The sequence below is a fragment of the Acinetobacter sp. 'aerobic (ED)' genome (genome assembly GCF_904886855.1).
Taxonomy (GTDB): Bacteria; Pseudomonadota; Gammaproteobacteria; order Pseudomonadales; family Moraxellaceae; genus Acinetobacter; species Acinetobacter courvalinii.
The window spans coordinates 1-57,671 of the sequence record NZ_CAJHGI010000007.1 but is presented as its reverse complement, the minus strand read 5'-3'; the positions used below and the strand labels follow the sequence as shown (position 1 = coordinate 57,671).

General features: G+C 43.5%; 49 protein-coding genes, 4 tRNA genes and 1 pseudogene (1 of these 54 running past the window's edge). 16 read left to right on the top strand and 38 right to left on the bottom strand.

Features of this window, described 5'->3' with window-relative positions:
* The 6 genes from rimP to tpiA form a co-directional block, all read right to left on the bottom strand.
* On the bottom strand, positions 1-14 hold the beginning of the coding sequence (rimP, locus tag JO943_RS14220) for a ribosome maturation factor RimP (protein ID WP_005226450.1). The gene continues 511 nt to the left of window position 1, outside the view; the window shows 14 of its 525 coding nt (coding positions 1-14); it begins with the start codon at positions 12-14; its stop codon lies off the left edge, out of view.
* Positions 15-213: 199 nt separating this feature from the next.
* Positions 214-290, bottom strand: a tRNA-Met gene (locus JO943_RS14215).
* Positions 291-378: 88 nt separating this feature from the next.
* Positions 379-455 (bottom strand) — tRNA-Met (locus tag JO943_RS14210).
* A 45-nt stretch (positions 456-500) separates the two neighbouring features.
* Positions 501-585 (bottom strand) — tRNA-Leu (locus JO943_RS14205).
* 56 nt (positions 586-641) lie between these two features.
* Positions 642-971, bottom strand: a complete 330-nt coding sequence (gene secG / locus JO943_RS14200; protein WP_032870579.1) for a preprotein translocase subunit SecG — start codon at positions 969-971, stop codon at positions 642-644.
* Between the two features lie 12 nt (positions 972-983).
* On the bottom strand, positions 984-1,775 hold the full coding sequence (tpiA, locus tag JO943_RS14195) for a triose-phosphate isomerase (RefSeq protein WP_202741146.1): 792 nt from the start codon (positions 1,773-1,775) through the stop codon (positions 984-986).
* Between the two features lie 371 nt (positions 1,776-2,146).
* On the opposite strand from tpiA, the gene pilB reads away from it, so the two are divergent.
* From pilB to coaE, 4 genes are read left to right on the top strand one after another with little or no spacing between them, the layout of a single operon-like run.
* Complete coding sequence (pilB, locus tag JO943_RS14190; protein ID WP_032870576.1) at positions 2,147-3,859, top strand: type IV-A pilus assembly ATPase PilB; 1,713 nt, start codon at positions 2,147-2,149, stop codon at positions 3,857-3,859.
* 24 nt (positions 3,860-3,883) lie between these two features.
* Positions 3,884-5,110 carry a type II secretion system F family protein gene (locus JO943_RS14185; protein WP_202741145.1) on the top strand — a complete coding sequence of 409 codons (1,227 nt, stop codon included), beginning with the start codon at positions 3,884-3,886 and terminating at the stop codon, positions 5,108-5,110.
* Between the two features lie 5 nt (positions 5,111-5,115).
* Positions 5,116-5,976, top strand: coding sequence for a prepilin peptidase (locus JO943_RS18630; protein WP_202741144.1), 861 nt, complete (start codon positions 5,116-5,118; stop codon positions 5,974-5,976).
* Position 5,977: 1 nt separating this feature from the next.
* The gene (coaE, locus tag JO943_RS14175) at positions 5,978-6,583 is read left to right on the top strand and encodes a dephospho-CoA kinase (protein ID WP_202741143.1); all 606 of its coding nucleotides are present in this window, start codon (positions 5,978-5,980) and stop codon (positions 6,581-6,583) included.
* A 20-nt stretch (positions 6,584-6,603) separates the two neighbouring features.
* On the opposite strand, the gene JO943_RS14170 is transcribed toward coaE, so the two are convergent.
* From JO943_RS14170 to JO943_RS14160, 3 genes are all read right to left on the bottom strand, one after another.
* Positions 6,604-7,491: a DMT family transporter gene (locus JO943_RS14170; protein WP_202741142.1), complete on the bottom strand. Its 888-nt coding sequence runs from the start codon at positions 7,489-7,491 to the stop codon at positions 6,604-6,606.
* Positions 7,492-7,522: 31 nt separating this feature from the next.
* Positions 7,523-8,269 (bottom strand): 23S rRNA (guanosine(2251)-2'-O)-methyltransferase RlmB, encoded by a 747-nt coding sequence (gene rlmB / locus JO943_RS14165; RefSeq protein WP_004774084.1) that lies wholly within the window; start codon positions 8,267-8,269, stop codon positions 7,523-7,525.
* 195 nt (positions 8,270-8,464) lie between these two features.
* On the bottom strand, positions 8,465-8,791 hold the full coding sequence (locus tag JO943_RS14160) for a pyrimidine/purine nucleoside phosphorylase (protein WP_004774082.1): 327 nt from the start codon (positions 8,789-8,791) through the stop codon (positions 8,465-8,467).
* A gap of 573 nt (positions 8,792-9,364) precedes the next feature.
* On the opposite strand from JO943_RS14160, the gene recN reads away from it, so the two are divergent.
* The 3 genes from recN to ruvX all read left to right on the top strand — a co-directional run bounded on the left by recN (position 9,365) and on the right by ruvX (position 12,131).
* Entirely contained in the window at positions 9,365-11,026 is a 1,662-nt protein-coding gene (recN, locus tag JO943_RS14155; RefSeq protein ID WP_199974223.1) for a DNA repair protein RecN, read from the top strand.
* 114 nt (positions 11,027-11,140) lie between these two features.
* The gene (locus tag JO943_RS14150; protein WP_004774079.1) at positions 11,141-11,695 is read left to right on the top strand and encodes a YqgE/AlgH family protein; all 555 of its coding nucleotides are present in this window, start codon (positions 11,141-11,143) and stop codon (positions 11,693-11,695) included.
* On the top strand, positions 11,688-12,131 hold the full coding sequence (gene ruvX, locus JO943_RS14145) for a Holliday junction resolvase RuvX (RefSeq protein WP_202741141.1): 444 nt from the start codon (positions 11,688-11,690) through the stop codon (positions 12,129-12,131). The genes JO943_RS14150 and ruvX overlap by 8 nt, the downstream gene beginning before the upstream one ends.
* A gap of 92 nt (positions 12,132-12,223) precedes the next feature.
* Here the strand turns inward: ruvX and JO943_RS14140 are convergent, their stop codons facing one another.
* The 3 genes from JO943_RS14140 to JO943_RS14130 form a co-directional block, all read right to left on the bottom strand.
* The gene (locus JO943_RS14140; RefSeq protein WP_202741140.1) at positions 12,224-13,225 is read right to left on the bottom strand and encodes an HlyD family secretion protein; all 1,002 of its coding nucleotides are present in this window, start codon (positions 13,223-13,225) and stop codon (positions 12,224-12,226) included.
* A gap of 63 nt (positions 13,226-13,288) precedes the next feature.
* Positions 13,289-13,495, bottom strand: a complete 207-nt coding sequence (locus tag JO943_RS14135) for a DUF1656 domain-containing protein (protein ID WP_005226435.1) — start codon at positions 13,493-13,495, stop codon at positions 13,289-13,291.
* Entirely contained in the window at positions 13,488-15,581 is a 2,094-nt protein-coding gene (locus tag JO943_RS14130; RefSeq protein WP_032870562.1) for an FUSC family protein, read from the bottom strand. The genes JO943_RS14135 and JO943_RS14130 overlap by 8 nt, the downstream gene beginning before the upstream one ends.
* Before the next feature lie 434 nt (positions 15,582-16,015).
* Here JO943_RS14130 and JO943_RS14125 point away from each other — a divergent pair, with 434 nt between their 5' ends.
* Positions 16,016-16,795 carry an IclR family transcriptional regulator gene (locus tag JO943_RS14125; protein ID WP_202741139.1) on the top strand — a complete coding sequence of 260 codons (780 nt, stop codon included), beginning with the start codon at positions 16,016-16,018 and terminating at the stop codon, positions 16,793-16,795.
* Positions 16,796-17,006: 211 nt separating this feature from the next.
* On the opposite strand, the gene pgsA is transcribed toward JO943_RS14125, so the two are convergent.
* The 6 genes from pgsA to JO943_RS14095 form a co-directional block, all read right to left on the bottom strand.
* On the bottom strand, positions 17,007-17,594 hold the full coding sequence (gene pgsA, locus JO943_RS14120; protein WP_104021904.1) for a CDP-diacylglycerol--glycerol-3-phosphate 3-phosphatidyltransferase: 588 nt from the start codon (positions 17,592-17,594) through the stop codon (positions 17,007-17,009).
* Between the two features lie 103 nt (positions 17,595-17,697).
* Positions 17,698-18,495, bottom strand: coding sequence for a thioesterase family protein (locus JO943_RS14115; RefSeq protein WP_202741207.1), 798 nt, complete (start codon positions 18,493-18,495; stop codon positions 17,698-17,700).
* A gap of 104 nt (positions 18,496-18,599) precedes the next feature.
* Positions 18,600-20,399, bottom strand: a complete 1,800-nt coding sequence (gene uvrC, locus JO943_RS14110) for an excinuclease ABC subunit UvrC (protein WP_032870557.1) — start codon at positions 20,397-20,399, stop codon at positions 18,600-18,602.
* A 70-nt stretch (positions 20,400-20,469) separates the two neighbouring features.
* A complete protein-coding gene (locus JO943_RS14105) occupies positions 20,470-21,636 on the bottom strand; it encodes a hypothetical protein (RefSeq protein WP_199974232.1) in 1,167 nt (388 codons plus the stop codon).
* Positions 21,637-21,689: 53 nt separating this feature from the next.
* Positions 21,690-22,604, bottom strand: coding sequence for a lipid A hydroxylase LpxO (gene lpxO, locus JO943_RS14100; protein ID WP_009514122.1), 915 nt, complete (start codon positions 22,602-22,604; stop codon positions 21,690-21,692).
* Between the two features lie 171 nt (positions 22,605-22,775).
* The gene (locus JO943_RS14095; protein ID WP_202741138.1) at positions 22,776-23,783 is read right to left on the bottom strand and encodes a hypothetical protein; all 1,008 of its coding nucleotides are present in this window, start codon (positions 23,781-23,783) and stop codon (positions 22,776-22,778) included.
* A gap of 487 nt (positions 23,784-24,270) precedes the next feature.
* Between JO943_RS14095 and fadB the strand changes: the two genes are divergently transcribed.
* Complete coding sequence (gene fadB / locus JO943_RS14090; RefSeq protein WP_005226422.1) at positions 24,271-26,424, top strand: fatty acid oxidation complex subunit alpha FadB; 2,154 nt, start codon at positions 24,271-24,273, stop codon at positions 26,422-26,424.
* Between the two features lie 12 nt (positions 26,425-26,436).
* Positions 26,437-27,609, top strand: a complete 1,173-nt coding sequence (gene fadA, locus JO943_RS14085; protein ID WP_009514307.1) for an acetyl-CoA C-acyltransferase FadA — start codon at positions 26,437-26,439, stop codon at positions 27,607-27,609.
* Positions 27,610-27,676: 67 nt separating this feature from the next.
* Here fadA and JO943_RS14080 read toward each other — a convergent pair whose 3' ends face one another.
* Positions 27,677-28,195, bottom strand: a complete 519-nt coding sequence (locus JO943_RS14080; RefSeq protein ID WP_202741137.1) for a hypothetical protein — start codon at positions 28,193-28,195, stop codon at positions 27,677-27,679.
* A 252-nt stretch (positions 28,196-28,447) separates the two neighbouring features.
* Here JO943_RS14080 and JO943_RS14075 point away from each other — a divergent pair, with 252 nt between their 5' ends.
* Entirely contained in the window at positions 28,448-29,299 is an 852-nt protein-coding gene (locus tag JO943_RS14075) for a hypothetical protein (RefSeq protein ID WP_202741136.1), read from the top strand.
* A gap of 104 nt (positions 29,300-29,403) precedes the next feature.
* Here the strand turns inward: JO943_RS14075 and JO943_RS14070 are convergent, their stop codons facing one another.
* Both JO943_RS14070 and JO943_RS14065 read right to left on the bottom strand, forming a co-directional pair.
* The gene (locus JO943_RS14070; RefSeq protein ID WP_202741135.1) at positions 29,404-31,209 is read right to left on the bottom strand and encodes an ABC transporter ATP-binding protein; all 1,806 of its coding nucleotides are present in this window, start codon (positions 31,207-31,209) and stop codon (positions 29,404-29,406) included.
* Between the two features lie 54 nt (positions 31,210-31,263).
* Positions 31,264-32,013, bottom strand: coding sequence for a hypothetical protein (locus JO943_RS14065; RefSeq protein ID WP_202741134.1), 750 nt, complete (start codon positions 32,011-32,013; stop codon positions 31,264-31,266).
* Between the two features lie 176 nt (positions 32,014-32,189).
* Here JO943_RS14065 and JO943_RS14060 point away from each other — a divergent pair, with 176 nt between their 5' ends.
* The 4 genes from JO943_RS14060 to JO943_RS14045 all read left to right on the top strand — a co-directional run bounded on the left by JO943_RS14060 (position 32,190) and on the right by JO943_RS14045 (position 37,256).
* The gene (locus tag JO943_RS14060) at positions 32,190-32,885 is read left to right on the top strand and encodes a DsbA family oxidoreductase (RefSeq protein ID WP_202741133.1); all 696 of its coding nucleotides are present in this window, start codon (positions 32,190-32,192) and stop codon (positions 32,883-32,885) included.
* Positions 32,886-33,472: 587 nt separating this feature from the next.
* Positions 33,473-34,906: a hypothetical protein gene (locus JO943_RS14055; RefSeq protein ID WP_202741132.1), complete on the top strand. Its 1,434-nt coding sequence runs from the start codon at positions 33,473-33,475 to the stop codon at positions 34,904-34,906.
* Between the two features lie 208 nt (positions 34,907-35,114).
* Positions 35,115-36,242: a hypothetical protein gene (locus tag JO943_RS14050; protein ID WP_005226408.1), complete on the top strand. Its 1,128-nt coding sequence runs from the start codon at positions 35,115-35,117 to the stop codon at positions 36,240-36,242.
* A gap of 135 nt (positions 36,243-36,377) precedes the next feature.
* A complete protein-coding gene (locus JO943_RS14045) occupies positions 36,378-37,256 on the top strand; it encodes a selenocysteine synthase (protein ID WP_202741131.1) in 879 nt (292 codons plus the stop codon).
* A gap of 92 nt (positions 37,257-37,348) precedes the next feature.
* On the opposite strand, the gene htpG is transcribed toward JO943_RS14045, so the two are convergent.
* From htpG to JO943_RS14020, 5 genes are all read right to left on the bottom strand, one after another.
* Positions 37,349-39,277: a molecular chaperone HtpG gene (htpG, locus tag JO943_RS14040; protein WP_202741130.1), complete on the bottom strand. Its 1,929-nt coding sequence runs from the start codon at positions 39,275-39,277 to the stop codon at positions 37,349-37,351.
* A gap of 115 nt (positions 39,278-39,392) precedes the next feature.
* Positions 39,393-39,743 (bottom strand): lysozyme inhibitor LprI family protein, encoded by a 351-nt coding sequence (locus JO943_RS14035; RefSeq protein ID WP_202741129.1) that lies wholly within the window; start codon positions 39,741-39,743, stop codon positions 39,393-39,395.
* 136 nt (positions 39,744-39,879) lie between these two features.
* Positions 39,880-40,482 (bottom strand): OmpW/AlkL family protein, encoded by a 603-nt coding sequence (locus JO943_RS14030; protein ID WP_202741128.1) that lies wholly within the window; start codon positions 40,480-40,482, stop codon positions 39,880-39,882.
* Between the two features lie 384 nt (positions 40,483-40,866).
* The gene (locus JO943_RS14025; protein ID WP_202741127.1) at positions 40,867-42,288 is read right to left on the bottom strand and encodes a Na+/H+ antiporter family protein; all 1,422 of its coding nucleotides are present in this window, start codon (positions 42,286-42,288) and stop codon (positions 40,867-40,869) included.
* 121 nt (positions 42,289-42,409) lie between these two features.
* Positions 42,410-43,285, bottom strand: a complete 876-nt coding sequence (locus JO943_RS14020) for an alpha/beta fold hydrolase (RefSeq protein ID WP_202741126.1) — start codon at positions 43,283-43,285, stop codon at positions 42,410-42,412.
* Between the two features lie 114 nt (positions 43,286-43,399).
* Here JO943_RS14020 and JO943_RS14015 point away from each other — a divergent pair, with 114 nt between their 5' ends.
* Entirely contained in the window at positions 43,400-43,891 is a 492-nt protein-coding gene (locus JO943_RS14015) for a DUF4442 domain-containing protein (protein ID WP_005280965.1), read from the top strand.
* Between the two features lie 54 nt (positions 43,892-43,945).
* Here JO943_RS14015 and JO943_RS14010 read toward each other — a convergent pair whose 3' ends face one another.
* The 12 genes and pseudogenes from JO943_RS14010 to JO943_RS13955 form a co-directional block, all read right to left on the bottom strand.
* Positions 43,946-44,305: a YMGG-like glycine zipper-containing protein gene (locus JO943_RS14010; protein WP_004774022.1), complete on the bottom strand. Its 360-nt coding sequence runs from the start codon at positions 44,303-44,305 to the stop codon at positions 43,946-43,948.
* 382 nt (positions 44,306-44,687) lie between these two features.
* Positions 44,688-45,053, bottom strand: coding sequence for a hypothetical protein (locus tag JO943_RS14005; protein ID WP_004774021.1), 366 nt, complete (start codon positions 45,051-45,053; stop codon positions 44,688-44,690).
* A 163-nt stretch (positions 45,054-45,216) separates the two neighbouring features.
* On the bottom strand, positions 45,217-49,410 hold the full coding sequence (rpoC, locus tag JO943_RS14000; protein ID WP_004774020.1) for a DNA-directed RNA polymerase subunit beta': 4,194 nt from the start codon (positions 49,408-49,410) through the stop codon (positions 45,217-45,219).
* 141 nt (positions 49,411-49,551) lie between these two features.
* Positions 49,552-53,640 carry a DNA-directed RNA polymerase subunit beta gene (gene rpoB / locus JO943_RS13995; protein WP_005226395.1) on the bottom strand — a complete coding sequence of 1,363 codons (4,089 nt, stop codon included), beginning with the start codon at positions 53,638-53,640 and terminating at the stop codon, positions 49,552-49,554.
* 309 nt (positions 53,641-53,949) lie between these two features.
* Complete coding sequence (rplL, locus tag JO943_RS13990; protein ID WP_004774018.1) at positions 53,950-54,321, bottom strand: 50S ribosomal protein L7/L12; 372 nt, start codon at positions 54,319-54,321, stop codon at positions 53,950-53,952.
* Between the two features lie 42 nt (positions 54,322-54,363).
* Positions 54,364-54,870: a 50S ribosomal protein L10 gene (rplJ, locus tag JO943_RS13985; protein WP_004774017.1), complete on the bottom strand. Its 507-nt coding sequence runs from the start codon at positions 54,868-54,870 to the stop codon at positions 54,364-54,366.
* A 250-nt stretch (positions 54,871-55,120) separates the two neighbouring features.
* A complete protein-coding gene (rplA, locus tag JO943_RS13980; RefSeq protein ID WP_005226393.1) occupies positions 55,121-55,816 on the bottom strand; it encodes a 50S ribosomal protein L1 in 696 nt (231 codons plus the stop codon).
* Positions 55,817-55,819: 3 nt separating this feature from the next.
* Complete coding sequence (rplK, locus tag JO943_RS13975; protein WP_004637639.1) at positions 55,820-56,248, bottom strand: 50S ribosomal protein L11; 429 nt, start codon at positions 56,246-56,248, stop codon at positions 55,820-55,822.
* A gap of 112 nt (positions 56,249-56,360) precedes the next feature.
* On the bottom strand, positions 56,361-56,894 hold the full coding sequence (gene nusG, locus JO943_RS13970) for a transcription termination/antitermination protein NusG (RefSeq protein WP_004774016.1): 534 nt from the start codon (positions 56,892-56,894) through the stop codon (positions 56,361-56,363).
* 7 nt (positions 56,895-56,901) lie between these two features.
* Complete coding sequence (gene secE, locus JO943_RS13965) at positions 56,902-57,342, bottom strand: preprotein translocase subunit SecE (protein ID WP_005226391.1); 441 nt, start codon at positions 57,340-57,342, stop codon at positions 56,902-56,904.
* Between the two features lie 76 nt (positions 57,343-57,418).
* A tRNA-Trp gene (locus tag JO943_RS13960) sits at positions 57,419-57,494 on the bottom strand.
* A gap of 54 nt (positions 57,495-57,548) precedes the next feature.
* A pseudogene (locus JO943_RS13955) lies at positions 57,549-57,671 on the bottom strand (elongation factor Tu); the annotation flags it as partial.

The window sequence follows — 57,671 nt, the reverse complement described above, 5'->3', positions numbered from 1 at the left end:
TTTGATAATTTCATGTACTCTCGTCGCTCTTATACGAGCCAATCAATCTTAACCGTATAGTGAAGCACGACTATTTGACCAATTGATGTCGAACAACTACACGATAGCTAAACAACCAATAAAAAAGGGCGTAAATCGCCCCTATGTTACACAGAAAAGCTTAGCCCACTGTGCAAAAAGGCCCACCTTATTGTGAGCCTCTTTTTAGAAACTTGGTAGCGGGAGCTGGATTTGAACCAACGACCTTCGGGTTATGAGCCCGACGAGCTACCAGACTGCTCCATCCCGCATCAACGTGCAAAAATTATATACAAATATGAAAAAAAGTCAATCTAAGTTTTCTTCATATCCGTCTGATTAAGTTGCACCTTAATCAAATGGTAGCGGGAGCTGGATTTGAACCAACGACCTTCGGGTTATGAGCCCGACGAGCTACCAGACTGCTCCATCCCGCAACAACACAAACACTGCATACACCGAACTTAACTGGTTATTAAGTTTGGTGCGGAAGGGGGGACTTGAACCCCCACGCCCGAAAGCACTACCACCTCAAGGTAGCGTGTCTACCAATTCCACCACCACCGCAGTTTGTGGGACGCATTCTATTCCTTTCAATACAAAAAGGAAAGTCCTAAATCGACTTATTCAGCCGTTTTAGGTGCATTTGATGAAGTTTCAGGCGATGTTGCCGGCGCAGATGTTGTCGTTTGAACAGATTTCAAACTATAGGCATCTGTGGTTTGTTTCTTGGCAAACACAGCGAGTGTCAAACTGGTGACAAAAAACAGCGCTGTAAAAATCGCGGTCATACGAGTTAAAAAGTTGCCTGCGCCTGAAGCACCAAATACGGTTGCAGCACCGCCACCACCAAATGATGCGCCTGCTTCTGCACCTTTACCTTGTTGTACCAGAACCAAAGCAATAATCAAAATTGCTAGAATGATGTGTACAACGAGTATAAAACTATACATCTCTCTTCCTCGTTATTTGCTTTGCGCAAATGCTTTTGCGATTTGGTAAAAAGATTGTGCATTTAAAGACGCACCGCCTACCAAAGCACCATTAATATCTGGACATGCCGCCAATTCAACCGCATTTTCAGCTTTCACACTACCACCGTACAAGATCGCAGTCGTGGCGCCAAATGCCGTAATCTGCTTTAAGCCTTCACGGATTTTTGCATGCATCGCCTGGGCATCTGCGGGTGACGCGGTTTTACCCGTCCCGATAGCCCAGATCGGTTCATACGCTACCACAATATTTTGCCATTGTTCAGCTTTTACCACCGCTGCAATGTCACAAATCTGTTGTAATACCACCTGCTCTGCTGCACCCTGCTCACGCTGTTCCAGAGTTTCACCGACACAATAAATCACGGTTAAACCTGCACTCAAGGCATTTTGCAGCTTGGCTTTTAATATTTCGACATTGTCACCGAATAACTCACGGCGCTCAGAATGTCCAATCAATACATATTCAATCTGGCTGTCTTTTAACAGTTCCGCACTGACTTCACCTGTGTAGGCACCCGTGCCAGCTACACGCGAAAGATCCTGAGCCACGGTATATACGGCTCTGGCTGCATCTTTTAACTGAGCCTGAACCCCAGTCAAGGCAATGCTGGTTGGTGCGACACCAATATGGCATTGCTCAGCAGCAATATTTTCCTGCTGTAATAACTGCTTAAATTCTTCTATTAGTTGGAAAGCATTCGCATGCATTGGATTCATCTTCCAATTGCCAACAACCCAAGGGGTAATGGTCGAATTCGACATCCTTCGCCCGCCTACTGTTAATTTTCAAAAATGCTGCATATTTTACACGGATTTTTATAAAATTCAGTTTTTTTCTATTGTTTAGATCTAAATCAATTTAAAATTTATCTTCATCTCAGCCTGGTTACAGTTTACGCGCTAGTCGCTTGTTATATTTATTTAAAAACAACAGGCTGGTGGCGGGCAAAAGTATCGGATCAGTTTAGAAATGAACGTATTAGATAAAATTAATTTGTAAAAAAACTCGATCAGTTCAAAGTTTAACGATGAACCAAGGCAAAAACGACACTTTAGCTAGTGGCATTTTTGCCTAACAAAAGTATAATTTTTAGGATACATATTATAAACATTTATTGTCATAAGGCGGACAGATGTCAGGATTACATACGTCTCCAAAGTTTTCGGGGTTTATTCGACGGTTAGTTGAAGACAGTCATCTGTCTGCAACAACCATGCAAACAGCGATTGATACAGCTAAAAAAGCACGTCAAGATATCGTTGCACATTTAATTGAACATCATCGTTTATCACCACTCACCATTGCTGAAACCATTGCAGCCGAGTTTGGTGAGCCGCTATTTGATCTGGCCGTATACGATACCGCCCTGTTACCGCGTGATCTGGCCGACAACAAACTGATTCAGAAACATCGAGTCGCGCCCCTGCTGCAGCGGGGTCAGATTTTATACGTTGCGACTAGCAATCCAACCAATATTGAAGCGCTGGATGCCATTCGCTTTAACACCAAGCTCAATATCGAACCGATCATTGTTGAGCACACCAAACTCGAAAAACTGATTGAACAGCAATTTGGCGATTCAGGCAGTTTCGATTTTGGCGATAGTGAAGATTTTGATCTGGATATTGATGTAACTCAGGATCCAGCCAAAGAAGAAGACGATGCCCCACAAGGTGATGAGTCTCCGATTGTTAAATATATCAATAAATTATTAATCGATGCGATTCGTATGGGGGCATCCGATTTACATTTTGAACCCTATGAAAAGATGTATCGGGTGCGTTACCGCGTCGATGGAGTGCTGCGTCAAATTGCCACGCCGCCCTTACAAATGGCAACGCGATTAGCTTCTCGCTTGAAAGTCATGTCGCAAATGGACATTTCAGAAAAGCGGATGCCGCAAGATGGCCGTATTAAATTAAAGCTGTCTAAAACCAAAGCCATCGACTTCCGTGTCAACTCACTGCCGACACTGTTTGGTGAGAAGCTGGTGCTGCGTATTCTTGATCCATCCAGTGCCATGCTCGGGATTGAAGCGCTGGGTTACGAAGACGAGCAAAAAGCCTTATTTATGGAAGCGCTGGATAAGCCTCAAGGCATGCTGCTGATTACCGGCCCAACCGGCTCCGGTAAAACCGTGTCTTTGTATACCGGTTTGAATATCCTCAATACCGAAGATACCAATATTTCTACTGCCGAAGATCCGGTCGAGATCAATCTGGAAGGGATTAATCAGGTCAACGTCAATCCTAAAACCGGTCTGACCTTCTCTGCTGCATTGAAAGCATTCTTACGTCAGGATCCAGACATCATCATGGTCGGTGAGATCCGTGACCTGGAAACCGCAGAAATTGCCATTAAAGCCGCCCAAACTGGTCATATGGTGATGTCGACACTGCATACCAACAGTGCGCCTGAAACCTTGACCCGTTTGCGCAATATGGGTGTGCCGTCCTTCAACATTGCCACTTCGGTCAATCTGGTGATTGCACAACGTCTGGCACGTCGCTTATGCTCGCAATGTAAGGCACCCATTGATATTCCAAAACAAAGCCTGTTAGAGCTTGGCTTTACTGAGCAGGATATGGCCGATCCCGATTTCAAGATTTTTCAACCGGTGGGCTGTGCCGAATGTCGCGAAGGTTATAAAGGCCGTGTCGGCGTCTATGAAGTCATGAAAGTTACGCCAGAAATTTCCAGAATTATTATGGAAGACGGCAATGCCTTACAGATTGCAGCGGCATCCGAACAAGCAGGTTTTAATAATTTACGCCGTTCAGGTTTAAAAAAGGTGATGCAGGGAATTACCTCTTTGCAAGAAATTAACCGCGTGACAAGTGAATAAAATCAATAAAAAGGATTAATAATCATGGCAGCTAAAAAAGCGCAAATGATGCCAACTTTTGCTTATGAAGGGGTTGACCGGAAAGGGGCAAAAATTAAAGGGGAATTACCGGCACGTAATATGGCTTTGGCGAAAGTCACCTTACGTAAACAAGGGGTCACCATTAAGAATATTCGGGAAAAACGCAAGAATATTCTTGAAGGCCTGATGAAGAAAAAAGTGACCACGCTGGATATCACGATTTTTACCCGCCAATTGGCCACCATGATGAAAGCAGGTGTACCCTTGGTACAGGGCTTTGAAATCGTGGCCGAAGGCTTGGAAAATCCCTCTATGCGTGAAGTGGTGTTGGGGATCAAGGGCGAAGTTGAAGGCGGTAATACCTTTGCCGGTGCCTTGAAAAAGTATCCGCAATATTTTGATAACCTGTTCTGCTCGCTGGTGGAGTCGGGTGAACAATCAGGTGCACTCGAAACCATGTTAGACCGCGTTGCGATCTACAAAGAAAAAAGCGAGCTGCTCAAGCAGAAAATTAAAAAGGCCATGAAATACCCGGCTACAGTGATTGTGGTGGCTGTGATTGTGACCATTATTCTGATGGTGAAAGTGGTACCGGTATTTCAGGACCTGTTCAGTTCTTTTGGCGCAGACCTTCCGGCATTTACCAAAATGGTGGTGAACATGTCCAAGTGGATGCAAGAGTACTGGTTTATCCTGATTATCGTGATTGGTGCCATTATTGCTGCCTTTCTGGAAGCGAAAAAGCGCAGCAAGAAATTCCGCGATCTGCTCGATAAAATGGCTTTGAAAGCGCCTATTTTTGGCGATCTGGTTTATAAAGCCATTATTGCGCGCTATAGCCGTACCTTGGCCACGACGTTTGCCGCAGGTGTCCCACTGATTGATGCATTAGAATCAACGGCGGGAGCCACCAATAACGTAATTTATGAAGAAGCGGTCATGAAAATCCGCGAAGATGTTGCCGCAGGTCAGCAACTGCAGTTCGCCATGCGAGTTTCGAACCGCTTCCCTTCAATGGCGATTCAAATGGTCGCGATTGGTGAAGAATCAGGTGCCTTAGACAGCATGCTGGATAAGGTTGCCACCCATTATGAAAACGAAGTCGACAATGCCGTAGATGGTTTAACCTCTATGATGGAACCGCTGATCATGGCTATACTGGGTATCTTAGTCGGTGGTCTGGTTGTTGCCATGTATCTACCAATCTTCCAAATGGGTTCTGTGGTCTAATTCGCATGCAACAAATGATTAATTATTTTATTGAAAACCCGACTGCACTGTATCTTGCAGTTGGGCTTTTTAGTTTATGTATCGGCAGCTTTTTAAATGTTGTTATCTTCCGCACGCCCAAGATGATGGAACAAGAGTGGCAGCAGGAATGTCAGATGCTCCTGCATCCTGAACAACCGATAATTGACCAAAGTAAACTGACACTGAGTCAACCCGCTTCGACTTGTCCCAAGTGTGACACTCCTATTCGCTGGTACCAGAATATTCCTGTGATTAGCTGGTTAGCCCTGCGGGGTAAATGTGGCAGCTGCCAGAATCCGATCAGTATCCGTTATCCGCTGATTGAACTATTGACCATGCTGTGCTCTCTAGTGGTCGTTGCAGTCTATGGCCCAACCCTGCAAATGCTGTTCGGTTTAGTACTGACCTGGGTCTTGATCACACTGACCTTTATTGATTTCGACACCCAATTGCTACCCGATCGCTTTACCCTTCCCCTCGCTGCCTTAGGTTTAGGAATTAATAGTTATGCCATTTATACCTCGGCCAGTCTGGCAATCTGGGGCTATATCATTGGTTTTTTATGTCTCTGGATCGTGTACTACATTTACAAATTACTCAAAGATAAAGAAGGCATGGGCTATGGCGACTTTAAACTGTTAGCCGCCTTAGGTGCATGGATGGGGCCAATGCTGCTGCCTTTAATTGTGCTACTCTCTTCAATGGTCGGTGCGATTATTGGTATTATTCTGCTGAAAATGCGTGGTGAAAATCAGCCATTTGCATTTGGTCCTTATATTGCAATTGCAGGCTGGATCGCCTTTTTATGGGGTGATCAAATCATGAAAGTTTATTTAGGTGGTTAATATGGGTTTTATCTTGGGGATTACAGGCGGTATTGGTAGTGGGAAATCGGCTGCGACCCAATGGTTTGAATCTCAAGGTATTAGCGTAGTCGATGCCGACGTTGTGGCCAGAGAAGTGGTTGAGCCAGGCCAGCCTGCATTACAGGCAATACAGCAAGCCTTTGGCGACTGGGTCTTATTGGAAGACGGCAATTTAGATCGCAGAGCACTACGTGAGCATATTTTCCAGTTTCCGCAAGCCCGTCAAACGCTGGAAAAAATCACCCACCCCGCCATTCGCCAGTCCATTATCCAGCAATTACAACAGGCCGAAAGTCCTTATGTAATTTTGGTTTCACCCTTACTTTTTGAAACTAACCAGCATCAACTTACACACCATACCTTGCTGGTGGATGCTGATGAACAAACCCAGCTACAACGGGCCAGTCAGCGAGATGGACAAAGCGAAGAACAGATCCGTAAAATCATTGCGGCACAAATGCCCCGTGCGCAAAAACAACAGCTTGCCAATGATATTGTCGTCAATGATGGTTTATTGGAGCATCTGCATCAACAACTAAAACCATTGCACTTGAGTTATTTACAACGCGCAGAACACGCCTTCTAACCTTGTTTCTGCCGGGCCAATTATGCAGCCAGACTATCTTTACGCAACCAGCGCCATGGCTGCAATGCACCGATTCCCATCCCGATCAGGCCACACACAATCGCAGCATTCAACGGTTCATTGAGTAAAGGCACGGCAATAAGCGCAGCAATGAAGGGGGCCAAGGTGACAATACTGCCTGTTTTAAATGCCCCTAATCGCTCAATGGCTGCCACATAAGTCAGGGTTGCCACAATAACCACCAGCACACCATGAAAAAGCCCCTGAATCAATAAATGTGCAGGCGTTGCTTCATGGAAATGCTTGGGAATAAATAGAAGATAAATAGGGAGATAAATAATTGCAGACCAGATCACCACACCTGCGGTTGCGTGCCAGGCTGAGAGCTTCCACTGCTTCAGCAAAACCGTGAAAATCCCCCACCAGATTGCACTGACAAATAGAAGTAGATCCCCGATGCCTAATCCCGAGGCTTGATCATGCAACATCAAATAGCTCATCAGCAGCAATGCACTCATCATAATGATCAGACTGGCCCAAGTATGCTTATCAAAAGGTTGTCTAAACAAGACATAGGCAGCGACGGCGGTACACAGCGGAATACAGCCATTCAGGAAAATGGCTGCATGAGCAGCGGGTGCATGTAAAAAGGCGCTATACACCGTAAGGCAATACACCAGTCCGCCAATCAGCGCCAAAATCACGGGTCGCGGATTCCATAAAAAAGCGAGATCTTTTTTATAGATCAAAACTGGCAATAAAATCAGGGAAGCAATGGCAAAACGCATGGCCACCAGATCCCAGACACTGACATGCCAGTGTGCGTTGAGACGGGAAAAAATCGTAAATCCGCCCCAGATACACATGGTGATCAGGACAAAGAAATAGCCTTGCGTACGAGCAGTCATCTGGGCTTACATAGAACAATATGAGCTTAAATTATACACCACGTTGACGGCAGGCTTCATACAGTGCCATACCTGTTGCCACGCTGACATTTAAACTTTGCAGGTCACCCGACATCGGGATATACACGGTATGATCACATTGTGACTGGGTAATCGGTCTTAAACCGGTATCTTCAGCACCCATCACAATCACCACAGGACCTTTAAAATCACATTGATGGATTGGCAATGCTTTTTCATCTAGCATGGTCCCAATTACACGGGTATGCGTGCTGTCTTTCAGATGTGCCAAGGTTCTTGCCAGATTGGTCACTTGAATAAACTTAACTTTCTCGGCCCCACCCGCGGCAACCTTACGTGCTGTCGGTGTCAGACTAGCTGAACGGTCACGTGGCACAATCACTGCCTGAACACCCATCGCTGCCGCGGTACGGATACACGCGCCAAGATTGTGCGGGTCAGTCACCTGATCAAGCGCCAGTAACAACGCATCTGGTGACTGCTGCATGAGTTCATCCAGATCTTTTTCATTCAAAGTCGGATGTGGGCGCACCGCGGCAACCACCCCTTGATGGAAGGGTAAACCTGCCAGTTTTTCCAGACTGTCACGACTGGCTTTTTGAATACTGATCCCGAAAGGTTCGGCCAGTTGCAAGATCTTTTGCAAACGCTGGTCATCTCGACCTTTTAATGTAAATAAAGTCAAAACGCGTTCAGGCTCTAACTCCAACAATGACTCCACCGAATGAACGCCATAATAATATTCAGGTTTTGCCATGAACGACCTCGTTTAGCACGTCCTCTTTTGTATAAAAAAGAGTGTTAGGAATATTGAAAAATAAAAATCCTGCAAAGTGACTTTACAGGCGAGGAGCGATTATAGCTCCGCAAGAGTACCTAATAAAAAAATCCTGCAAAATGACTTTACAGGATTTCTATTGGCTCTAGTGTACTCGATTTAGAAAGGAATAGGTTAGCCTTCTAAATGACAGACATAATCGAGGACATCGTCTGCTTCAATCAGGAAGGTACTATTGCCAGGGACATAGAATGATTGCCCTGCACGGAATAATTCACTTTCTGTACTATCTGCGATTTTTACACGACATTCGCCAGAAATAATTTCCATACGCTCTGGCACGTGTGTTTCAAAAGTTAAAGGCTGTTCAGTGGGTAAAATTACACCTAAAGTCTTTTTTGTACCATCTTCAAATTGTACGGTGTGGCTAATACATGCCCCGCCAAAATACACATTCGATTTCTTAATGACCGTTACATGATCAAACTGCACTGAACTCATGCGTACTCTCCAAATAATGCCGCATTTATATTAGGTTATGCTGGACGTAGTTTAATTGTGCCGTGACAACTAATCAATCCATTTTCTGGGCTAAACATAGCAATTTTCATACCTGAGCCCAGATTAACAAAGCAACGCTTTGTCTGGGCGCAAGTCGAGCAGCTATGCTGTGAGTGGCGAGGAAAGCAAAGCGAAACTTTGCCCGAGCGCAAGACGAGTAGCTCTGCTACGAGTGACGAGGATTAACAAAGCATGAGAAGCATGGCTTCGTAAGGTCCGAGCGCAAGACGAGCAGCCAAGCTGCGAGTGGCGAAAGCTTTGTCCGAGCACAAGTCCTTGCACCCTATATGACTCATATACTGTACATAGTGTCGGACAAACAAATTGGATCTACTCAACGCAAAACCTGAGCTCCCCCGCTATAGATGTTGAAGAAAAAGCCAAGAAGTCAAACACATCACAAAATAACCCTCTATCCGCACAGTAAATCAGGAAATTCCACCATTCAACTCTTGTAGCAACTTTAAAACTTCTCTATCTTTAAGCAAAAGATTCTGTGCATTGGATGCGTTTATGCTCACCCATTTAACTTTAATTAATTTTGCACTCGCCGACCATCTGGCTTTAGATATTGAACAAGGCTTCAATGTATTGACTGGTGAAACTGGCGCGGGCAAATCATTATTGTTAGATGCGCTATCTGCATGTCTGGGTGAACGTACCGATACCAATTATGTCCGCTATGGCGCGGACAAAGCAGATGTGACTGCCGTATTTAGCTATCAGGCAGAGAGTGCCGAAGCACAATGGCTCGCTGAACATGAACTGGATGATGATTCAGGTGAAATCCATTTAAGACGTGTGATTTTTGCCACAGGCCGTAGCAAGGCCTGGATTAATGGCCGTCCGAGTAGTTTAGCCGAACTCAAGGAAATCGGCCGTTTACTGGTACAACTCTATAGCCAGCACAGTCAACAACAGTTATTAGAGCCGCCTTATCCAAAACGCTGGCTGGACCGTTATCACAATTTTGCTGAACCCTCGAATGCCGTTCGTGAAGCCTATAGTACCTGGCAAAAGAATATCCGCCAGCATCAAGCAGCATTGGATGCACAGGCAACACGCATTCAGAAAATACAAAATCTCGAGTCCCAGATTGAAGAACTCGAAGACGTGGTTCAAACTGATTATCGGGACATTGAACAGGAGTTTGATCGACTCAGCCATCATGAACATATCATGCAGGACTGTAGCTATAGCCTGAATGTCTTAGACGAAGCGGAACAGAATATTACCCAGGAAGTGGCATCGATCATCCGCCGCCTGGAGTCTCATGCGGGTCGTAGTGAGCAGCTCGCCAATATCTATAATGCTTTGTTGAATGCACAAAGTGAAATTGATGATGCTACGGCAAGCCTGCGTCAGTTTATTGATCGTCAAAGCTTTGATCCGGAGCGGATGGAACAACTGAATGCGACGTTGGAGGTATTCCATCGTCTGGCCCGCAAGCATCGCACCCAACCCGAATTACTCAAGCAGGAATATGAAAGCTGGCAACAGGAATTAGAACAGCTACATCAGTTGGAAGATCCAGAAACACTGGCGGAACAGGTTGAAGTCTCCTATCAGGACTTTATGCAAAAAGCCCAGCATTTAGATGAGATTCGTCGTGCAGCAGCGATTCCATTAGCGAAACAGCTCACCGAACAGGTCAAACCATTGGCACTGCCTGAAGCACACTTCGAGTTTAAGTTTGAACCCTTAGAACCTGCCAATGCAGAAGGCTTAAGCTTTATTCAGCTCTTATTTACTGCCAATAAAGGCATTCCGCCACAACCACTGGCGCGCGTAGCATCCGGAGGTGAGTTGTCACGTATTGCCCTGGTCATGCAGGTCATGAATGCAGAAAAAACAGATGCTGAAGTGCTGGTATTTGATGAAATTGATGTCGGGATCAGTGGAGGCACAGCTGAAGTGGTGGGACGCTTACTGGCGGATCTCGCCCAGCACGTCCAATTATTATGTATCACTCATCAGGCTCAGGTTGCAGCACAGTCTGACCAACATCTGCTGGTGAAGAAACAACAAACCGACCCGGCCAGCAGTACCATTATCGAACTGGGCGAAGAGCAACGTATTTTAGAGCTGGCGCGCATGTCGGGCGGCGTTGAAATTAGTGAGACCACTTTGCAACATGCCAGACAGTTACGACAGCTAAAATTTCAGTCGGCCTGAGCCAAGGCATAAAATATGAGAAAATAATTGGCGAAATCCGATTAACTCTTGTATGTTGATAAAAAGAACCTATATAGATAGATCAGCACCATACATTGAGGGAGAACCGCCTAGGTGACGAAACAATATCTAACTCACCGTTGTCTCATCGCCCCACCTGACATGGCCGATGACTTCTTTGCCAATACGGTCATTTACGTGGCTCGCCATGACGAAGATGGCGCTCAAGGTATTATCATCAATCGCCCTTCTGAATTACAGATCAAAGAATTACTCAATGATTTAGAAATTGATGCCGATAATGTGCATCCGCATGCGGTATTGCAGGGCGGTCCATTACGCCCGGAAGCAGGTTTTGTGTTACATACCGGTCAACCGACATGGCATTCGTCGATTGCCGTGGGCGAAAACGTCTGCATTACCACCAGTAAGGATATTCTGGATGCGATCGCGCATAATGAAGGGGTGGGTCGCTATCAGATTGCCCTGGGTTATGCCAGCTGGAGCAAAAACCAGCTTGAAGAAGAAATTACCCGCGGTGACTGGCTGATCTGTGAGTCGGATATGGATCTGATTTTCAATCTGCCTTATGGTGACCGTTGGGATGCCGCCTACAAGAAAATTGGGGTAGACCGCACCTGGTTTGCATCCGAGATTGGTCATGCCTGATATGCAAACAGCTCAATCAATTATGGCCTTTGATTTTGGTACGCAGAAAATGGGGATGGCGATTGGACAATCCACGATTGAAAGTAGCAATCCCCTGCCCTTATTTGCCATGAAAGATGGTATTCCAGACTGGGATAAACTGTTAAAGATCGTCAAGGAATGGCAACCGACCTTATTTTTGGTGGGCTTACCGCTGAATATGGATGACTCTGAATCTGAACTGTCGGCACGTGCACGGAAATTCGCTCGTCGTTTACACCATCAAACCAATATTCAAACCTGGATGGTAGATGAACGTCTGACCACGCGTGAAGCCAGAGAAGAACTCGAATCTTATCAGAGCAAAGGTCAGGCCAAACGTTTATCTGCGGATAGCTTTGCCGCTGCATTATTAATTCAAAGCTGGTATCGCGATCCTGCCGGGATTACCCCTTAGCAAAAACCATCTTTTTATCATTAAGCGGCGTTCCATGCCGCTTTTTGTTGTCTCATTCTTGAATGAATTAGAGCACTTGGGAACCGTATGGATTATTTTTCAATAATTCTCACAGTCGCGGTACGCCCTGACACAAAAGCCAATGGATTATGCGGTTGCTCATCCAGTACAATTTTTACCGGTACACGCTGCGCCAGACGTACCCAGCTAAAGGTTGGATTCACATTTGCCAATAAATTTGAACTGCCAGAACGCTCACGGTCTTCAATCCCTGAAGCAATCCCCTGCACATGACCACGAATCTGTTGACGATCACCCATCAGCTGTACCGTTGCAGCATCACCGACATGAATACGGTTGAGTTTGGTTTCTTCAAAATAACCGACTACATAAAGTTGCTGACGGTCTAATAATGCCGCCACGGCTTGCCCAACCTTGACATAGTTACCGACACGTAAATCAAAGTTCGATAAAGTACCATCCGCTGGTGCAACCACTTCAGAACGATGCAAATTCAACTGGGCCAAATGCAGCGTGCTATTGGCCACCTCAATCAAGGCCTGTTGTTGCTGGATCGCAGCATTGGCCTGTTCGATATTGGCAGTCAGTTGCTCTTTCTCTGCAATCGCTTGATCACGTGTCGCAAAGACTTGATCCTGTTCTTGCTTGGAAATGGCACCATCCATCAAGCTGACATAACGCGCAGCATTTTTCTCCGCCAGTTTCATATTGGCTTCAGTTTTGACCAGACTGGCTTTGGCACCTGCCAGATTGGCATGTGCCTGCGCCAAACCGGCTTTGGCTTTGGCTAAATCCGATTTGGCTTGTTCCACATCCAGCGCCTGACGTGCCACATCAATTTTAAACAGCACCTGACCTTTTTTCACGCTCTGGTTGTCCTGCACCAGCACTTCGGTGACCAACCCATTGACATCGGAGGCCACCTGAATCACATCGCCACGAATACGGCCATCCCGTGTCCACGGTGCAGCATTGTAGTAATTCCATAAATGCACCACCGTATATACTGCGATCAGGACCGCCACAAGTAATACAATTGGACGGATGACTTTTCTCACATCAAATGCATTCATGTTCATTACCTTTACCATTTATCTTTAAATCATTAAATTTCATAGATGCGTTATTCAAAACACTTAAGCCCAGAACCATACAAATAACCCGTGCACCAGCAGCAAGAGTCCCAAGTAAAAGCACAAATTAAAAATACTCGGCAGTGCAATCCAGCCCTTACTGATCAGCCGATCAAGCCATGGACCTGCAAGCTTAAACAACACATAGGCAATAATGGCCTGTACCAAAAGAATCGGAATATAAATGCCATAAAGATTAAGTTCACCCATGAGATATACCTAAGCCATACATGTCTGAATAGCGCTGTTCTGTGGAAATATGACCAATGCTTTCGCAGATATTATTCAGCGAAATCAGTAGTCGTTGACGTAATTGAGCATCTTCAATCTGTGGAGCAATATGCTGCAAACGCGCGATTTGCTGCACGATCTCTGCTGGAAAATGATGGATCGACAGTTGCTTCTCTTGGGCCTGAAAATACGCGGTCAGTTGTTGCTGTAACCCATTCACTTCTTGTTGCAGTTCTGCCAGTTGCGGCAATTTCTGGCTAATTTCCTGTAAACGGACCAGATCCACAATTGAGCTACTTTCCACCAAAGCATTTTGAATCGCTGTTTTAATTTCTGGATTTTGTACCATCTTGGTATTCAATACACCGACGCGATCCAGCATGCTGCGTAAATGAATCTTGAAGTCACTACCATAAGACAGATGTAATGCCTGACGCATGGCCTGATAATGCAAGGCCAGAATCCGTGTCGCACTGGTATCCGGAGAAACCGCGCGTACCAGATCAATCACAATCAGCGATACCATCACCCCTAGGACCATAGCAAAGGAACTGTCCAGATAAGACACGGCATCCATGGTGTATTGATTATGCAAGTTCAAACCCATCATGGTATTAATGCCCAGTACCATACCGATTGGCATCAGCATCTGGTTTGCCATCATGGTCACGGCCACCAGAAACACCGGGAACAATACCAGTGCCAACTGCCAGAAGTGAGTGACGTGCGGGAAGATACCAAAGGCATATAGAAACACCAGACCTGCCGAAACGATACTGCCCCAGATAAAGATGCGTAACACTGGCACCGGATTATCCAGAGCGGTCAGGATACAGGCCGTGATGGCACCCATTTGCGCCATCATGAAGCCGGCTTTCCAGCCTGATAAAATCCAGGCACCGGTAACAATAAACGTGATCAGCACGGCACTAATGCCACCGCGAATGGCAATACCATGATCGCGGTGCAAACTCGGATACTTGGTAGTGATCGAGGTAATTTCAGCAGGTATATCTTTTTTGCCCTGCTGGATCTGTTGCCAGATCAGTTTTACCGCCAGCATATTGGCAATAAAATGACGCACATCCATTTTCAAGGCTGCCAGTACAATTTGCTGTTCAGGCGTTGCAATCGACATCAACTCAGCAAAGTCCTGTTCAAAGCTATCAGGCAATGTTTGTAAATCTGCTGGTGTTAAACCCCGTTCCTGTTTTAAAAAGGTCAAGGTATCCTGACGAAGCCGATCTAAATGTGGGGTCAGACTGGTCAATTGCATTTGCCCGAGCTGTTTCACCCGTTGCGACAAAGCCACCAGATTCGCTACCACCAAAGACACCTGATGCAGCATTTCCTGCAGCGGTTTGGTCATGCCATTGAGCTCACCTTTTTCATAAGCCAGATGCACGGCCAAGGCATGAATATCGGAAGCATCACGGGTAATGACCGATAAAACCTGGGTGTAGTTTTCTGGTTCTTTCTGCGCGGTAATCAAACGCTCAAAGGTATTTTCCAGATCATTCAGGGTTTTATTGACCCGCTGCTTGATCATGGCCCCGACATGAACCGGAAAAAAGGTGGCTGAGACCACGGCGGTGGCCACCACTCCAATCGAAATTTCCAGCACCCGCGCCATGGCAATATCAAAAATATTATAGGTATCGATATACGTAATCGCGTTATACACAATCATTGCCGTGGAATACCCCGCCAGCATGAACACATAACTGCGCGGCGTGCGGTCAAGTAACGACACATACAAGGCAAAACCGACCCATAAAGACAGGATAATGGTGAATAACCACGGCGTATTAATAAAATGCGGTGTCAGCAATAAGGCAATGATTGCCCCCGCAACGGTTCCCACTAAACGGTACACACATTTGGAGGACACCATCCCTGAATAAGGATTGGCAATAATCAGCACGGTACCAATCGACCACATCGGATTGATCAGGTCCAGTTCAAACGAGATAAACAATGCCAGCATACCTGCTACAAATGTTTTGCACGCAAAGATGATGTCGAGTCGACTCGGTCTAAAAGCCAACAACTGTTTAAATAGCATGAACATGTCTCAATTCAGAGTCAGTTTGATCCTCATCACATCAATAAATAGGTGACGACTTGTCCAGACTGATCTGAAGGATTCAAATCAGGGCAATTGATAGGAATAAAACTGGATATTGGGAGTGATATACAATGCTTGTGCTTGGTATGTTTAGAGAGATTTCCCTAAAAATAATTATCCAAATAAGACATTGTGCTGCTAATTTTTTCAAAACAAAGCGAATTAGTCAACATAAATTATCACTATTTGATAATTTTTAATTTTAATCTAAAATAATGACACTGATATTTCAGTATTTTCTCAACAACGGCCTCTATTTCCTGATCGAAGCTGAGCAAATTTAAAATCCCATACCCCACTTAAGCCTTTTCTGTTATAAAGCAATAAAAGTTCGGTTTTCACGTTATTTGGCAAGGAGTAGACAACGCATCATGGCAATTTCGAGTTTTGGTAAAATTCTCACCGTACTGGATTTATTTTCAGTTTCACGTCCGATTATCAATGTCGATATCATTTGTGATGAGCTTGGTCTTTCTAAACCTACCGCCTATCGTTATTTAAAAGAACTGGTCTCGGCCGATATTCTCAAGCGCATTAGTGGTACCTCGGGTGACTATACCCTTGGTTCTAAAATTGCGGTACTTGACTATATTTCGCATAGTACAGATCCTCTGGTTCAGATCAGCATTCCGTTTATGCGCGATATTGTGGAACGCACCGAATTGTGCTGTTTACTCACCTATTTAAATCATGATTACTGTATCGATCTGCATCATGAGACCTTTAAGGATGCCGAATTACTGTCTTTTGGCCGAGGTTGTCCACGTCCGGTGTATATTGGCGCTTCACCTAAAATCGTGATCGCTCATTTATCCAAGCAACGGATTCAGGCCTATTATCAGCAGTTTTCAAAAGAATTGGCACAAGTCGGATTTGCGCAGACCCAGGAAGAGTTCATTCAACATATGCGCAAAATCAAGAAACAAGGCTTCTATTTATCTGAAGGTGAAATTGATCCTCAACTGTGTAGTTTGTCAGTACCTATCCGTTTCTCCAGTAAAGAAGCACCGATTGCACTGACCCTGGTAGCCTCGAAGAACCGTTTTGACTTCATCAATATTCAAAAGCTGATTGAAATTTTGCAGAATAATGCCCATCAGATTGAACATAAATTTGTAAGCTTGTCTGAGAGCCAAGGCCAGCCAGTTTGAGAATATTAAAAAACTTTTACATTTTACACGGTTGTAAATAGCAACAAATTCTCATATGATGATTATGTTCTTCAGCATACTCTCCCAAAAGAGCATGACTTTCCTCAGAGAACTAAGCTCATCGTTGTTATGGGCTTTTTTCTTGTCTCGCCATCCATCAGGCAATAAAAAAGCCCTCTCAATCGAAGGCTTTTTGGTATTCAACTAGAGCTTAGGGCTGTTTTAAATACGGCCACGCAGCTTTCATATAAATAAACATCGACCATAAGGTTAGAATCACGGCAGCATACAGCAAGGCATATGCCCAGATTTCTAGCGGTTTCCAGTTCAACAGGAACACACTGATCGCAATCATTTGAAAGGCGGTTTTGTATTTTCCGACCGTTGAAACCGCAACACTGGTACGCGCACCAAGTTCCGCCATCCATTCACGTAAGGCAGATACGGTAATCTCCCGCGAAATAATCACGATCGCAGCAAAGGCCATGGAAATGGTGGGTTGCCATTGCACCAGAACGATCAGAGCCGCTGCAACCATTAACTTGTCTGCAACCGGATCCAGAAAGCGTCCAAAGGCCGAGGTCTGATTCAGGGTTCGTGCCAGATAGCCATCAAACCAGTCGGTTATAGCTGCCAGAACAAAGATCGCTGTCAGTACCATATGACGCACCATGCCCCCATGATGCTCAGCAATTCCAATTGCTGGTGGCCAGTAAGCAATCACCAGAAACACGGGAATCAGGGCAATACGTGCCAAGGTTAAGATATTAGGAATGTTCAGGATTTGCCCTGTGCTCATAAACACCGCCATGTTGTTCGCATCAAATGCAGTTTGCACAAAGGATGTGCTGAGATTGTATTCATGTGTAGGCAACTTTATACGAAATGCACCGCAGTGTCGACTAGGCAAAAACCGCAACTGTTTGTCTAAGCACCGCAATTAAACGGTTTTCACGGTTCCACAGATAAGCATATTCGGTGGAATAACCATGTTCTGCATACTCGGTCACAACTTTATACTTAAACCAGTCTTGCACCTGCTCCGCCACCGGATGTAAATAGGTAATCTGCCATGATAAAGAACTTGCCGGTGCAGGTATTTTAAACATCGGCAACACCCCCGGCGGCCACACGTCCATCAAGGCAAACAGATCAGGGAGCTGCATGGCACGGTTCTGGTGCAAATCGGGTGAAAAACGGCTCCATCCACCAAAATCAGGCGCTTTACTGCCAGCCATTGGATAACTGCCTTCAGCCCAGCACAGTTCAAAATGCTGTAAACATTCAGGCATTAAGCCTTCAATATAAAAGGTTTTATCGAGTTGCTCTGGCGTCGGATAAGCAGGCACCTGTGGCAAGTTTTCAACATGAATCCGGGACTCACGCGCTGAACCAAAGCTGGCGATCAAGATCGTTTGTACAGCCTCGTTCTGCCATAACCTCACTTCCAGCGTAGTCACCGACTTGCCTTCACGTAAGACTTCCTCGGTAATATTGGCTTGTCCTTGCTGTACCGGGCCCACAAACGTGATATTACAGCTCAGCAGTTGTTTTGCTGCATCTTGTACAATACTTAAAGCTTTCTGGATCAGAATGCCTGCGACCAGTCCTCCAAACACGGTACGGCCTTGCAGCCAGCCTGATGGGATATCAATACACTGTTGTTGTTCAACCTGCTGATAGAGCGGAAGCAATGACATCATTTTTCCTTCATGATCAAAACGTCCTATCTTTGAACGTTTTTCATATTTTGTGAATGATCATTGATACAGTCTGAACAGGACGATTAAGTCAATTGGCCTTTTTATTCATGCAAGATTTTATAAATTGTTCGCGCCAGCACTTCACCCAGACCGGGAACAAGCATCAAGTCTTTTTCGGAAGCTTTTAATACTCCCTGAATGCCACCAAAATGGGTGAGCAGATCGCGTCTACGTTTTGGCCCCAAACCTGGTATTGCCTCCAGAACTGAACTGCTGCGACGTTTATCGCGCTTGGCACGATGTTTGGTAATCGCAAAACGATGGGCTTCATCACGGACCTGCTGAATCAGGTGCAAGGCTTTATGATCTTCGGGCAATTGAATCTTGGTACCATCAGTAAAATGTAGCGTTTCCAGTCCAGGTTTACGTCCTTCCCCTTTAGACACCCCAATCATAAAGGCATCCAGCTGTAGCTCCTGCATCACTTCCATCGCCATATGCAACTGCCCTTTACCACCGTCAATCAACAACAGGTCGGGCAGCATATTCTTTTTATAACGGCGGATCAGCGCTTGACGCATGGCGGCATAATCATCCCCACCGGTAATATCCTGAATGGCAAACTGGCGATAATCACGTTTTCTGGCACCGCCCTGATCGAACACCACACAAGAAGCAATCGGTGCTTCGCCCATGGTATGACTGATATCAAAACATTCAATCCGGTCAATCGGGCGGCCAACCACCTGTTCTAGCTGATGAAAACGCTCATTCAGTTCCAGATGACTGCTCAACTTACCTTTAATCGCATGCTGGACATTCATTTGCGCCAGCTCAAGCCATTCCGCCCGGGTTTCACGCACTTTATGCTTGATCTGAACCTTTTTATGAAAGCTTTGCTGTAACGCCTCTTCCAGTTGAACCTTGTCAGGAATGTCGATATTCACAATCAGTTCAGACGGCACTTCATCAGCCACCTGAAAATAAAAATTCGCCATAAAATCACTGAGCATCTGTCCCAGATCATCACTCAGCATATCCGGGAAATAGCTTTTACCGCCCAGCATCCGTCCATTACGTACATGCATGATCTGGACACAAGTCACCCCTGCCTGATAGGCAATCGCCAGAATATCGGCCTCACCCTTAATTTTAAATACCGCTTGCTGAGCCTGAACTTCACGTAATAAGCCCAATCGATCGCGATAGAACACGGCTTTCTCAAATTCCAGCGCTTCTGCCGCCTGCTCCATTTTGCTGATCAGTTCCTGATTCAGTTCTTTGGTATCGCCTTGCAAGAAGCGGATCGAGTTATCGACATCTTCTTTATAATCTTCGGGGCTAATCAGACCCACACACGGCGCAGTACATCGTTTAATCTGGTATTGCAGACACGGGCGTTTACGCTGGGAAAAATAGCTGTTTTCACACTGACGTACATTAAATAATTTTTGTAAAACCAGTAAGGTATCTCTGGCACTATAGGCACTAGGATAAGGCCCAAAGAACTTGCCAATCTGATGCTTGCCCTTTCCTCGCCCACTGGCAATCCGAGGATAGGGTTTATCGGCAGATACAAAGATATAGACATAAGACTTATCATCCCGCAACATAATATTGTAGGGCGGACGATGCAGTTTAATCAGGTTCTGTTCGAGTAATAATGCTTCCGTTTCCGAGCGCACCACTAGCGACTCAATATCATAAATACGGGCCACCAAAGCCTGTGTTTTCGGATGATCGATGGTTTTTACAAAATAGCTCGAGACACGGTTTTTCAGGTTTTTGGCTTTGCCCACATATAGCAGTTCGCCGTCCTTACCCAGCATTTTATAAACACCGGGTAATTGGGTCATATGCGCCAATATTTTTTCAATGTGTTCTCGAGCGTTTGAATTCACTAGTCAGCTTTAATCATCAGTATTATCTTGATGATGTTGGCTCAGTTGCTGCTTTTCAAGTGCTGAACCGTCAATTTTCATGCTGAAATGGTAAGAGCAACCATTGCGTCACTTTCTGTTTGTCCACTTTCTTTTTTAATCCTCTAATTTTTATACTATCCCAATCAAACTGGTATTCTGAATTTAGGTTTTTTAACCACTCAGGAAACCCGATCACAGCATACTCCGTAAAAGGGGGCATCTTTAATTCATTTTTATACTGATCATGACAATAGTGTTGCGAATAAATTTGATTGAATGGACTCACAAACAATTTAATATACCAGTTGAATTCACTGTCATCTTGCAATTCCAGTAACACGTAACCATTGTCATGCTGAAGATCAATCCAGATACTGACACCCCAGTCTTTTAAAGGTAAATCCAAATCAAGTTCTGTTTTCCAGATAAAGCTATCACTTGCTTTGCGTTTAGCATTTTCCAGTTCAATCAATTGATCGACATAGGGACGAGCTTTAACCGTGAAAATATCATCGCCGTATTGTTCCTGCATTTTTTCACAGTACAGACATAGGATTCGCAAGTTATCAGCACCAAAAACGTGATATTGACCCTGCAAAAAATTTTCTAGAAAAATAGCCTGATAGTCGGGATTAAATAAAGCCAACAAAGCCATGGCCCGAATCTTCAACCCTAATATTAACTGGTTATCATCAGAATAAAATTCGTACTGACTCATATGTTCTAAACATTGCAAGGCGTATTCAGCAAATTCCTGCTGTTGTTTAAAAAAATCCATTTTTTTTAAATGACCGCGAATTGAGGTATAGCTCTCAATGCGGGTATATAATTTTTTTAATTTTTCATATTGTTCAAAGGAGTTGCCTTGAGCAAGCGGATTAAATTGATCAAATCCATAGAGGAATAAAGGTTCTATAACATCATAGACACCGATCACCGTCTTGAAGCTAGCCAGATACTCACGATAAGCTTCAATGAAAATGGCATAATTTTTTGCTTTGAGCTTGATGGAACACCTTAAATATAAAATCACTTTATAGAATTTGAGTAAGTCTTCTGGAGTTAAAATTTTATCGGCTTTTGCCGCAAGCTCATTCAAACGTTCCCAGTGCTGGCTATAAAGCGCTTTTAGCGCTTCATTTTCTTGACCACAACGAGGATAAATAGAATCACTAATAAAATAGTGTAAAAATTGCTGATCATTGAATTGTTTCATTATTATTCCTTGTTATAAAAAAACGCCCTTTCGGGCGTTCACATTATTCAAACTTAAAAGACATAAGGACGAATAAAAATCAGGAAGAACAAACCTAGCATGATGAACCACTTCAAGAAGTAGTACAACGAACGGTTCGACTTCTTCAAGGCTTTGGCTTTAATACGGATCTGGTAAATATAACCAAAGGCCTTATTTAAACCACCTGTCTGGTCACCCGCTTCATTGGGTGAACTCGCCGCCGTCATCACCTTTTTCCCAAACCAGTGATTAAATTTTTCCATAAAACGTGTTTTTAATGGACGCTCAACATCGGCAAAGAAAATGATACGGTTTTGATCGGTCGTATTTTCAGCATAGTGGATATAGGTCTCGTCAAACACGACACTTTCACCATCACGCCAAGAATAACGTTCACCATCCACATCAATAAAGCAACGGTCATCATTTGGTGTGATTAAGCCCAAATGGTAACGTAATGAACCAGCATACGGATCGCGGTGGCGAACCAGACGGCTATCTGGTGCAAGTTCAGTAAACATCGCCGCTTTAATCGTAGGCAATGTTTTTAATAAAGCCGTAGTTTTTGGACAAAGTTCAGCTGCTGATGGATGTGCAGAGTCATACCATTTCAAATAGAAACGTTTCCAGCCTGTTTTAAAGAACGAGTTAAAGCCCAAGTCATCATAACTACTTGAAGCTTTAATCCCACCTTTGTCATATAAGGCTTTAGCTTCATCACGAATCATTTCCCAGTTTTCATCAAGGATTTTTAGATCCTTAAAATGCTGGGTGTCGATATACGGCTGATTCGGCACTTTGGAAAACATGTACATCAAAAAGTTAATCGGCGCGAGAATCGTCGAATGGTCAAAGAATTGACGATAAAACGAATGCTTTACTTTTCCGCGGCGCTGAATATACAACGCAGAAATGATAAAAATCGCTAATATGATCCACTTAATCATATAGTTACTCACTCTTGAGTATCATCTAGGATACTTCGACGGAATTTGAAATGGAGAAATAATAACAAACTCGCGAAGAAAATTCAGACCTAGATCAATAAGTATCATTTTTTAATGAATAAAAATCTCAGAAATATTCATTTCTGAGATTTAGTCAAGATAAGTCTGAGATTAGTCTTGATATGGTTTCCAATTTAATGAGCTCAAAGAAACAAGTGCATCTGCAGCAGTTTCATTAAAGACATAACAGCCTGATTTCAACTGTGCCATTCTTAATTTGGCAACACGAATTGCTGCTGGATCATTCTGTTTTTTGAGGAAAATATCCCAGTGCAGGCTCTCTTGATCAGCAGTCCAAGCGATATTACTGGTATATTCTGCCGCATAAGTTTTGCCGCCATATTGTACCGCAACAGCATCACTTGCCTGTAAACCTAGACTGGTATCGTAAATTGTCGTCCAAGGAACATTGAGCCATGATCCTTTAACAGCCCTATAGCTAAAGCCAAACGGATTGGTTTGATTCAAATACTCGAGATATGGACCATTTTCAGCATCAAATTCTTCAAAACTTTGATTAATTTCATAATCCTGATCCGTATTAAATGCAAAGGTCGGCTGATTGGATTTTTTTGAGACTAAACGATAACAACTACTTCCTTGAGGAAATTTATTTTGACCATAGGTATTAAGAAAGATGCGTCCATTTGCAGTACTCTTGTCTGTCACAGTAAAACCGATTTCACGATAACCTGGTAGCACTGCATCAAACATATTTTTCCCAGACAGATCAACTTTTTGTAGTTTCCAGTCTTCTTTAACATCTCCAACAATATCCAGTCGCCAATCAGTCATGGTATTAATATTCATCGTATTCAAAGCTTTATCCGTTGGTAAATAAAGCTTTTTCTCTGTTAATAAATATTCATCTAAAGTCTGATTTGAAGAGGCGATGGTAGACTTTTTATTAAAGATTTGAAAATAAGCAGTATTCAGCTCATCTTCGGTATCTGCGTTATAATCCATAAAATAATAACGCGTACCATCTGCAGTAGAGTCTTGAGTTTCAGTACTTGGATTGGTGTTTGTGGATTTATTATCATTAGATCCACCACCTCCTCCACATGCGCTTAACATCAATGGAAGCATGGCCAATACAACAATTTTAATTTTTAACATAATTTTACTTTCTTAAACATTTTTATCACATGAAGCTTATCTAAAGATAAAAAAATAGACAAGTCTTTCTGTCCACTGTTTATAAAATGTCCTGTTTTGTTTAATAAAAATGCTTGTTTGATATTTCCAATCTTTAGATTAAAGTCAAAATTTATAGAGTTAGTTCCCCATCCATAGGACTGATTCACAGCATTAAAAACAGTTGAATATTTAAAGAACGCAGGCATTTCGACACGATAAATAAAGCCTCATAAAAGCCATAGTAGACACCAACAAGAATACTTAAAAATTATTTTTTTCAAATAGATAAATTCAAACATAGAGCAACAAAAACAAATGGTGACCCTAGCGTCACGGCTTGATACAACTTGTTATGTCCTTTTTGGATATAGTTATCGTAAGATTAGCGAAGCTTTTTTATGTGCTCAAACTGCACATATGCTTTATGACATCCACTTAGAATCCTCCACAACAAGGGAGATCAGGCATGATCCACGCTGGCAATGCCATTACCGTCCAAATGCTTGCGGACGGAATTGCAGAATTCCGCTTTGACTTACAAGGTGAGTCGGTTAATAAGTTTAACCGTGCAACCATCGAAGACTTCCAAGCAGCAATTGCTGCAGTGAAAGCCAATAACGATATTAAAGGCTTAGTCGTAACTTCTGGCAAATCAACCTTCATCGTTGGTGCTGACATTACTGAGTTTGGCGATAACTTCGCTGCTGGTGAGCAAGCGATTGTTGATTGGCTTATGCCTGTACATGAAATCTTCAACAGTTTTGAAGACTTAGATCTACCTAAAGTTGCTGCCATCAATGGTACAGCGTTGGGTGGCGGTTTTGAAATGTGCTTGGTGTGTGACTACCGTGTGATGTCAGAACAAGCACAAGTTGGCCTACCAGAAATCAAATTGGGTATTTATCCTGGTTTCGGTGGTAGCGTACGTTTAAGCCGTTTAATCGGTATCGACAATGCCGTTGAATGGATGGCAATGGCGAACCCGAAAAAACCAGCTGCTGCATTGAAAGACGGTGCTGTAGATGCGGTTGTTGCTGCTGACAAATTACAAGAAGCTGCTGTTGACCTCGTTAAACAGGCCATTGCTGGCCGTTTAAACTGGAAAGCAAAGCGTCAAGAAAAATTAGACGCAATCAAATTGAACCCACTTGAACAAATGATGGCGTTCAATACGGCGAAAGGTGCGGTCCTTGCGAAAGCAAACCCGGCTCAATACCCTGCTCCAAAATTATTGCTTGATTCTTTACAAGCAGGCGCAAGCTCAACCCGTGATGATGCGTTAAAAGCTGAAGCACAAGGTTTTGCAAAAGCTGCGATTACGCCACAAGCAGGTGCATTGATCGGTTTATTCATCAATGACCAAGTGGTGAAGAAAACTGCGAAAAAATATGAGAAAGGTGCTCATCCGGTGAACCAAGCCGCTGTACTCGGCGCTGGTATCATGGGTGGTGGTATTGCTTACCAAGCGGCAAGTAAAGGCACACCAATTATCATGAAAGACATTGGTAACCCACAACTTGCACTCGGTATGAAAGAAGCCAATGGCTTGCTGACCAAGCAAGTTGAACGTAAGAAAATGAAACCTGCGCAAATGGGTGAAACACTTGCTCGCATCCGTCCAACTTTAAGCTATGACGAGTTTAAAGAAGTGGATATCGTGATCGAAGCGGTGACTGAAAATCCAAAAGTCAAAGAAATTGTACTTGCTGATACTGAAAAGCATGTCCGTGAAAACACAATTATCGCGTCTAATACCTCAACGATTTCAATTACACGTTTGGCGAAAGCATTACAACGTCCTGAAAACTTTGTGGGTATGCACTTCTTCAACCCGGTTCACATGATGCCACTGGTAGAAGTCATTCGTGGTGAGAAAACATCTGATGAAGCGATTGCAACAACTGTTGTTCTTGCTCAGAAAATGGGTAAAACACCAATCGTTGTTAACGACTGCCCAGGTTTCCTCGTGAATCGTGTATTGTTCCCTTACTTTGGTGCATTTGACCTGCTTGTAAAAGACGGTGCAGATTTCCAACAAGTTGACAATGTCATGGCGAAATTCGGCTGGCCGATGGGCCCTGCATACCTGATCGACGTTGTCGGTATCGATACAGGTGTTCATGGTGCAGAAGTGATGGCAGAAGGTTTCCCTGACCGTATGAAGCCAGACTACAAAGGTTCAATCGAAGCAATGTATGAAGCAAAACGTCTTGGTCAAAAGAATGACGTTGGTTTCTACAAATACGTGTTAGATAAGAAAGGCAAGAAAGCGAAAACTGTTGATCCAACAGCTTACGACATCATTGCACCTTTCGTGACTGGTGAAAAACGTGAGTTTGATAACCAGGAAATCATTGACCGCATGATGCTTGCTTTCTGTAACGAAACTGTTCGTTGCCTAGAAGACAAGATCGTTGCAACTGCTTCTGAAGCAGACATGGCAATGATCATGGGCGTTGGTTTCCCTCCATTCCGCGGTGGTCCATGCCGTTATATCGACCAAACAGGTGTTGCTGAATACGTTGCGCTTTGCGATAAATATGCACACTTAGGTAAGGCTTATGAAGCGCCACAAATGTTGCGTGACATGGCTGCTAACAACACAAAATTCTACGGTTAAGGAGCGACGTGAATGGCTACTTTAAATCCACGTGACGTTGTGATTGTTGATGGCGTTCGTTCTGCCATGGGCAAATCACGTAACGGTATGTTCCGCAATGTACGTGCCGACAGTTTATCTGCTGAATTAGTACGTGCACTTGTTGCTCGTAACCAGTTTGATACCAACGAAGTTGAAGATGTAATCTGGGGCTGTGTCAACCAGACTTTAGAGCAAGGTATGAACATTGCTCGTAATATTGGTCTATTGGCTGACATTCCAAAAACTGCCGGCGGTCAAACAGTTAACCGTCTGTGTGGTTCTTCTATGCAAGCAATCCACACGGCTGCTGCACAGATTGCAACCAACCAAGGTGATATTTTCATCATTGGTGGTGTTGAGCATATGGGCCACGTCGGTATGATGCACGGCATCGACCTTAACCCAGAAGCATCTAAACACTATGCCAAAGCATCGAACATGATGGGCTTAACCGCTGAAATGTTAGGTCGCATGAATGGTATCTCTCGTGAAGAGCAAGATGCGTTTGGTGTTGAATCTCACCGTCGTGCGTGGGCTGCAACTCAAGAAGGTCGTTTCAAAAACGAAATCGTTGGTGTTGAAGGTCATGATGCAAATGGCTTCAAAATCCTTTGCGACATCGACGAAGTGATTCGTCCTGATGCGAATCTTGAAGCATTCCAAGCATTGAAACCAGTGTTTGATCCTAAAGGTGGTTCAGTCACAGCAGCAACTTCATCTGCTCTTTCTGACGGCGCATCTGCAATGTTATTGATGTCTGCTGAACGTGCTCAAGCATTGGGTTTAAAACCACGTGCCGTGATTCGTTCAATGGCAATTGCGGGTTGTGATGCTGCGATCATGGGTTACGGTCCAGTACCAGCAACGCAAAAAGCGCTTAAGCGTGCTGGTTTAACCATGGCGGATATCCAGACCATCGAGTTAAACGAAGCATTTGCTGCTCAAGGCTTATCAGTCATGAAAGGCTTAGGCGTGTATGACAAGCAAGACATCATCAACTTGAATGGTGGTGCGATTGCATTGGGTCATCCATTGGGCTGTTCTGGTGCGCGTATCACAACAACATTGTTGAACGTGATGGAACAACAAGATACACAAATCGGTCTTGCGACCATGTGTATCGGTCTTGGTCAAGGTATCGCGACTATTATCGAACGTGTTTAATCGACACTGAGATAAAAGAAAATCCCCGCACTATGCGGGGATTTTTTTTATTACTAGGAACAAATTTTTAACGCGGCAATAAAGGATTCTGTGGCGGATTTAATCCATCCCGAATCTGTTGCTGCAATTTCAAAATATCACCTAGATCGATTTTAATCGTGCCATTGCGAATGCCGTTAATATTACCGCGGTTAATATTCAAAGGCTCCAGCATTTTAAAAAGACCATTGGTCGGATCTGAAGACTGAAAACCTGATGCCACAGCCAATATGTACTGCTGCAAAATCGGAGAATATTGGGAAAGATCCGGCTGTGCCGTCGTAGGCTGATAATTCACAGTAGTCGGACTTGCAGTCACACCTGCATTCTGTATGTCATTGTGAATTTTATAGACACGATGCTGCAGTGCCTGACGGACCGGCTTATCTTCTTGATAAGGCACGAAACCAACTTCTTCACGCAGCTCGGATTCAGCCATGACCCGAATTGTCGGTAATGCCGTCACCTCGCCCTCTTGTGCGTAAGCGATTGGCGTACCTGTAACAATCAACAGGGAGATCAAAGCTGCTTGTTTTTGAAAATTCATCGTTTGCTCCAAATATCCCTCATCCATAAGACAATAGTGAGTTAAATAAAAGCAGATATAAATAGGCTACAGCAAAGTCAGAATTGATTCAGTAAGGGTCAGATAAACGGTAAATTTCAATTTAAATCCGCCCTGCTTCGTCTAAAATAAAAACCTATTTAAATTATTAAAAAATAATAATGATAACTATTTACTTAAATACATTATTTATCCATAATTTTACAAAACTTTACTCAACCTCCTAAAGTACACATGAAAAAATTACTCTGTTGTTTGGCAATTGGTCTTTCTGTCACAGGCTGCGCAACCACTAAAATCTCTCCAGAAGAGCGAAATAAACTCAATCAAACTCAAACGCTGATCAAAACAAATCAGGTTGCCGTTATCTCGGATGGATGTTTAATTCGAAGTGAGTTGGGCACCAGTCTGATTGAAGGTGAACAGTCTCGTTTAACCGCCCAGAAATTTGCAGCCCTGCTCTCCAGCCAGCTCAATGAACAAGGTGTAACAGTCAGTCATACTTTCATGCCTTTTGTGTGTGGTCTTATGCCTGAAGAGCAACTGAAGAAATATGACTATCGCCTAGATAGTGAAACTAAACGTGCTGAAATTAAAAATTATCCACTTGTTTCTTTAGAAAACAAAACCTTGTCAGAGCAACAGCAGCAAGCTTTGCTCAATCTTAATCAAAGCTTTAATAAACAGGTAGCATTGGCTGTTAAAAATGCCAAAGAAAAAAAACCGGTGAGTAATCTGCTTGAACTAAGCGATCAAGACGTTACGGTAATTAAAGACTTAACCCAATCCAATTACGCATTTATTGCATCAGTGACAGGTACGGATGCGTCTTTTGGTAAGAAATTTGCCGCCGGCGCTTTAAGTGTAGGCGTTACCCTTGCAACCGTCGGTGCTGGTAGCGGTCTGGTAACGGCCTATATTCCACAGGAAGGGCAACAGTATGTGGTACACATTGTTGATTTAAACAATAAAACTATTATGTGGACAAAAGCGGGTTTACTGATGGGCAAACCTTACTCCAAGAAAAATCATTCTGTTGAAGCGAAAGCAATCTTGAATCCACTCTTCGAAGTCGCAAGTAAATAAAATTTTAAAAGAAATCCTCATCAACTGTGGGGATTTCTTTAGCTCTGTTGCAAATCGTCGCAAGGATATTTAACTGAGAATTTGTCGAACTGAATGAAAATCCACTAACTATGGGTTTCCTCTTCATCATCCCCCTCAAAAGTCTTGGAAATTTTTTCAATATTCAGGCTCTTGGCCATCGCATCAAAGATGTTTTTATACACGCCTTGTTGCTGGTACAGCTGATGATGCTCACCATGTTCCACGATCATGCCATCCTGCATCACATAGGTATAATCCGCATCAATAATCTGTGACAGACTATGGGAAATAATAATCACCGTCCGTCCCTGCTTAATCTCATCCAGACTATGTTTGATCTGTTCAGTTGCGATCGCATCCAGACTTGCGGTCGGCTCATCCAGAAAAATAATCGGGGGATTTTTCAGGAACATACGGGCAATCGCAATCCGTTGCTGCTGTCCACCTGAAAGTAATAAGGCGTCGGACTGATAGGCCTGCGGTAATTTCAGAATCTGCTCATGAATCGAGGCTTTCTTCGCCGCTGCAATAATTTCTTCCTGTGTTGCATTCATCTTGCCATAACGGATATTTTCCTCAATGGTTCCCTGAAAAATATGATTTTTTTGCAATACCAGACCAATATGATCCCGTAAATATTGGGTATCGATATCATTTAACGAGGTGCCATTCAGTAGAATTTCACCTGACTGCGGCAGATAGAACTTATCCAGTAGACTAATCAGGGTAGATTTCCCCGCTCCCGATAAGCCCACCAAAGCCGTAATCTTGTTGGGCTGAATCGTCAGGTTAATATCCTTCAAAGCATGAAAACCATTAGGATAGGAAAAATTCACCTGTTTCAGCTCAAATTTGCTGGTGAGTGGCGAAGGTTTTAACTGGCCCGACGTCTCCACCTCATCATCCGCTTCCAGTATCTTGAAAAAGCTTTCTGCATAAATCATCGCGTCATTGACTTCGTCATAGATCCGGTGCAAGGACCGGATCGGCGCAGAGACATTGTTGAATAGCAAAATATGAAACATGATCATGCCGATGCTCATATCACCGACCAGCACAAAATAGGCCGTGAGGATGATAATAAACACCACACCGATCTGTTCAATAAAGGTTTTTAAGCCCTCGAACAAGAAACTGAGCTGCCGTGTCCGCATCTGGTGATCGGTTAACTGTTTTTGTAGCGTCAGCTGTTTTTCTGCTTCGATCTGTTCACGGTTAAAGGATTTGATCACGGTGATCGAGTTAATGATACTCAAAATCCCCTGACTTTTACGTTCGCGCCCATCGCGTAAATTACGGCGTGTGCCACTGAGTTTCTGCGCCTGTTTAAAGGTGACCCAGAAATAAATCGGAACAATACACAGTGCCACCAGACCGATCCAGACATTGGCATAGAACATCAAACCCAAGGCGATCAAGGCACTACTAAACAGCGGGAAAATCTCGATAAAGAAAATCTGTACCAATCGGGTGATCGAACCAATCCCACGATCAATACGGGTCTGTAATTTTCCAGCCTGATTATCATCCTGGGTAAAAAACGCCAGCCGATATTGTAAAAATTTCACGATGATCGACTGCGCCACATCCTGCGAAATTAAAATGCGAAGCCGCTCACCAAAGAACTTTTGTCCAAACTGAATAAAGATATTGATGATCTCTTTACTCAACAGAATCACACTGATCGTGACCAGAATATGCCAGCCTGCACTCAAGCCCTGTCCTGATTCAACTACGGCATTGATCTGGTCAACCGCATATTGCAAGGTCAACGCATTGACCTGTGCAGTGAGAGCACCAATCAGGGTCAGCAGCAAGGTCACGGCAACCAGCCACTTATAGGGAAGGACAAAAGGTTTTACTTTATGAAATAGCTGCCATAAATTCATATATTCGACGTCTGCCTTTTATGCGTGCAATGTATATTGAGTCAGCGATATTGATTACAGTTCTTCTTCCAGTACCTCTGCATTATTTCTCTTGATCTTTTCCATTTTACTATTCAATTTCAGCACATCCTGATACAGCGTATTAAACTTTTTCACCTGCGCGGATTCACGGAAAAGGATCATCTTGTCTTTTCTTTGCCATTGCTGCTTTTTCAGCATGTCAAACATGGCTTGTGCTTTTTCAATAATCTGCTGTTCGATCGGGAAAATATCATGCGCTTTATCCGCTTTCAGGTTACTTTCCAGTTTTGCCTGTAAGGACTGTCGCATTTCATTATGAATGGCCAGACTTTTTGCCTGTTGCATGGAACTGGACTGAATCTGGTGTCGTGCTTGTTCATATTCAGCAGATGCTTTACGCACATCGGCCAGCATCTGTTCCGTTTCTTTATAATCCTGCTTTCGGTCCCGCTCCAGTCGTTCCACATCCAAAAAGGTATCCCAGTTCGCAGCTTTAAGCGCACGTAAATAACGATTGCGTGCCTCTACATTCTGCATCCAGTAATTGAGCAGGAATTCTGACATCAGCTTATAATCGCCAGATAAGCGATCATCATGAATATCCAGTTGTACGGGTGTGCTCCAGTCTTGAGCCTGATCATAAAGTGTACGCATTTTCTCTGCCATCACCACTTCAAACATCTGTTTATTGTTCACTGCACGTTGCTGTAAATGATGCTGATAAAGAAAAAAAGAACCGATGCCAAGAACCACCACAAGGACAAATAATAAAAAACGGCGCATGTTGCCTCCAAATTCATTATATTTTTTTATGTTCTAAATCTTAGTTTAATCGATCAAAGACAATCCTTTATATGCTTTTTATTTCAGTTCTCGTAACGCAGCATTACATATTCATCGCTTTAAATTCATCGATGCCGCCCCTATTATCTGTTTAACGAGAATTGAAGAGATACGCCATGCGTGTAGATATTTGGTCAGATGTGGTCTGCCCTTTTTGTTATATCGGTAAAAAACGTCTTGAACATGTCGCAGAACAAGCAGGCATCGAGCTTGAAATTCACTGGCATAGCTTTGAGCTGGACCCAGACGCGCCAGCCAAGCATGACACCTCAAATACTGAACGCCTAGCTAAAAAATATGGCCGTAGTTATGCGGAAATGGAAGAGATGGAGCGTAATGTTGCAGCCATGGCAGCAGCTGAAGGCATCGACTTTCAATGGCAAAAAGCCAACTCCGGCAACAGCTTCAACGCGCATCGGATTATTCATCTTGCCCAGAGTAAAGGCTTGGGTAACGAAGCAGAAGAAGCATTCTTTCATGCCTATATGACCGAAGGTCTGGCCATTGGCGAACGTGAAGTGGTAGAAGAAATTGCATCACGTATCGGTCTGGATAATGCCGAAGTCGAGTATGTACTGGATTCCGATGAGCTGGCAGATTTTGTCCGTCACGATGAGAAAATTGCACGTGAACAGTTGAATGTCACGGGCGTGCCTTTCTTTGTGTTTGATCAGAAACTGGCGCTGTCTGGTGCCCAGCCACGTGAGATTTTCTTGAAAGCCTTACAACAGGCACAATCCACATCCTCTGAACAGATTGAGCAGGATGATGCCGCTCAATGTAATGATGAGCAATGTGAAATCAAGCCTTAATCATCACACTCAGCTGCTTTAATCTCATGATTAAAGCAGTTTTTTCTCCTGAAATGATAATCCCTCCTTATTGATCGCCGGCCCTTTTATATCCCATCAGCATTGGATTGCTGTGCCATATCAGTGTGTCACCAAGCCGCATTTTTATTTGCTGGACTTTTCACCGTTGCTTCTGTGAGTCTGGTCACAACTCGCCCATAAATTTATAGATACCTTTTTGCTTTATCATCTGGATATCCGATCTATTGTTTTAAAATGTTTTTATTTTCAAAGACAAATCATGATCCACATCTCGATTTAAACTGTTTGAATGTGATTTTCTACTCATTTTCAAGCTATAGATTTTGTCTGGTTTTCTTCTATAATCGTCATAAAGTGACAATCTTTTGTGATGTATATTCAAGCGTTACGCGCGTTATTCGAACTTTTAATGCCAGTCGAATAGACAGATAGCTCACAGCTTGTCATAGGGGCAAACATATACTTGAGCAACAATAATTGATAAAGCCGGTCTAAAACAGCGGTCAAATTTGCACTGATTCATTATTTAAAAAACAGGCTCAAGCCTATCTCTAAGGAAACAGCAGATGGACGTATTAGAGAAAGCACTTTTGGTGGATGAGCTGCAACATCTCATCGATGGGCTCAACAATGAAAAAACCTCACTTTTTGAAATTGCAAAAGCCAAACAACGGATTAAAGATATTTGCGCATCTTGCGACGATCCTGCATTCCAGCAACAAGTAACGCCATTCAAGCAATTTATTCTGAATGAAGAATTTTCGGCTGACGATTTAGCCCGCTATGGTTTTAGCATGACCTATCGCGGGACCTATAACTTCATGGGACGGGTAGAAAATGCCTTATTTGCTTCGGCAGATATGGGCTGGGCAGCGTTACGTCAGGCACAACTCTGGCAAGTCTGGGTGATCCGGCCGGCCTTATCCTTTCTCAAAAGCCCTTGGCTAAACTCATCAATAGATGCCCTGCAGTGGCTGCAAAATCATGCTCATGAATATATCAAAACCGATCATGAACTCCAGCATCTAATTCCGGTTTTGCAACCGCTGGATCAACATCTATCGGATCAAGATCAGCAGGCTTCAAACGATGCACTGGCAAGACTCAAACAAGAAAGCGCCAACTTTCAGTCCCAGCTCGATGCGATCATTCAAGATAAAATCAGAACAGTGCCAGAAAGCGTAGCTGCGCCAGTTCCTACCGAGAACCGGATCAAACCGGGTTTTAGATACAGTGCCAAGCCTTCACCGCACCTAAATAAAGCACAACCTTTAGCCTTGAATGATTTTAATCTGGATGGCCTGATCTGCCGTCTGGAACGTATTGATGCACGGACCTTTCCCTCGTTATATCGGGCCGATTTGCATAATGACATTGACCAGAATATTAAGATTGATTGGCTTTATTTAAAAGCCGAAAACGAAGCACAACCCATCTGGGAATCTGCGCAGGTTTTTGTCGCGGAACAGCTCTATGCGCAAGGGCAGTTTTCCCATTATGTGGTGCTGGTGGGAACCCATAACGTGGAATATGCCATTACTATTCTGCAAGCCTATACCGATCAGCGCCATACCCGTACCAGCTCGATTCATCAAACCAGCTGGTCTCATTTCAAACAGCATTACCATCAGCATGAAAGCCTGTTCAATGAATGCATTATGAATGGAACCTTGGTGTGGCAACGTGATCAGCGCGTTTATCCGTATATTCCAGCGTCATTTATCAATACGCAAAAATTCATTCCATTTGAAGAAACCTCTGCGACCTTTTTTACTCCTGTGATTTTATTACGGGAACGTCAGAAAATCCGGGTCATTCATGGCTTGGAACGGGTAAAACTTTCCAGTGAAGATCAGGCCTATCCCTATTTATTATTAGACCGTAGCGATGGTTATACTTGGCAGTTGATTCGTCAGGTGATTAGCCGACTACCGCAACCGATTTCGGTGCACGATTTATATCAGGCACTGGAAAACAGCATGCCGGTCGAATCCTCTTAAACGCCTTTCAATCGCTCATTCATTTCATCCATCATTTCAAGCTATTCAAAAATCGACTGAAGCTTGGAATGATGGCTATTTATTACGCTAAATCCTTATGATCTTTAGCATTTTTGTACAGTTAAATTGCTGCTTTTTGTGACAGCCGCTTGATTTTATGCAGTAAATCATCAAAAGTTAAACCAAGAACAACATATAAGCCTTTATTATGAATAATTTACAGCAAATGGTACCATCGCGTATCGTTTTTGCTTTGCTCGCATTGACGATGGGTACGTTCAATGTAGCGCAAGCAGAAACCACTCCCTCACCGCAAAATCAGCAGCCGAATACAACTTCGCAAAGCAATTCGGAAAATGCGCTGGACTATATTCCCCGTTTGGTCGATGCCACTCCGACGATTTTCCCCGAGCAGTCAGATAAAATCATAGTCCCCCCAACGGCGGAGACAGAGGATAAAACCTGGTTTGATAAAAAACAGCGTCGTATCCGCGAGTGGGCCGATAATACTTCAGTGAAAATTGATGACTGGTTTGGCGAAGTCGATCCTGATGACCCTGCTTCGGCAACCATCCGGGTCATGCTGGATAATTACTGGAACGAATATGATAATTATGAGGTCAAGCCCCGTATTCGCGGTAAGATTAAATTACCGACCTTAGAGAAAAAGGTCAGCGTGGTGTTCGGTGATGACACCTTGGATGATGAATTCAAGAACAATGTCGGCAATACCAATAATCAGCCCAATCAGGACCCAGATAAAAAGTTTGACTCCAAACAGACCCGTGATAGTAATGGCTCGCTAGCCTTGCGTTGGTCAAATTTCTCCAAAAAATTACCTTTTGAGACCGATGCCGATCTGGGTGTGCGCTCAGGCACGGATATTTATGCGCGTTTAAGAGCCGAAAAACATTGGGATTTACGCAATGATTTCCGTTTTAATGCCGAACAGATCTATCGCTATGGCAGTAAAAGTGAAAACTATTTACGAACCAATCTAGAGTTGATTCACGCGCGCCCAAACCAGCCTTTCTTATCCAATCAGTTCAGCTTAACTTATGCAGATAAGCAGGATGATGATCTATGGTGGGACAACCGTATTTTCCGTCAACACCAGTTCTTTGCCCACAATACCTTCAACTACGGCATTTACACGGGCGGTTACTACAATAACAGTGACCTCCGTTTAAATAACTGGGGACCGTTCGTATCATGGCGTCAACCGCTGTGGCGCGAATGGTTCTACGTACAAGGTGATCTCAACTATTTCAATGATCACCGTGAAGATCGTAACCATTACGTGAGTACCTTTGTGCGTCTGGAAACTTTATTCTAAATTTTACGCCAGCCTCGAAAAGCCCAAATGCTCCGTTGTTTGGGCTTTTTTTATTGAAAAAATAATATTTCTTTCAATAAATCCTTAAGCTTTGCTTGTTAACGTCATCTTTTTTTTATTGTTCTTGTTTATGGCATGCGTCATCAATACGCTGTGGTTGTGTATTTTTTGATTGTAGGAAACCTGTGTCTGGGGGATCTGCTGATGCCTTTATTTCCACTGGTTTTACCTGTCAGCAGATCGTTTAATCGTCCTTTTGTTTCAGGACATACAGCATTTGTTCAAGCCTACCACTCACCAACAACCAGCTTCAGTTGTACAGAAGAAACTAAGCTTGCTGCAGATGATTCACAACTTGCACACGACTTAATGGCGGTTTTCGGCACCGATACCCTGTGGCAACGGGCTCAACAGCCTCAACCAGTCAAAAAATTAGGTAAAAACAACAAACATCACAGCCAGCAAAAGCTTGCGACAGCAAATCCGCTCAGTGCAAGCTGGTCAACCATTTCAAGCCTATTACCTTTTAGTAATGATCTTGATCTGGGTGCAAATTCTGATACCGATATCTATATCCAGTTTCTCGCCAAAAAGAATTGGGCTTTGCCTTTAGGATTACAGCTCAATACGGCGCAAATTTTCCGTTATGGCTCCAGAAGTAAAAACTATGCCGAAACCAATCTTGATCTGACCCAAAAACTTCAGCATCAAAACCAACTGTCAAGCCAGTTCAATGTTTCCAAAACTCAGGATACCGACTATAGCTGGAGTAATCGTACCTTTCAGCAACTACATTTCTTATCGCAGGATAAGCTGAGTTATGGCATTTTCAGCACAGGAGAATATGAAAATAGAGAACTGCGCGTTAACGAATGGGGACCCTACTTTTCCTGGCGTCGTCCTATCTGGCGCAACTGGATTTTTATGCAAAATGATCTGAATTATTTAAATGTTCCTGCCACCAGACAAGCGGATCATTTTAGTTACCAGATGAGCGTTGAAGCACAGTTCTGACGAAAATATCGACACAACTGTGGATAACTTTAAGGTTATCCATAGCAATAAAAAAAACCTCTGCCGAAGCAGAGGTTTCTTGATCAAATGACTTATTTTAATAACAAGCTATTGATGCGTTTGACATAGGCTGCCGGATCTTCTGGTAAACCACCTTCTGCAATCACCGCCTGATCAAAGATCACATTGGCAAGGTCATCAAATTGCGCTGAACTTTCCAATTTTTTCACCAATGGATGCTCAGGGTTAATTTCCAATGTTGGTTTAATCTCAGGAACCGCTTGACCCGCCTGTTTCAACATACGAATCAATTGTGGAGACAGTTCCCCTTCACTGCTAACTAAACATGCAGGAGAGTCCACCAGACGTGTTGTGACACGCACTTCTTTGGTCTTGTCTTTTAACGAGGTACTTAAACGCTCTACCACCGGTTTAAAATGCTCTGCTGCCTGCTCTAAGGCTTTTTTCTCTTCAGCATCTTGCAGGTCGCCCAAGTCAACTGCACCCTTCGATACGTTCTGAAGCGGCGTACCATCAAACTCAAACACGAAGTTCATCGCCCACTCATCGACACGGTCCGCCATGAGTAAAACTTCAATGCCTTTCTTCTTGAACACCTCAAGCTGTGGCGAATTCTTGGCTGCAGTTAGGTTTTCTGCGGTGACGTAGTAAATCGCCTTCTGGCCTTCTTTCATCCGTGCTTTATAGTCAGCAAAAGAGGTTGAAATATCATCATTGGTCGAAGTCGCATAACGTAATAGCTTTAAGATCCGTTCACGGTTACCGGTATCTTCACCCAAACCTTCTTTCAATACTGAACCAAACTCGGTATAGAAAGTCTTGAATTTCTCTTGGTCTTTTTGATCTTCAGATTTTGCCAAACCATCCAGTAAAGTCAGCACACGACGTGCATTACCTTCACGAATGGTTTTTACATCACGGCTTTCTTGTAGTAATTCACGGCTGACATTGAGCGGTAAATCAGCGCTATCGACCACGCCTTGAACGAAACGTAAGTAATTCGGAATCAGGTTATCCGCTTCATCCAGAATAAATACACGTTTTACATAAAGCTTGATGCCCGCCTTAGCTTCACGGGTAAATAAATCCTGTTTGGCCTGACTTGGGATATACAATAATTGCGTATATTCAGTGCTCCCCTCAACACGGTTATGTGCCCATGCCAACGGTTCAGCAAAATCGTGGCTCAGGTTTTTATAAAATTCGATGTATTGTTCATCAGTGATTTCGCTCTTATTCCGCGTCCACAGCGCGCTTGCCGAGTTAATCGCTTCCCATTCATCGGTCTTGACCATCTTACCGCCGCTTGTAGCGTTAGCTTCTTCACCTTCAGCGACTTCGTCCTCTTGCCAGATTTCTTTTTGCATTTCGATAGGCAAGCTGATGTGGTCAGAATATTTATTGATAATTTGTTTAACTTTCCACGACTCTAGATACTCAAGCGCATCATCACGTAAATGCAAGATAATGTCTGTACCACGTGTGGCCTTATCAATGCTTTGAACTTCAAACTCACCTGTGCCGCCGCTAATCCAGCGCACACCTTCTGCTGCATCTAAACCGGCACGGCGTGATTCCACCGTAATCTTGTCCGCAACGATAAAGCCTGAATAGAAACCAACACCAAACTGCCCAATCAACTGCGCATCGGCTTTTTGATCACCGGTCAGTTTAGACATAAAGTCTTTGGTACCCGACTTGGCAATGGTTCCCAGATTATCAATCGCTTCTTGCTGGCTTAAGCCAATCCCGTTATCCGAAATGGTGAGGGTTTTATTGTCTTTATCTAAAGTGACACGAACATGCAGATCTGGATCATTTTCATAATATTCAGGATGATTAATCCCTTCGAAACGTAACTTATCGCACGCATCAGACGCATTTGAAATCAATTCACGCAAGAAAATTTCAGGGTTGGAATACAGAGAATGCGTCACTAAATGTAATAACTGAGCAACTTCAGCTTGGAAACTATAATTTTGTGCGACTTGTTCACTCATAAATCACTCCTTTCTGTGAGGCTTATCTATTTGGAATGATTTATGAATGGTGTATATCTTGAATTTTTCAATCCTTGAAGCGTATTTTTCAGGCAAAAAACATACAAAACGGTAATTAGAACGGACCTCGACTCAATACTCGCTCCTGTAATAGCTGATCAAGCTGCTGTTGACGTTGCGCATAAGCACGTTTGATACACGGCGTATTGGCACCACATGAGTTACGTTGTTTTAACCACTGAAATTGTCTGTCTTTTTCAGCATCACGTCCGCCCATTGGCAAGGCATGTAAAATAATCTGATAGGTCGTTGCCATTCTCACATCGGCATCATTGAGACTACGTTCATTACAGATTTGCTGCTCGACTTTCAACTTTGCTGCCTTACAGGAGTAACTGGCCGCATGCGCCTGAGATAAAAATAACGCGGGGATCAATAATAAAATCGAAGTCATTAGTTTTTTCATGATGATGGTCTCACTTTTATTAAGATTATTTTTTCAGCATACAAAACTCTCTGTGTAAGGCCTGTATCGGTTTTATATGGGAATTGCAAAAATAAAAAAGCCTCACAACGTGAGGCTTTTCAAGAGCAAGTTCTGCTTAGAATTTATAGCTATAACCCAATGTGTATACCATCGGATTAATATCTAGATCAGTCAGCTTCTGACCATTTAATTTTACTTCAGGACTGATTTGTGCATAACGCGCATCAAAGAATACACCCCAGTTTTTTGCATCAGCAGGCTGGAAATTGAAACCTAACTGGCCCGCGAAACCAAAGTCTTCTTTCACTTTTAATTTTGCGCCTTCTAAAGCACCTGTTGTTTCTTCATCCCAAGTTACGAAAGCTGTGCCACCGACACCAATATAGGGTGTGAAACGGGTTGAATTTTTAAAGTTATATTTAAAAGTCACAGTAGGTGGCAATTGTTTAAGCTTCGCTACTTTTTCACCATTTAATAACACGTCATGTGAAATTGGTGTCGCCAATAATAATTCAGCAGAAAAAGGCGTATCACCGAAAAAATATTCAACCGATGGCGTAAATGCAAATTCATGATCTGCTTTTAATGTGCCAACACCCGCAACCACAGTATCGTCTGTTGGTGAAATTACACTTCCACCAAACTTAACCTGAAAGCCCCCTGCAAATGCAGTTGAAGATAACCCCAATAAAGCAACAACTAAAACTTTCTTTAACATTTAAACAACCTCTTTAACAATTTATGTTCTTGTTCAACATAATAAACACGCATATTTACATTATGCAATAGAGATTAATTCCAACTATTTTAATTTACTTTATAATACATTGAATCTTAATAAAATATAATTGTTAAAATATGTAATAATTAGTAATTCAGACTATTTTAATCAACTTAAATTACTATAAATCCTAGTATTTTTATCAGATTTAAAAATAAATTAAGCTAAATTTAAAAATATAATCATATATAACTTAATATTAAAAACCAATTATAAAACTAGATTTAAAAAGAGACAAAAAATGTCATTTAATGATTATTTCTAGTTTTAAGCCATACTTTATAAAGCAAAAAAAATGGCTCATTTCTGAGCCATTTCTGATTATAAAACCATTGCTGCAATCCAGCCAAAAATAAGGAGCGGGATATTAAAATGTATAAATGTAGGCACAACCGTATCCCAAATGTGATCATGTTGACCATCAACCCCCAGACCTGCTGTTGGCCCCAAGGTTGAATCAGAGGCTGGTGAACCAGCATCACCTAAAGCAGCGGCTGTACCAATCAGAGCGATGGTTGCCAAAGGAGAAAAACCGAACTGTACGCACAATGGCACATAGATCACCGCCAGCACAGGTACGCTTGAAAACGATGAACCAATCCCGATGGTCACGAACAAGCCGATGAACAGCATCAGGAATGCCGCAAGCGCATGATTATCCCCAATGATATGCACTACACCATTGACCAGATGCGTAATGTCGCCTGTATGCGTCATCACTGAAGCAAAACCTGCCGCAGAGATCATGATAAAGCCGACCAGCGCCATCATGCGCATGCCCTGCACAAACACATCATCGGCATCTTGCCATTTAAAAATGCCCGAAGCAGACAGCACGGCAAAACCGACCAGACCACCCAGAATCATCGAGCCTGAATAGAGCTGTGCAACCAAGGTTAAACCAATCGCGAGCAGCGCCATAAACATGGTTTTCTTGGAAATATAAGGCACATTCTCTGCTTCATGTTTCAGCTCTTCAGCATCGGCTTTGAGATCATATTCTGCTTGCGTGGTAACTTTTAACGGTTTATCCAGATCAATCGTTTTAACTGGCGTAATTGAACGGTCAACATAGATGCGTGGCTTACGATAGCTGATAAATACCGCAACCAGCGTACCAATCACCATGCCTAATACTGGAATCGCCATACCGATTGGCATCATGCCCCGCTCTACATGCAGGCCATAAGCGGCGCCAATCTTGTTGATATTGCCCATCAGAATCTGTTCAAGGAAGATCGCACCAAAGCCCACAGGCAGGAAAATATAGGTGCCGACCAGACCCAGTGTCATGACACATGCCGCCGCACGTCGATCGAGCTTCAAGTGATTCATCACTTTCAATAAAGGCGGAACCAGCACCGGAATAAAGGCAATGTGAACAGGAATCAGGTTTTGAGAAAAAATCGCAGCAATCAGTAAAATCGTCAGCAAAAGATATTTCACTTTGGTCTGCTGATTTTTACCTGCTTCCATCCCCAATAACCCAATCAGTTTATGCGCCAGCAAATCAGGCAATCCTGATTTGGACAGTGCCAATGCAAATGCACCCAACACCGCATAAGCCAATGCAACTTCAGCCCCATCACCTAAGCCGGCATTAAATGCTTCGACGGTTTGAGAAAGGCTTAGACCAGCGACCAAGCCGCCAATAATGGCTGAAATCACTAATGTGAGAACAACAGAAACTCGTGCCAGTGACAGGATAAACATCACGGCAATCGCAATTACGACAGCATTCATGAACAAATTTAGGAGCAAAGAAAAGGCGACATTCTAGCAGATTCATGAAAACCTAGCTGAAAATATCGCCTGATTATCGCTAATCTTAAGTGATTTTTAGCTTAATAATTCCACTAAAGCCTTAAGCCGCCTGACGCTGGACAAACTGACGGATCAGTTCAGCAATTTTTTCCGGTTGGCTCAACACTGCCCAATGATTGGCATCCAGCTCGGTATATTCAAACTTTTCGACCCATTTTGGCATCGACTCGGTAATGTACTCGGGGCTGACGAAAGCATCGCGCTTTAACACGATGGCCTGAACGGGACACTGGGCATAACGCTGGCGTGGCCGGGTTAAAGACGGAATAAAGTTAGCGCGATACAGGTTAATCCCGTATTTGCCATCGGAGGCGATGTTGGCATTTAATGGTAAATCTTGCTTTTTCTCTAAACCACTTAAAATTTTGCCCCATTTTTCAGGACTAAAGAAAGTCCATACCGTCGGTGCAATCAGGGGTAAATGAAAAGCCCCGATATACCAGGATTTCGTCAGCATTTTTAATACATTGCTTGGTGCAGCTTTAAATTTTTCACGGAGATAAAATGAGGCATGATCCAGACAAGGTCCTGAAATCGTGGTATAGGACAACAGGCGGCCTTTCAGTTTTGGTTCAGTTGCAGATTCCCAAGACTGCAAAGATCCCCAATCATGTGCTGCCATATGGAAACTACGATTTGGTAACACCTGATCAACAACTTCCTGTAAATCCAGTGACAAGCGTGGCAAACGATAGTCCTTAATCCGTTTCGGAATAGATGATAAGCCTGCACCACGTACATCATAGGTCACCACATAATAGTCATTGACCAGTTGTTCAATGATCGGCTCCCAGACTTCCTGATTATCTGGATAGCCATGTACCAGCACCAAAGCCGTGTTTTTCTCATCGCCCCATGTTTTGACACAGAGTGTTTGCTGATCCGATGTGGTTACTGTTTTTACTTGTGTTTGCATAATTCTTTCCCATTTTGTTTTCTATCGGCCTGGTGATAAAACAGCCATTGCCAGCGATACACTAAAAATGATACTTATGGAGTATGAATAGAGTTGTAAGAAAAAAAATTGACCATGAAAGACTTTTTCAGAAAAATTCGAACCATTCCGGCAATTTCCAGATTTCTGCTGAATCACTACTCCCCTTATCGTGGTGCGGGAATCGAGATTGAAACCATTGATCTGGATGACTACTATATTCGGGTCAAAATGCCACTTACCAGACGCAATCGCAATCTGGTCGGAACGCATTTTGGCGGTAGTTTATATTCGATGGTCGATCCTTTTTATATGTTGATTCTGATCCATCATCTGGGCAATAAATATATTGTCTGGGATAAAAGTGCCACAATTAATTTTATTGCGCCAGGACGGAATACCGTTTATGCCGAGATCCAGCTGAATGCCAATGAAATCACCGAAATTAAGCAGCTGGCAGAAAATCACCAACCGGTTTTACGGCATTACAGCTTAAATATTGTGGATGATGCCGGCACACGTATTGCCGAAGTCGAAAAGGTGCTTTATATCCGGCGTAAAAAACCTAAAGCATCATTAAAACCATAGCAATAAAAATGCCTGCAACACGTGCAGGCATTTTTTAAATCTGTTGCGCAGACATTATCTTTTCTTCTCTTGAATGGCTGCACCAGCACCACCGCCGATTGCACCACCAATCGCAGCGCCTGAGTCACCACCAAAGATGGCTTTACCTACGACAGAACCGATACCCGCACCAATCGCGCTACTGGTTGTAGAACTGCTATTCGCGCCTTTTGCATTGGCACCTACACCTGCACCCGCAGCTGCACCAACGCCCGCACCAAGACCACCGCCCACGTGGTTACCTAAACCACCACCGACAGCACCACCAAGCGCTGCGGTACCAATACGCTGGTCAGAGGCACTCATATTTTGACAGCCTGTGAACATTACCGCCGATAACACCAAAGTTGAAACTAAACCGATTGTTTTTTTCATGCCTATACTCACTTCTCTTATGCTCTATCCAAAAGCATAATCCTCTTTTATGGGGAATTTGATCACATTGTGTTATCACTCTGTCCCAATCGATTAGTATTTTGTAAAGACAGGGTTTGGGGCAGCTAGCTCGGGTGGCTAAAGGATTTTGAAATAATTAAGGATAGAAATAATCTTGATACACCTGATCAAAAACTTGGTATTTATTCAACAGAATTCATTTGTTATGAAGCCGACTAAAGACATTATAATTTTTCTTGAAGCGCGCGCGGCAATCAAACTTTATCACTGAAAGAAACATTTATAAGATAATAGTTAGAGAGATGATCTGATTGAATTATTCAGATCATCTCCCAAGTCATCTACAAATTTAGGAGCGGGCTTAGTACTTGCCTTTTTTCTCGCCATAAGCAGAGCCGGCACTACCACCTAATGCGCCACCGACTGCAGCACCTGAGTCACCGCCTAATACCGCACCACCGATCACAGCACCTAAGCCAGCACCGATTGCGCTATTACGTGTATTTTTACTATTTGAACCTTTAGCATTGGCCGCAACACCTGCACCAATTGCAGCACCAAGACCAGCGCCAAGGTTACCACCAACGTGCTTACCAACCGCACCACCTGCACCGCCACCAATCGCAGCAGAACCGATACGTTTACTTTCTGGGCTGGCATTTTGGCAACCGACAAACAAGGTGGTTGACATCAAACCTACACCAGCAATCATCATCATTTTTTTCATTCGAACATCTCCTCTCTCAGATGTGCATAGGATAGTATTGTTTAATGAACTGTTTACTTTGATTAAGTAATCAAATACTGATGCTGTAATGCGTTTTTGTAACAACTGCTTCATTTTTCCACAAAAAAAGGCACCCGAAGGTGCCTTTTTCATTGGTTAAGACTTAGAACTGGTCTGAGTTCAACGCTTGACTAAATGCTTGGTCAACTTCACTAAAGTCATTGTGAAGTTCAAATTCAGCAGCTTCTGCTTCTTGACGACGACGCTCTAGGTGATACGCAAGACCTGTACCCGCTGGGATCAAGCGACCCACAACAACGTTTTCTTTCAAGCCACGTAAATCATCTTCTTTACCTGTTACAGCCGCTTCAGTTAACACACGTGTGGTTTCCTGGAACGATGCAGCAGAGATGAACGAGTCAGTAGAAAGCGATGCTTTGGTAATACCCATCAATTGACGTTCAAACTTCGCAGGGAACTTGTTCTGAGCCAAGACAGCTTGGTTCTCTTGAACAACGCGGATGTAATCCACTTGCTCGCCTTTGATGAAGCTTGTATCACCGCCATCAGTGATATCAACTTTACGCAACATTTGACGTACAACTACTTCAATGTGCTTATCGTTGATTTTTACACCTTGGAGACGGTAAACGTCTTGAACTTCGTTCACGATGTAGTTGGTTAATGCCACTTCACCTTTCAAACGTAAGATGTCATGTGGGTTTTGTGGGCCATCAGAAATGGTTTCACCACGATTGACATGCTCACCTTCGAACACGTTAATGGTACGCCATTTTGGAATCAATTCTTCGTAAATCTCAGAACCATCATCCGGAGTAATCACTAAACGGTTCTTACCTTTGGTCTCTTTACCGAAGCTGACAACACCTGATACTTCTGCAAGGATGGCATGCTCTTTCGGCTTACGTGCTTCGAACAAGTCAGCTACACGCGGCAGACCACCGGTAATATCACGAGTACGTGACGTTTCTTGTGGTACACGACCAATGACATCACCCACACCAATCGTTTCGCCATCACGGACAGTTACAATTGTGTTTTGTGGCAAGAAGTAGAACTGTTCGCCGCCATCGGTTGTATCCAACACGATTGCAGGACGTAAATCTTTACCAGAAGCAGGACGCGCTGTTACAGGCAAGATTTCAACAGTAGTCATACCAGTTGCATCATCAGTTTTCGATGTTGCAGTTACGCCATCAGCAATCTGGCTGAAACGCGCTTTACCAGCAACTTCTGTTACCAATGGATGTGTATGTGGATCCCAAGTCGCGACGATACCGCCAGCTTCTACAGCTTCGCCATCTTTCAACAAGATGCTTGCACCGTAAGGAAGCTTATAACGCTCGCGCTCACGACCTAAATCATCCGCAATACCGATTTCACCTGAACGTGAAACAGATACTTGGTGACCTTTGGCATGTTGTACAGTTTTCACGTTGTGGAAACGTACAGTACCTTTGTTACGTACTTGAACACTGTTTGCAGCAGAAGTTCGGCTCGCAGCACCACCCACGTGGAAGGTACGCATCGTTAACTGTGTACCTGGCTCACCAATTGATTGTGCAGCCATTACACCCACTGATTCACCTGGGTTCACCAAGTGACCGCGTGCAAGGTCACGACCATAACAACGAGCACATACACCGAAGGTAGATTCACAAGCGATAACTGAACGTACTTTAACTTCATCGACACCCGCTTCTTCAAGCTGAGCAGCAATTTTCTCGTCAATCAAGGTACCACGTGGAAGAACCACTTCATCATCAGATGCACGACGTACATCTTCAGCAGTTACACGACCCAATACGCGATCGCGTAATGGTTCAATAACGTCACCACCTTGAATGAATGGAGTCATCACCAAGCCACCGGCTGTACCACAGTCAGATTCAGTAATAACCAAATCTTGTGCTACGTCTACAAGACGACGTGTCAAGTAACCAGAGTTCGCAGTTTTCAATGCGGTATCGGCCAAACCTTTACGCGCACCGTGTGTCGAGATGAAGTACTGAAGTACCGTCAAACCTTCACGGAAGTTTGCTTTAATCGGGGTCTCAATGATCGAGCCATCCGGCTTCGCCATCAAACCACGCATACCGGCAAGCTGACGGATCTGCGCCGCACTACCACGGGCACCCGAGTCAGACATCATATAAATCGAGTTGAATGATTTCTGTTTCTCGTCTTCACCTTGTTTGTTTTTCACAAGGGTATAAGACAAGTTATCCATCATCGCTTTCGCAACCTGGTCGTTTGTACGTGCCCAGATATCGACAACTTTGTTATAACGCTCGCCTGCAGTTACGAAGCCTTGCTCGAACTGTTGTTCGATTTCACGAACTTCGGTTTCCGCTTTATCGATAATCGTATGCTTGGTTGGTGGAATCAACATGTCTTCCATACCAACAGATACACCTGAACGCGTCGCTTGACGGAAGCCCAAATACATCAATTGGTCAGCGAAGATAACAGTATCTTTCAAACCAAGTTTACGGTAGCAAGAGTTGATTAACTTAGAGATGTTTTTCTTGGTCATCTCAAGGTTGATCGATTCGAAGCTTAAACCTTGTGGAACAACTTCCCATAACAAGCAACGACCAGGTGTTGTATCAACAATGATAGTTTGCTTTTCACGGTTACCGTTTTCATCAATCACCGTTTGGTGTACACGTACTTTTACACGCGCATGGATCGCAACTTTACCCGTTGCTAACGCACGGTTAACTTCGTGAGTATCCGCAAACACCATGCCTTCACCTTTGGCATTTACCGCATCACGTGTGATGTAGTAAAGACCCAAGACAACGTCCTGAGAAGGAACGATGATTGGCTCACCATTTGCAGGTGACAAGATGTTGTTTGTAGACATCATCAACGCACGTGCTTCTAACTGTGCTTCCAATGTCAATGGAACGTGTACCGCCATTTGGTCACCATCGAAGTCGGCGTTAAACGCAGCACATACGAGTGGGTGAAGACGGATTGCCTTACCTTCGATCAGAATAGGTTCAAATGCTTGAAGACCTAGACGGTGAAGTGTTGGCGCACGGTTCAACATGACTGGATGTTGACGAATTACAGAAGCTAGAACGTCCCAAACTTCCGGCGTCTCGCGCTCAACCATTTTCTTCGCAGCTTTAATGGTTGTTGCTTGGCCAGAGGCTTGTAGTTTCGCGAAAATAAATGGCTTGAACAATTCAAGTGCCATCTTCTTCGGAAGACCACATTGGTGAAGACGCAAAGTAGGACCTACGGTAATTACCGAACGACCAGAATAGTCAACACGCTTACCAAGTAAGTTTTGACGGAAACGACCTTGTTTACCTTTGATCATGTCTGCCAAAGATTTCAATGGACGTTTGTTCGAACCGGTAATTGCACGACCACGACGACCGTTATCAAGCAACGCATCCACAGACTCTTGTAACATACGTTTTTCGTTACGTACGATGATGTCTGGCGCAGCAAGGTCAAGAAGACGCTTCAAACGGTTGTTACGGTTGATCACACGACGATATAAATCGTTCAAGTCTGAAGTCGCGAAACGACCACCTTCAAGTGGTACAAGCGGACGTAAGTCTGGTGGAAGTACTGGAAGTACGTTCATCACCATCCATTCAGGCTTGTTGTTCGAATCTTTGAAAGCTTCCATCAATTTCAAACGCTTAGACGCTTTTTTAAGTTTCGTCTCTGACGTTGTTTGTGGAATTTCTTCACGTAAACGCGCAATCTCAGCTTCAAGATCGATATCTTTTAATAAGTCCTGAACTGCTTCTGCACCCATTTTCGCAGTGAATTCATCACCGTGTTCTTCAAGGGCATTGTAGTATTCTTCGTCTGTTAAAAGTTGATACTTTTCAAACGGAGTCATACCAGGATCAGTAACAACATAAGATTCGAAATACAGTACGCGCTCGATATCACGTAATGTCATATCAAGAAGTAAACCGATACGGCTCGGTAATGATTTCAAGAACCAGATGTGTGCAACTGGAGAAGCAAGCTCGATGTGACCCATACGTTCACGACGAACTTTCGCTGTTGTTACTTCAACGCCACATTTTTCACAAATGACGCCTTTGTATTTCATACGCTTGTATTTACCACACAAGCATTCGTAATCTTTTACTGGACCAAAGATTTTGGCACAGAACAAACCGTCACGTTCAGGTTTAAACGTACGGTAGTTAATGGTTTCAGGCTTTTTAACTTCACCGTGAGACCATGACTTAATCATCTCTGGTGACGCAAGACCAATACGGATACGGTCAAATTCAATAGGTGCATGACCTTCTGAATCCGTTTTCTTACGCATGATATCGAGCAAGTCTTTCAATTTTTTTCTCCGTGTGTCGGGGAGCTAGGCTCACCCGACTGGGTCACAAATATTGTTTTTACTGAAATTTGGAATCTCCCCTAGCCCCTCTTTAAGAAAGAGAGGAACTTCCCCCTTTAATAAAGGGGGATCGAGGGGGATTTAGTCACCATTTTTCAGTTCAATGTTGATACCTAAAGAACGGATCTCTTTGGTCAATACGTTGAACGATTCAGGCATACCCGGATCCATATAATGGTTACCATCTACAATATTCTTATAGATGCGTGTACGGCCTTCGACGTCATCCGACTTCACGGTAAGCATTTCTTGGAGAGTATATGCTGCACCGTATGCTTCAAGTGCCCATACTTCCATCTCACCGAAACGCTGACCACCGAATTGTGCTTTACCACCAAGCGGCTGTTGCGTTACAAGTGAGTAAGAACCAGTTGAACGCGCATGCATCTTGTCATCAACCAAGTGGTTCAATTTGAGCATGTACATGTAACCTACAGTTACAGGACGGTCAAACTGTTCACCGGTACGACCATCAAACAATACTGTTTGACCGGTACGTGAAATGTCTGCCAATTCAAGTAAGTCTTTGATCTGGCTTTCTTCAGCACCATCGAATACTGGAGTTGCCAATGGAACACCAGCACGTAAGTTGCCTGAAAGCGCCAAGATTTCTGCGTCAGTCAAGCTATCCAGCTCTTCCTGCTCACCACCAACCTTGTTATAAATCTTGTCTAAGAATTCACGCAGTTCAATCACTGTACGTTGTTCTTTCAACATTTTTTCGATCTTATCGCCAAGACCTTTCGCCGCCATACCCAAGTGAGTCTCGAGAATCTGACCCACGTTCATACGTGACGGTACACCCAGTGGGTTCAATACGATGTCGACTGGTACACCATTGGCATCATGTGGCATGTCTTCAACTGGTAAGATGTTAGATACAACACCCTTGTTACCGTGACGACCCGCCATTTTATCACCAGGCTGGATACGACGTTTAACCGCAAGGTAAACCTTAACAACTTTCAATACACCCGTTGTTAATTCATCACCTGTAGAAAGTTTACGCTTCTTCTCGGCAAACTTCTCGTCAATCTCGTAGCTCTTCTCTTTCAAGAACACTTGAATCTGAGTTAAACGTTCAGCGATTGCTTCATCATTTGGCTGGATTTCAAGTAAATCAACCAGCTCTAAACCAGACAATACATCTTCAGTCAGTTTATCGCCACGTTTAGTTGAACCACCACCGTTAGATTCTTGACCTTTCAACAAACGAACAATACGTTCACGTGCTGCTTCTTCGAAGATTTTGTATTCTTCTTTCAAGTCTTTACGGTATGCATCGAGCTGAGCTTTCTCAATTGCTTGAGCACGTTCATCTTTTTCCAAACCATCACGAGTGAAGACTTGAACGTCAATCACCGTACCTTTGGTGCCAGATGGAACGCGTAAAGAAGAGTCTTTAACGTCAGCTGCTTTTTCACCAAAGATTGCGCGAAGTAATTTTTCTTCAGGTGTTAACTGAGTCTCACCTTTAGGCGTTACCTTACCAACAAGGATGTCACCCGCAGTGACTTCAGCACCGATATAAACAATACCTGACTCATCCAGTTTAGACAGTGCAGCTTCACCGACGTTAGGAATATCGGCAGTAATTTCTTCTGCGCCTAACTTGGTATCACGTGCTACACATGACAATTCCTGAATGTGAATCGAGGTTAAACGGTCTTCTTGAAGCACACGCTCAGAAAGTAAGATCGAGTCTTCATAGTTATAACCGTTCCATGTCATGAACGCGACGCGCATGTTTTGACCCAGCGCAAGTTCACCCATGTCAGTCGATGGACCGTCAGCCAAGATATCACCACGAGCAACTTTGTCGCCCAGGTTCACGATGACATTTTGGTTAATACAGGTATTCTGGTTTGAACGTGTATATTTGATCAGGTTGTAGATATCTACACCTGCTTCACCCGCGATCATTTCATCTTCGTTGACACGAATAACGATACGAGATGCATCAACATATTCAATCGCACCACCACGGTTTGCGATCACACACACACCTGAGTCACGTGCTACGTTTGCTTCCATACCGGTACCAACAAGCGGCTTGTCAGCACGCAATGTAGGAACAGCCTGACGTTGCATGTTCGAACCCATTAATGCACGGTTCGCATCATCGTGTTCAAGGAATGGAATCAATGATGCTGCAACAGAAACAACCTGCTGTGCAGAAACGTCCATATGTGTGACGCGCTCAGGCGACATACGTACGAATTCACCTTGATGACGTACAGAAACCATTTCTTCAGTCAAGTTGCCATCTTTATCTACTGCAGAATCGGCCTGTGCAATGACAGTACCCACTTCTTCAATTGCAGATAAATATTCAACATCATCAGTTACACGACCGTCTACAACTTTACGGTATGGTGTTTCCAAGAAACCGAAGTCATTCGCTTTTGCATAAACAGAAAGCGAGTTGATCAAACCAATGTTTGGACCTTCAGGTGTTTCAATTGGACATACACGGCCATAGTGAGTTTGATGTACGTCACGTACTTCGAAGCCCGCGCGTTCACGAGTCAAACCACCAGGACCAAGCGCAGATACACGACGTTTGTGTGTAATCTCAGACAATGGGTTGTTTTGGTCCATGAACTGAGATAACTGGCTTGAACCAAAGAATTCTTTGATTGCAGCAGCAACTGGTTTCGCGTTGATTAAATCTTGTGGAGACAAGTTATCTGTTTCTGCCTGGCTTAAACGCTCTTTAACAGCACGTTCAACACGAACTAGACCAACACGGAATTGGTTTTCAGTCATTTCACCAACAGAACGTACACGACGGTTACCCAAGTGATCGATATCGTCGACTTCACCTTTACCGTTACGGATTTCAACTAATGTACGCAGTACATCAATGATATCTTCGTGCGATAAAATACCTTCAACTTCACGTGACTTCTGATCAGTACCCACTTCGTAAGGACGACCCAAACGACGGTTGAACTTCATACGACCCACTGGAGACAGGTCATAACGCTCAGAAGAGAAGAACAAGTTGTTGAATAAGTTTTCAGCAGCTTCTTTCGTTGGTGGCTCGCCTGGACGCATAACTTTATAGATTTCAACCAGCGCTTCTTCACGGCCAGTAGTCGTATCTGCACGTAATGTATCTGCAACGAAAGGACCACGATCGATGTCGTTGGTGAACAGGATGTTAAATTGTTTAACACCACCTTCAGCCAACTTCACCATCACTTCATGGCTAAGAACAGTATTCGCAGGAATCACATCACCACTTTTCAGGGTGATATCTTCAGCAGTAATACGCTCATATAAATATTCATCAGGTACAGAAAGCTTGGCTAAGTTCGCAGCTTCCATTTGACGTACGTGACGTGCATTAATACGTTTACCCTGTTCAACAATGGTTTTACCATCATTGTCCAAGATATCAAATTGCGCCATTTCACCGCGTAAGCGATCTGGAACGAGGTCAATTTGATAGCTACCCATATCAAGATATACAGGTACTTTTTCGTAGAACAAATTCAGAATTTGTTCATTGGTATAATTCAAGGCACGTAAGATCACAGTCGCCAATAATTTACGACGACGGTCAATACGTACGAATACTAAATCTTTTGCATCAAATTCAAAGTCTAACCATGAACCACGGTAAGGAATAATACGTGCTGAATACAACACTTTACCGCTTGAGTGGGTTTTACCCTTGTCATGGTCAAAGAATACGCCTGGTGAACGGTGTAATTGAGATACGATTACACGCTCAGTACCGTTAATAACGAATGTACCGTTATCGGTCATGAGTGGCATTTCACCCATGTAAACTTCTTGTTCACGAACGTCTTTAATTGATTTCGTTTCACGATCTTTAATGATCAAACGAATTTTTACGCGCATTGGTGCTGCATAAGTTGAACCACGTAAAATACATTCACGTACGTCAAACTCAGGCTTACCAAGACTATACTCAACAAATTCTAAAGCAGCATTGCCAGAATAACTTTCAATAGGAAAAACTGAACGAAATGCGGCTTGGAGACCGATATCTTCGCGATTTTTTGGTGTTTTACCGCCTTGTAAGAATGTACGGTACGAATCGACCTGAATCGAAAGTAAGTACGGTGCTTCCATTACGTGGGGCAATTTACCAAAATTCTTACGGATCCGTTTCTTTTCGGTATATGAGTATGCCATCTGGAGTCCTCGGAAAGTAAACTAAACCCGCCTGCAGAACGGGCTTAGAAGGAATTACGCAGGCCGATATGGCCACCACTGTTTACAAATGCTGCAATTTTTAGTGGTATTAAAACGCTTAACAATATTTTTATAAGCAAAAAAATATTGGTAAGCGTTTGATTTTATTGATTTTGCTCAAATAATACGCGGATTATACGCAAAACTAACAAAAAACGAGCCGATTATTGTAACGCAAAAAGGCTGATGACCCAAGAGCCATCAGCCAATTTTTGGAGCCGATTATCAAAAAACCGACTCCCTACAGAATTACTTAAGTGTAACTGTAGCACCAGCTTCTTCAAGCTTCTTCTTAAGTTCTTCGCCTTCTTCTTTAGAAACGCCTTCCTTAAGAACAGCTGGAGCGCCTTCAACCATATCTTTAGCTTCTTTAAGACCAAGACCAGTAGCTTCACGTACTGCTTTAATTACAGCAACTTTGTTAGCACCGAAAGAAGTCAACTCAACGTTGAATTCAGTTTGTTCTTCAGCAGCAGCAGCGCCAGCACCTGGAGCAGCAGCAACAGCTACAGCAGCAGCAGATACGTTAAATTTCTCTTCGAAAGCAGAGATTAATTCAACAAGTTCAAGAACTGTTTTTTCAGCAACTGCGTTTAAGATTTCTTCGTTAGTTAAAGCCATGAGAGTAACTCCAAATGGATATTGAATGGTGTGAAAATAGGATTAAGCCGCTTCTGACTCGTTTTTCTCTTTGAGCGCTGTAATGAGGCGACCCAATTTCGAAATAGGAGCTTGAAGAACAGAGGCAAGCATAGTAAGCGCTTTCTCTTGGTTCGGAAGGTTCGCAATAACGCTAACGTCAGCACCTTTATAAACTTTGCCATCAAATGCAGCAGCTTTAAGTTCAAATGCTTTGTTAGTTTTCGCAAATTCTTCGAACAAGCGTGCAGCTGCACCCATGTCATCTTCAGAAGTAGAGAAACCGAGAATTGTTGGACCAACAAGGTCGTCATTCAAGATATCGAATTGAGTACCTTCGAATGAACGCTTAGCCAAAGTGTTACGCACGATACGTGTAGTAACACCTAACTTACGAGCTTCAACACGAAGTGTTGTTAATTGCTCTACAGTTAAGCCTTGGTAGTCAGCAACAACGGCAGAGAACGCTTTAGAAGCAACTTCGTTTACTTCTGCAACGATCTGTTTTTTGTCTTCGATAAGAAGAGCCATCGTAAAACCTCCTAACGGTGATTTATGCACCCTTAACGGATGCACTCCCAATTCGTAAGTCCTATTCAGACTTACACGCGGAGGAGGAACAAATCACACCACCGCGTCTACTCAGACTGGATGATTAAGAAAAACATTCGAAAATATTTCTCGCCTGAGGTCTTTGACGCTGATAAATATTCATTTATCAATTCAAAGTTTGCTTAGATTTTCTCAAAGAGAAAACCTAAGGCTTTAAAATTCTTTCTAATTACTTAGATACGTTGCTTACGTCAACGATCAAACCAGGGCCCATAGTTGAGCTCAAAGTGATCTTTTTAACGTATACACCTTTAGAAGTTGCAGGCTTCAACTTTTTCAAGTCTGCAATTAAAGTTTCAACGTTTTGACGTACAGCTTCTTCGCTAAAGCCAAGTTGGCCGATCGCAGCGTGGATGATACCCGCTTTGTCTACACGGTAACGTGCTTGACCAGATTTAGCATTCTTAACCGCACCAGCAACATCAGGAGTTACTGTACCCACTTTCGGGTTTGGCATTAAGCCACGTGGACCAAGAATTGTACCCAACTTACCAACAACGCGCATTGCATCAGGAGCAGCAATTACTACGTCGAAATCAAGGTTTCCACCTTGAATGCTTTCAGCAAGGTCATCAAAACCAACGATATCAGCACCAGCAGCTTTCGCAGCTTCTGCAGCAGCACCTTGAGCAAATACAGCTACACGTACAGTTTTACCAGTACCTGCAGGTAAAGTCGTCGCGCCACGAACAACCTGATCAGATTTACGTGGGTCTACGCCAAGGTTTACAGCGATATCTAAAGATTCTTTGAACTTCGCAGCTGGAAGGCTGTTAAGAACTTGTACTGCTTCTTCCAAAGTGTAAACTTTGTTTGCTTCTACAGCAGCAGCAATGGCTTTTTGACGTTTAGTTAACTTTGCCATGTCTTATAGCTCCACTTCCAAGCCCATAGAACGTGCAGAACCAGCGATGGTACGAACACGAGCGTCTAAATCAGCACCAGTTAAGTCTGGTTCTTTAGTAGTCGCGATTTCTTCTAACTGAGCACGAGTCAACTTACCAACTTTAGTTTTGTTCGGTACAGAAGAACCCTTTTGAATACCAGCAGCTTTCTTAAGAAGAATAGATGCAGGTGGAGTTTTCATGATGAAAGTGAACGACTTATCGTTGTACACAGTGATCACGACAGGAATTGGCAAACCAACTTCAAGTTTTTGTGTAGCAGCATTGAATTCTTTACAGAATGCCATGATGTTTACACCACGTTGACCTAAAGCAGGACCAATTGGTGGAGATGGATTCGCTTTACCAGCTGGAACTTGCAGCTTGATATAGCCGTCAATCTTCTTAGCCATTGAAAATTACCTCTGGGTACAGACGCCGCTAGGCTCCCCAAAAAATTAAACAACACCGAAGTGTTTGAACAACAATGCCCGATCAGATCGGGCGCTTATCAACCTAGACAGGTTAAATCGTTTTTTCGACTTGGCGAAACTCGAGTTCAACCTGAGTTGGTCGATTAAATACATTAATCGTCAACGTTAAACGTGACTTATCGTATTGAACTTCCTCCACGACTCCTTTAAAGTCAGTGAACGGACCGTCAACAACGAGCAATTCTTCACCTGGTTCAAACATCGTCTTAGGACGTGGTGCTTCACCAGTATTACGTACACGCGCAAGAATCGCATCAGCTTCACGTTGTGAAATAGGTGCTGGCTTTTCTGGTGTACCACCAATAAAACCAAGGACCTTTGGACACTCTTTAACGATGTGCCAAGTATCATCATTCATTTCCATTTCGACTAATACATAGCCTGGAAAGAATTTACGTTCAGACTTACGCTTCTTACCATCCTTCATTTCCACTACTTCTTCAGTAGGGACGAGGACTTCACCAAAGCTATCAGCAACAGTGCTGCGCTGGATTCGGTCATTAAGTGAACGCATCACTTGTTTTTCAAAACCTGAATAGGCATGAATAATATACCAACGTTTCATCGCACTCTTACCCGATAATTAACTTAATAAACCAACCTAACCCGTAATCGAAACACCATAAAACCAATGATGCAACCACTACAACCAAAAGCACCTGCCACGAAGTCGTGATCGTCTCTTGTTTTGTTGGCCAGGTCACTCGACGCAGTTCAATTCGCGCATCTTGCAACAAACGCACAAAGCCTTTGCCTTGATGGGTGGCGTATAATAAACCTAAAGCGACGACGATACAAGCCAAAATTACCCCAACGCGCACCCAAACATCATTTGCTGGCGCCCAATAGGCAGGTAAATGTTGATTTACCAATGCTGAACCGATTAATAAAACGATAGCAATCAACCACAAGACGACATCAAGTGGAGTACCAGCGCTTACAACTTCTGCAGCATTATTTCTTTGAGGGATTGGCGCGTCGCTTAATGCGTCACGCGATTTATCATTCGACATTTTTTTACTCGTCGTAGAATTCGCGACTTATTATATGACAACTCAGCCAGAATTAAGCTTTTTTATAAAAAAAAAGTGGCAGGCCAGGAGGGACTCGAACCCCCAACATTCGGTTTTGGAGACCGACGCTCTACCAATTGAACTACTAGCCTATTATGCAAATCGAAAGCCGAAGCTTCCGATTTGAGTGTAACACAGTATTGGGCTTATGCAGTTACTTTAGCAACAACACCAGCACCTACAGTACGACCACCTTCACGGATCGCAAAACGTAGACCTGGGTCCATTGCGATCGGGTGGATTAACTCTACTGACATTTCTACGTTGTC

Bases quoted from the DNA above. Each gene is read 5' to 3' on its own strand.
- secG (WP_032870579.1), bottom strand. From the start codon at position 971: ATGTATAGTTTTATACTCGTTGTACACATCATTCTAGCAATTTTGATT.
- tpiA (WP_202741146.1), bottom strand. From the start codon at position 1,775: ATGTCGAATTCGACCATTACCCCTTGGGTTGTTGGCAATTGGAAGATG.
- pilB (WP_032870576.1), top strand. From the start codon at position 2,147: ATGTCAGGATTACATACGTCTCCAAAGTTTTCGGGGTTTATTCGACGG.
- JO943_RS14185 (WP_202741145.1), top strand. From the start codon at position 3,884: ATGGCAGCTAAAAAAGCGCAAATGATGCCAACTTTTGCTTATGAAGGG.
- JO943_RS18630 (WP_202741144.1), top strand. From the start codon at position 5,116: ATGCAACAAATGATTAATTATTTTATTGAAAACCCGACTGCACTGTAT.
- coaE (WP_202741143.1), top strand. From the start codon at position 5,978: ATGGGTTTTATCTTGGGGATTACAGGCGGTATTGGTAGTGGGAAATCG.
- JO943_RS14170 (WP_202741142.1), bottom strand. From the start codon at position 7,491: ATGACTGCTCGTACGCAAGGCTATTTCTTTGTCCTGATCACCATGTGT.
- rlmB (WP_004774084.1), bottom strand. From the start codon at position 8,269: ATGGCAAAACCTGAATATTATTATGGCGTTCATTCGGTGGAGTCATTG.
- JO943_RS14160 (WP_004774082.1), bottom strand. From the start codon at position 8,791: ATGAGTTCAGTGCAGTTTGATCATGTAACGGTCATTAAGAAATCGAAT.
- recN (WP_199974223.1), top strand. From the start codon at position 9,365: ATGCTCACCCATTTAACTTTAATTAATTTTGCACTCGCCGACCATCTG.
- ruvX (WP_202741141.1), top strand. From the start codon at position 11,688: ATGCCTGATATGCAAACAGCTCAATCAATTATGGCCTTTGATTTTGGT.
- JO943_RS14140 (WP_202741140.1), bottom strand. From the start codon at position 13,225: ATGAATGCATTTGATGTGAGAAAAGTCATCCGTCCAATTGTATTACTT.
- JO943_RS14135 (WP_005226435.1), bottom strand. From the start codon at position 13,495: ATGGGTGAACTTAATCTTTATGGCATTTATATTCCGATTCTTTTGGTA.
- JO943_RS14130 (WP_032870562.1), bottom strand. From the start codon at position 15,581: ATGCTATTTAAACAGTTGTTGGCTTTTAGACCGAGTCGACTCGACATC.
- JO943_RS14125 (WP_202741139.1), top strand. From the start codon at position 16,016: ATGGCAATTTCGAGTTTTGGTAAAATTCTCACCGTACTGGATTTATTT.
- pgsA (WP_104021904.1), bottom strand. From the start codon at position 17,594: ATGAGCACAGGGCAAATCCTGAACATTCCTAATATCTTAACCTTGGCA.
- JO943_RS14115 (WP_202741207.1), bottom strand. From the start codon at position 18,495: ATGTCATTGCTTCCGCTCTATCAGCAGGTTGAACAACAACAGTGTATT.
- JO943_RS14105 (WP_199974232.1), bottom strand. From the start codon at position 21,636: ATGAAACAATTCAATGATCAGCAATTTTTACACTATTTTATTAGTGAT.
- lpxO (WP_009514122.1), bottom strand. From the start codon at position 22,604: ATGATTAAGTGGATCATATTAGCGATTTTTATCATTTCTGCGTTGTAT.
- JO943_RS14095 (WP_202741138.1), bottom strand. From the start codon at position 23,783: ATGTTAAAAATTAAAATTGTTGTATTGGCCATGCTTCCATTGATGTTA.
- fadB (WP_005226422.1), top strand. From the start codon at position 24,271: ATGATCCACGCTGGCAATGCCATTACCGTCCAAATGCTTGCGGACGGA.
- fadA (WP_009514307.1), top strand. From the start codon at position 26,437: ATGGCTACTTTAAATCCACGTGACGTTGTGATTGTTGATGGCGTTCGT.
- JO943_RS14080 (WP_202741137.1), bottom strand. From the start codon at position 28,195: ATGAATTTTCAAAAACAAGCAGCTTTGATCTCCCTGTTGATTGTTACA.
- JO943_RS14075 (WP_202741136.1), top strand. From the start codon at position 28,448: ATGAAAAAATTACTCTGTTGTTTGGCAATTGGTCTTTCTGTCACAGGC.
- JO943_RS14070 (WP_202741135.1), bottom strand. From the start codon at position 31,209: ATGAATTTATGGCAGCTATTTCATAAAGTAAAACCTTTTGTCCTTCCC.
- JO943_RS14065 (WP_202741134.1), bottom strand. From the start codon at position 32,013: ATGCGCCGTTTTTTATTATTTGTCCTTGTGGTGGTTCTTGGCATCGGT.
- JO943_RS14060 (WP_202741133.1), top strand. From the start codon at position 32,190: ATGCGTGTAGATATTTGGTCAGATGTGGTCTGCCCTTTTTGTTATATC.
- JO943_RS14055 (WP_202741132.1), top strand. From the start codon at position 33,473: ATGGACGTATTAGAGAAAGCACTTTTGGTGGATGAGCTGCAACATCTC.
- JO943_RS14050 (WP_005226408.1), top strand. From the start codon at position 35,115: ATGAATAATTTACAGCAAATGGTACCATCGCGTATCGTTTTTGCTTTG.
- JO943_RS14045 (WP_202741131.1), top strand. From the start codon at position 36,378: ATGCGTCATCAATACGCTGTGGTTGTGTATTTTTTGATTGTAGGAAAC.
- htpG (WP_202741130.1), bottom strand. From the start codon at position 39,277: ATGAGTGAACAAGTCGCACAAAATTATAGTTTCCAAGCTGAAGTTGCT.
- JO943_RS14035 (WP_202741129.1), bottom strand. From the start codon at position 39,743: ATGAAAAAACTAATGACTTCGATTTTATTATTGATCCCCGCGTTATTT.
- JO943_RS14030 (WP_202741128.1), bottom strand. From the start codon at position 40,482: ATGTTAAAGAAAGTTTTAGTTGTTGCTTTATTGGGGTTATCTTCAACT.
- JO943_RS14025 (WP_202741127.1), bottom strand. From the start codon at position 42,288: ATGAATGCTGTCGTAATTGCGATTGCCGTGATGTTTATCCTGTCACTG.
- JO943_RS14020 (WP_202741126.1), bottom strand. From the start codon at position 43,285: ATGCAAACACAAGTAAAAACAGTAACCACATCGGATCAGCAAACACTC.
- JO943_RS14015 (WP_005280965.1), top strand. From the start codon at position 43,400: ATGAAAGACTTTTTCAGAAAAATTCGAACCATTCCGGCAATTTCCAGA.
- JO943_RS14010 (WP_004774022.1), bottom strand. From the start codon at position 44,305: ATGAAAAAAACAATCGGTTTAGTTTCAACTTTGGTGTTATCGGCGGTA.
- JO943_RS14005 (WP_004774021.1), bottom strand. From the start codon at position 45,053: ATGAAAAAAATGATGATGATTGCTGGTGTAGGTTTGATGTCAACCACC.
- rpoB (WP_005226395.1), bottom strand. From the start codon at position 53,640: ATGGCATACTCATATACCGAAAAGAAACGGATCCGTAAGAATTTTGGT.
- rplL (WP_004774018.1), bottom strand. From the start codon at position 54,321: ATGGCTTTAACTAACGAAGAAATCTTAAACGCAGTTGCTGAAAAAACA.
- rplJ (WP_004774017.1), bottom strand. From the start codon at position 54,870: ATGGCTCTTCTTATCGAAGACAAAAAACAGATCGTTGCAGAAGTAAAC.
- rplA (WP_005226393.1), bottom strand. From the start codon at position 55,816: ATGGCAAAGTTAACTAAACGTCAAAAAGCCATTGCTGCTGCTGTAGAA.
- rplK (WP_004637639.1), bottom strand. From the start codon at position 56,248: ATGGCTAAGAAGATTGACGGCTATATCAAGCTGCAAGTTCCAGCTGGT.
- nusG (WP_004774016.1), bottom strand. From the start codon at position 56,894: ATGAAACGTTGGTATATTATTCATGCCTATTCAGGTTTTGAAAAACAA.
- secE (WP_005226391.1), bottom strand. From the start codon at position 57,342: ATGTCGAATGATAAATCGCGTGACGCATTAAGCGACGCGCCAATCCCT.